Source organism: Candidatus Harpocratesius sp., from assembly GCF_054039255.1.
Genome location: NZ_JBPLBG010000007.1, coordinates 1 through 57,671, shown reverse-complemented (window position 1 = coordinate 57,671; position 57,671 = coordinate 1). Strand labels below are relative to the sequence as shown.

Annotated in this window: 60 protein-coding genes (1 of these 60 running past the window's edge); 45 read left to right on the top strand and 15 right to left on the bottom strand. The window is 30.5% G+C overall.

Annotation, left to right across the window (positions count from 1 at the left end; translation table 11 throughout):
- Positions 1 to 951: the 5' portion of a hypothetical protein gene (locus ACXLDF_RS01630; protein ID WP_457556746.1), read on the bottom strand. 312 nt of this gene lie to the left of the window's left edge; the window shows 951 of its 1,263 coding nt (coding positions 1-951); the start codon lies at positions 949 to 951; its stop codon lies beyond the left edge, outside the window.
- 174 nt (positions 952 to 1,125) lie between these two features.
- Between ACXLDF_RS01630 and ACXLDF_RS01625 the strand changes: the two genes are divergently transcribed.
- The 8 genes from ACXLDF_RS01625 (at position 1,126) to ACXLDF_RS01590 (ending at position 9,564) form a co-directional block, all read left to right on the top strand.
- On the top strand, positions 1,126 to 2,877 hold the full coding sequence (locus ACXLDF_RS01625; protein ID WP_457556745.1) for a hypothetical protein: 1,752 nt from the start codon (positions 1,126 to 1,128) through the stop codon (positions 2,875 to 2,877).
- A gap of 136 nt (positions 2,878 to 3,013) precedes the next feature.
- Entirely contained in the window at positions 3,014 to 4,255 is a 1,242-nt protein-coding gene (locus tag ACXLDF_RS01620; RefSeq protein WP_457556744.1) for a hypothetical protein, read from the top strand.
- A 198-nt stretch (positions 4,256 to 4,453) separates the two neighbouring features.
- On the top strand, positions 4,454 to 4,951 hold the full coding sequence (locus ACXLDF_RS01615) for a 30S ribosomal protein S13 (RefSeq protein ID WP_457556743.1): 498 nt from the start codon (positions 4,454 to 4,456) through the stop codon (positions 4,949 to 4,951).
- 17 nt (positions 4,952 to 4,968) lie between these two features.
- Entirely contained in the window at positions 4,969 to 5,526 is a 558-nt protein-coding gene (locus tag ACXLDF_RS01610) for a 30S ribosomal protein S4 (protein ID WP_457556742.1), read from the top strand.
- Between the two features lies 1 nt (position 5,527).
- Positions 5,528 to 5,932 carry a 30S ribosomal protein S11 gene (locus ACXLDF_RS01605; protein WP_457556741.1) on the top strand — a complete coding sequence of 135 codons (405 nt, stop codon included), beginning with the start codon at positions 5,528 to 5,530 and terminating at the stop codon, positions 5,930 to 5,932.
- 87 nt (positions 5,933 to 6,019) lie between these two features.
- Positions 6,020 to 7,423 carry a tRNA pseudouridine(13) synthase TruD gene (gene truD / locus ACXLDF_RS01600; RefSeq protein WP_457556740.1) on the top strand — a complete coding sequence of 468 codons (1,404 nt, stop codon included), beginning with the start codon at positions 6,020 to 6,022 and terminating at the stop codon, positions 7,421 to 7,423.
- A 410-nt stretch (positions 7,424 to 7,833) separates the two neighbouring features.
- Positions 7,834 to 9,171 carry an aspartate--tRNA(Asn) ligase gene (gene aspS, locus ACXLDF_RS01595; RefSeq protein ID WP_457556739.1) on the top strand — a complete coding sequence of 446 codons (1,338 nt, stop codon included), beginning with the start codon at positions 7,834 to 7,836 and terminating at the stop codon, positions 9,169 to 9,171.
- An 81-nt stretch (positions 9,172 to 9,252) separates the two neighbouring features.
- The gene (locus ACXLDF_RS01590) at positions 9,253 to 9,564 is read left to right on the top strand and encodes a hypothetical protein (RefSeq protein WP_457556738.1); all 312 of its coding nucleotides are present in this window, start codon (positions 9,253 to 9,255) and stop codon (positions 9,562 to 9,564) included.
- Here the strand turns inward: ACXLDF_RS01590 and ACXLDF_RS01585 are convergent.
- The gene (locus ACXLDF_RS01585; protein ID WP_457556737.1) at positions 9,555 to 10,085 is read right to left on the bottom strand and encodes an iron-sulfur cluster assembly scaffold protein; all 531 of its coding nucleotides are present in this window, start codon (positions 10,083 to 10,085) and stop codon (positions 9,555 to 9,557) included. The genes ACXLDF_RS01590 and ACXLDF_RS01585 overlap by 10 nt on opposite strands.
- Before the next feature lie 140 nt (positions 10,086 to 10,225).
- On the opposite strand from ACXLDF_RS01585, the gene pncB reads away from it, so the two are divergent.
- The 6 genes from pncB (at position 10,226) to tusB (ending at position 13,506) form a co-directional block, all read left to right on the top strand.
- A complete protein-coding gene (gene pncB / locus ACXLDF_RS01580; protein ID WP_457556736.1) occupies positions 10,226 to 11,395 on the top strand; it encodes a nicotinate phosphoribosyltransferase in 1,170 nt (389 codons plus the stop codon).
- A gap of 90 nt (positions 11,396 to 11,485) precedes the next feature.
- Positions 11,486 to 11,992, top strand: a complete 507-nt coding sequence (locus ACXLDF_RS01575; RefSeq protein WP_457556735.1) for a hypothetical protein — start codon at positions 11,486 to 11,488, stop codon at positions 11,990 to 11,992.
- 119 nt (positions 11,993 to 12,111) lie between these two features.
- Positions 12,112 to 12,372 carry a sulfurtransferase TusA family protein gene (locus ACXLDF_RS01570; protein ID WP_457556734.1) on the top strand — a complete coding sequence of 87 codons (261 nt, stop codon included), beginning with the start codon at positions 12,112 to 12,114 and terminating at the stop codon, positions 12,370 to 12,372.
- 46 nt (positions 12,373 to 12,418) lie between these two features.
- The gene (locus tag ACXLDF_RS01565) at positions 12,419 to 12,772 is read left to right on the top strand and encodes a DsrE/DsrF/TusD sulfur relay family protein (RefSeq protein WP_457556733.1); all 354 of its coding nucleotides are present in this window, start codon (positions 12,419 to 12,421) and stop codon (positions 12,770 to 12,772) included.
- Positions 12,773 to 12,811: 39 nt separating this feature from the next.
- Positions 12,812 to 13,177, top strand: coding sequence for a DsrE family protein (locus ACXLDF_RS01560; RefSeq protein ID WP_457556732.1), 366 nt, complete (start codon positions 12,812 to 12,814; stop codon positions 13,175 to 13,177).
- 20 nt (positions 13,178 to 13,197) lie between these two features.
- Positions 13,198 to 13,506, top strand: a complete 309-nt coding sequence (gene tusB / locus ACXLDF_RS01555; RefSeq protein ID WP_457556731.1) for a sulfurtransferase complex subunit TusB — start codon at positions 13,198 to 13,200, stop codon at positions 13,504 to 13,506.
- A gap of 136 nt (positions 13,507 to 13,642) precedes the next feature.
- Here the strand turns inward: tusB and ACXLDF_RS01550 are convergent, their stop codons facing one another.
- Positions 13,643 to 14,830, bottom strand: coding sequence for a cysteine desulfurase family protein (locus tag ACXLDF_RS01550; RefSeq protein ID WP_457556730.1), 1,188 nt, complete (start codon positions 14,828 to 14,830; stop codon positions 13,643 to 13,645).
- Positions 14,831 to 15,020: 190 nt separating this feature from the next.
- Here ACXLDF_RS01550 and ACXLDF_RS01545 point away from each other — a divergent pair, with 190 nt between their 5' ends.
- On the top strand, positions 15,021 to 15,275 hold the full coding sequence (locus tag ACXLDF_RS01545) for a sulfurtransferase TusA family protein (RefSeq protein ID WP_457556729.1): 255 nt from the start codon (positions 15,021 to 15,023) through the stop codon (positions 15,273 to 15,275).
- 121 nt (positions 15,276 to 15,396) lie between these two features.
- Here the strand turns inward: ACXLDF_RS01545 and ACXLDF_RS01540 are convergent, their stop codons facing one another.
- The gene (locus tag ACXLDF_RS01540; protein ID WP_457556728.1) at positions 15,397 to 16,218 is read right to left on the bottom strand and encodes a HesA/MoeB/ThiF family protein; all 822 of its coding nucleotides are present in this window, start codon (positions 16,216 to 16,218) and stop codon (positions 15,397 to 15,399) included.
- Positions 16,219 to 16,538: 320 nt separating this feature from the next.
- Here ACXLDF_RS01540 and ACXLDF_RS01535 point away from each other — a divergent pair, with 320 nt between their 5' ends.
- The 12 genes from ACXLDF_RS01535 (at position 16,539) to ACXLDF_RS01480 (ending at position 26,266) form a co-directional block, all read left to right on the top strand.
- The gene (locus ACXLDF_RS01535) at positions 16,539 to 16,958 is read left to right on the top strand and encodes a DsrE/DsrF/DrsH-like family protein (RefSeq protein ID WP_457556727.1); all 420 of its coding nucleotides are present in this window, start codon (positions 16,539 to 16,541) and stop codon (positions 16,956 to 16,958) included.
- 109 nt (positions 16,959 to 17,067) lie between these two features.
- Positions 17,068 to 17,604, top strand: a complete 537-nt coding sequence (locus tag ACXLDF_RS01530) for an Lrp/AsnC family transcriptional regulator (protein ID WP_457556726.1) — start codon at positions 17,068 to 17,070, stop codon at positions 17,602 to 17,604.
- Between the two features lie 417 nt (positions 17,605 to 18,021).
- Positions 18,022 to 18,612: a CoB--CoM heterodisulfide reductase subunit C gene (gene hdrC / locus ACXLDF_RS01525; RefSeq protein ID WP_457556725.1), complete on the top strand. Its 591-nt coding sequence runs from the start codon at positions 18,022 to 18,024 to the stop codon at positions 18,610 to 18,612.
- 125 nt (positions 18,613 to 18,737) lie between these two features.
- On the top strand, positions 18,738 to 19,682 hold the full coding sequence (gene hdrB, locus ACXLDF_RS01520; RefSeq protein WP_457556724.1) for a CoB--CoM heterodisulfide reductase subunit B: 945 nt from the start codon (positions 18,738 to 18,740) through the stop codon (positions 19,680 to 19,682).
- Between the two features lie 2 nt (positions 19,683 to 19,684).
- Positions 19,685 to 21,685 (top strand): CoB--CoM heterodisulfide reductase iron-sulfur subunit A family protein, encoded by a 2,001-nt coding sequence (locus ACXLDF_RS01515; RefSeq protein WP_457556723.1) that lies wholly within the window; start codon positions 19,685 to 19,687, stop codon positions 21,683 to 21,685.
- Between the two features lie 8 nt (positions 21,686 to 21,693).
- Positions 21,694 to 22,113 (top strand): hydrogenase iron-sulfur subunit, encoded by a 420-nt coding sequence (locus tag ACXLDF_RS01510; RefSeq protein WP_457556722.1) that lies wholly within the window; start codon positions 21,694 to 21,696, stop codon positions 22,111 to 22,113.
- The gene (locus ACXLDF_RS01505) at positions 22,110 to 23,402 is read left to right on the top strand and encodes an NADH-quinone oxidoreductase subunit B family protein (protein WP_457556721.1); all 1,293 of its coding nucleotides are present in this window, start codon (positions 22,110 to 22,112) and stop codon (positions 23,400 to 23,402) included. The genes ACXLDF_RS01510 and ACXLDF_RS01505 overlap by 4 nt, the downstream gene beginning before the upstream one ends.
- Positions 23,392 to 23,820, top strand: coding sequence for a 4Fe-4S binding protein (locus ACXLDF_RS01500; protein ID WP_457556720.1), 429 nt, complete (start codon positions 23,392 to 23,394; stop codon positions 23,818 to 23,820). Before ACXLDF_RS01505 ends, ACXLDF_RS01500 begins: the two co-directional genes overlap by 11 nt.
- 44 nt (positions 23,821 to 23,864) lie before the next feature.
- Positions 23,865 to 24,101: a sulfurtransferase TusA family protein gene (locus ACXLDF_RS01495; protein ID WP_457556719.1), complete on the top strand. Its 237-nt coding sequence runs from the start codon at positions 23,865 to 23,867 to the stop codon at positions 24,099 to 24,101.
- Positions 24,102 to 24,208: 107 nt separating this feature from the next.
- Positions 24,209 to 24,571 carry a DsrE/DsrF/TusD sulfur relay family protein gene (locus ACXLDF_RS01490; RefSeq protein ID WP_457556718.1) on the top strand — a complete coding sequence of 121 codons (363 nt, stop codon included), beginning with the start codon at positions 24,209 to 24,211 and terminating at the stop codon, positions 24,569 to 24,571.
- Between the two features lie 197 nt (positions 24,572 to 24,768).
- Entirely contained in the window at positions 24,769 to 25,416 is a 648-nt protein-coding gene (gene pncA, locus ACXLDF_RS01485; protein WP_457556717.1) for a bifunctional nicotinamidase/pyrazinamidase, read from the top strand.
- 529 nt (positions 25,417 to 25,945) lie between these two features.
- On the top strand, positions 25,946 to 26,266 hold the full coding sequence (locus tag ACXLDF_RS01480) for a hypothetical protein (protein ID WP_457556716.1): 321 nt from the start codon (positions 25,946 to 25,948) through the stop codon (positions 26,264 to 26,266).
- Positions 26,267 to 26,407: 141 nt separating this feature from the next.
- On the opposite strand, the gene ACXLDF_RS01475 is transcribed toward ACXLDF_RS01480, so the two are convergent.
- The 3 genes from ACXLDF_RS01475 to ACXLDF_RS01465 all read right to left on the bottom strand — a co-directional run bounded on the left by ACXLDF_RS01475 (position 26,408) and on the right by ACXLDF_RS01465 (position 27,489).
- Positions 26,408 to 26,833, bottom strand: coding sequence for a hypothetical protein (locus ACXLDF_RS01475; RefSeq protein WP_457556715.1), 426 nt, complete (start codon positions 26,831 to 26,833; stop codon positions 26,408 to 26,410).
- 16 nt (positions 26,834 to 26,849) lie between these two features.
- On the bottom strand, positions 26,850 to 27,173 hold the full coding sequence (locus ACXLDF_RS01470) for a ribbon-helix-helix domain-containing protein (protein ID WP_457556714.1): 324 nt from the start codon (positions 27,171 to 27,173) through the stop codon (positions 26,850 to 26,852).
- Positions 27,174 to 27,264: 91 nt separating this feature from the next.
- Positions 27,265 to 27,489, bottom strand: a complete 225-nt coding sequence (locus ACXLDF_RS01465) for a hypothetical protein (RefSeq protein WP_457556713.1) — start codon at positions 27,487 to 27,489, stop codon at positions 27,265 to 27,267.
- 565 nt (positions 27,490 to 28,054) lie between these two features.
- Here ACXLDF_RS01465 and ACXLDF_RS01460 point away from each other — a divergent pair.
- Positions 28,055 to 28,510: a roadblock/LC7 domain-containing protein gene (locus ACXLDF_RS01460; RefSeq protein ID WP_457556712.1), complete on the top strand. Its 456-nt coding sequence runs from the start codon at positions 28,055 to 28,057 to the stop codon at positions 28,508 to 28,510.
- A gap of 464 nt (positions 28,511 to 28,974) precedes the next feature.
- A complete protein-coding gene (locus ACXLDF_RS01455) occupies positions 28,975 to 29,706 on the top strand; it encodes a hypothetical protein (RefSeq protein WP_457556711.1) in 732 nt (243 codons plus the stop codon).
- A 225-nt stretch (positions 29,707 to 29,931) separates the two neighbouring features.
- On the opposite strand, the gene ACXLDF_RS01450 is transcribed toward ACXLDF_RS01455, so the two are convergent.
- Positions 29,932 to 31,032 (bottom strand): hypothetical protein, encoded by a 1,101-nt coding sequence (locus ACXLDF_RS01450; RefSeq protein ID WP_457556710.1) that lies wholly within the window; start codon positions 31,030 to 31,032, stop codon positions 29,932 to 29,934.
- 55 nt (positions 31,033 to 31,087) lie between these two features.
- On the bottom strand, positions 31,088 to 32,038 hold the full coding sequence (locus tag ACXLDF_RS01445) for an RlmF-related methyltransferase (protein ID WP_457556709.1): 951 nt from the start codon (positions 32,036 to 32,038) through the stop codon (positions 31,088 to 31,090).
- A 123-nt stretch (positions 32,039 to 32,161) separates the two neighbouring features.
- Between ACXLDF_RS01445 and ACXLDF_RS01440 the strand changes: the two genes are divergently transcribed.
- Positions 32,162 to 34,228, top strand: a complete 2,067-nt coding sequence (locus tag ACXLDF_RS01440) for a tetratricopeptide repeat protein (RefSeq protein WP_457556708.1) — start codon at positions 32,162 to 32,164, stop codon at positions 34,226 to 34,228.
- A 96-nt stretch (positions 34,229 to 34,324) separates the two neighbouring features.
- On the opposite strand, the gene ACXLDF_RS01435 is transcribed toward ACXLDF_RS01440, so the two are convergent.
- From ACXLDF_RS01435 to ACXLDF_RS01425, 3 genes are all read right to left on the bottom strand, one after another.
- A complete protein-coding gene (locus ACXLDF_RS01435; protein ID WP_457556707.1) occupies positions 34,325 to 34,567 on the bottom strand; it encodes a hypothetical protein in 243 nt (80 codons plus the stop codon).
- A 68-nt stretch (positions 34,568 to 34,635) separates the two neighbouring features.
- Positions 34,636 to 35,316 (bottom strand): hypothetical protein, encoded by a 681-nt coding sequence (locus ACXLDF_RS01430; protein WP_457556706.1) that lies wholly within the window; start codon positions 35,314 to 35,316, stop codon positions 34,636 to 34,638.
- A gap of 311 nt (positions 35,317 to 35,627) precedes the next feature.
- Positions 35,628 to 36,353, bottom strand: coding sequence for a hypothetical protein (locus ACXLDF_RS01425; RefSeq protein ID WP_457556705.1), 726 nt, complete (start codon positions 36,351 to 36,353; stop codon positions 35,628 to 35,630).
- A gap of 442 nt (positions 36,354 to 36,795) precedes the next feature.
- Here ACXLDF_RS01425 and ACXLDF_RS01420 point away from each other — a divergent pair, with 442 nt between their 5' ends.
- The 7 genes from ACXLDF_RS01420 to ACXLDF_RS01390 all read left to right on the top strand — a co-directional run bounded on the left by ACXLDF_RS01420 (position 36,796) and on the right by ACXLDF_RS01390 (position 45,047).
- Positions 36,796 to 38,661, top strand: a complete 1,866-nt coding sequence (locus tag ACXLDF_RS01420; protein WP_457556704.1) for an aldehyde ferredoxin oxidoreductase family protein — start codon at positions 36,796 to 36,798, stop codon at positions 38,659 to 38,661.
- A gap of 69 nt (positions 38,662 to 38,730) precedes the next feature.
- Positions 38,731 to 40,026 (top strand): radical SAM protein, encoded by a 1,296-nt coding sequence (locus ACXLDF_RS01415; RefSeq protein WP_457556703.1) that lies wholly within the window; start codon positions 38,731 to 38,733, stop codon positions 40,024 to 40,026.
- Between the two features lie 106 nt (positions 40,027 to 40,132).
- Positions 40,133 to 40,471, top strand: a complete 339-nt coding sequence (locus tag ACXLDF_RS01410) for a MoaD/ThiS family protein (RefSeq protein ID WP_457556702.1) — start codon at positions 40,133 to 40,135, stop codon at positions 40,469 to 40,471.
- 467 nt (positions 40,472 to 40,938) lie between these two features.
- On the top strand, positions 40,939 to 42,141 hold the full coding sequence (locus ACXLDF_RS01405) for an aspartate-semialdehyde dehydrogenase (RefSeq protein WP_457556701.1): 1,203 nt from the start codon (positions 40,939 to 40,941) through the stop codon (positions 42,139 to 42,141).
- Positions 42,141 to 43,625 (top strand): aspartate kinase, encoded by a 1,485-nt coding sequence (locus ACXLDF_RS01400; RefSeq protein WP_457556700.1) that lies wholly within the window; start codon positions 42,141 to 42,143, stop codon positions 43,623 to 43,625. Before ACXLDF_RS01405 ends, ACXLDF_RS01400 begins: the two co-directional genes overlap by 1 nt.
- Positions 43,626 to 43,627: 2 nt before the next feature.
- Positions 43,628 to 44,752: a homocysteine biosynthesis protein gene (locus ACXLDF_RS01395; RefSeq protein ID WP_457556699.1), complete on the top strand. Its 1,125-nt coding sequence runs from the start codon at positions 43,628 to 43,630 to the stop codon at positions 44,750 to 44,752.
- Positions 44,745 to 45,047 carry an ATP-binding protein gene (locus tag ACXLDF_RS01390; RefSeq protein WP_457556698.1) on the top strand — a complete coding sequence of 101 codons (303 nt, stop codon included), beginning with the start codon at positions 44,745 to 44,747 and terminating at the stop codon, positions 45,045 to 45,047. Before ACXLDF_RS01395 ends, ACXLDF_RS01390 begins: the two co-directional genes overlap by 8 nt.
- Before the next feature lie 38 nt (positions 45,048 to 45,085).
- Here the strand turns inward: ACXLDF_RS01390 and ACXLDF_RS01385 are convergent, their stop codons facing one another.
- A complete protein-coding gene (locus ACXLDF_RS01385) occupies positions 45,086 to 45,853 on the bottom strand; it encodes a UPF0280 family protein (protein ID WP_457556697.1) in 768 nt (255 codons plus the stop codon).
- Between the two features lie 254 nt (positions 45,854 to 46,107).
- Between ACXLDF_RS01385 and ACXLDF_RS01380 the strand changes: the two genes are divergently transcribed.
- On the top strand, positions 46,108 to 46,857 hold the full coding sequence (locus ACXLDF_RS01380) for a hypothetical protein (RefSeq protein ID WP_457556696.1): 750 nt from the start codon (positions 46,108 to 46,110) through the stop codon (positions 46,855 to 46,857).
- Positions 46,858 to 46,942: 85 nt separating this feature from the next.
- Positions 46,943 to 47,200: a hypothetical protein gene (locus ACXLDF_RS01375; protein ID WP_457556695.1), complete on the top strand. Its 258-nt coding sequence runs from the start codon at positions 46,943 to 46,945 to the stop codon at positions 47,198 to 47,200.
- A 42-nt stretch (positions 47,201 to 47,242) separates the two neighbouring features.
- Here the strand turns inward: ACXLDF_RS01375 and ileS are convergent, their stop codons facing one another.
- A complete protein-coding gene (gene ileS, locus ACXLDF_RS01370; protein ID WP_457556694.1) occupies positions 47,243 to 50,503 on the bottom strand; it encodes an isoleucine--tRNA ligase in 3,261 nt (1,086 codons plus the stop codon).
- A gap of 602 nt (positions 50,504 to 51,105) precedes the next feature.
- Positions 51,106 to 51,318: a ribbon-helix-helix domain-containing protein gene (locus tag ACXLDF_RS01365; RefSeq protein ID WP_457556693.1), complete on the bottom strand. Its 213-nt coding sequence runs from the start codon at positions 51,316 to 51,318 to the stop codon at positions 51,106 to 51,108.
- A 445-nt stretch (positions 51,319 to 51,763) separates the two neighbouring features.
- Here ACXLDF_RS01365 and ACXLDF_RS01360 point away from each other — a divergent pair, with 445 nt between their 5' ends.
- The 6 genes from ACXLDF_RS01360 to ACXLDF_RS01335 all read left to right on the top strand — a co-directional run bounded on the left by ACXLDF_RS01360 (position 51,764) and on the right by ACXLDF_RS01335 (position 57,497).
- Positions 51,764 to 53,122: an Nre C-terminal domain-containing protein gene (locus ACXLDF_RS01360; protein WP_457556692.1), complete on the top strand. Its 1,359-nt coding sequence runs from the start codon at positions 51,764 to 51,766 to the stop codon at positions 53,120 to 53,122.
- 51 nt (positions 53,123 to 53,173) lie between these two features.
- Positions 53,174 to 54,406: a cytochrome c biogenesis CcdA family protein gene (locus ACXLDF_RS01355; RefSeq protein WP_457556691.1), complete on the top strand. Its 1,233-nt coding sequence runs from the start codon at positions 53,174 to 53,176 to the stop codon at positions 54,404 to 54,406.
- Between the two features lie 105 nt (positions 54,407 to 54,511).
- Positions 54,512 to 55,093 carry a hypothetical protein gene (locus ACXLDF_RS01350; protein ID WP_457556690.1) on the top strand — a complete coding sequence of 194 codons (582 nt, stop codon included), beginning with the start codon at positions 54,512 to 54,514 and terminating at the stop codon, positions 55,091 to 55,093.
- A gap of 181 nt (positions 55,094 to 55,274) precedes the next feature.
- Positions 55,275 to 55,877, top strand: a complete 603-nt coding sequence (locus ACXLDF_RS01345; protein ID WP_457556689.1) for a hypothetical protein — start codon at positions 55,275 to 55,277, stop codon at positions 55,875 to 55,877.
- 93 nt (positions 55,878 to 55,970) lie between these two features.
- Complete coding sequence (locus ACXLDF_RS01340) at positions 55,971 to 56,732, top strand: hypothetical protein (protein ID WP_457556688.1); 762 nt, start codon at positions 55,971 to 55,973, stop codon at positions 56,730 to 56,732.
- A gap of 105 nt (positions 56,733 to 56,837) precedes the next feature.
- Entirely contained in the window at positions 56,838 to 57,497 is a 660-nt protein-coding gene (locus tag ACXLDF_RS01335) for a flavodoxin family protein (protein ID WP_457556687.1), read from the top strand.
- The last annotated feature ends 174 nt before the right edge of the window (positions 57,498 to 57,671 follow it).

Genomic DNA, 57,671 nt, shown 5'->3' with positions numbered 1-57,671 from the left:
AATTTGAGTCAATATTGAGGAACCTGCTGGATTATTCTCTTCTAATGCTAAAATTTGCTCGATTTCTGCTTTATTATACGTCTTAATGTGATTTTTTTGTGATATATGTGCTTTTTGAATAATTTTTTGTTCTTGTTTTGATATAAATTCTTGATTTATTTTGGTTTCTTGCTTTTTCTCTTCTTTTTGATTTTTTATAGTATTTTGAATTTCATTTTCTTTTTGGAAATCTTCTTGTACTAGATTTTCATCAGAAAATGTTTTCGGGAGTGTACTCGCTTTTCCTATTTTTTCTGATGTAGATGAAATAAGAGGGGATAATTTAAGAACTGGTGGTTTTAACCGTTCATTTTTAGGTTTAATTTGTTTTTCATTGTATCTATTTAAGTTTTCTATTGAAAGAGAAGGAGTTTTTAACTTTTTTACTGCATTAATTTGCAATTTTTTCATTTTTTCTTGAAGAATCTCTATTCGTTTATTAATTCGATTTGATTCTTCAAAATTAACTGACATATTCTCATTTACATTTTCATTTTCATCTAATGTGCTTTTTAATTCGACTATTTCCCCTTCTTGATTAGTTTCTTTGTTATCTGGTTTTTGACCAATAAGAGAAGTTAATTTTTTTTCTTCTGTTGTAGGTAGTTGCTTTATATTATTAGGTACTTGAAAATTTGTAAAGGAAATAAGGAAATTTCTCAATTTTATTGGTAATTCTGGTAGTTCGACAAACCAGTAATCTAAAGGATCCCATGAACGAATTAATTCAAGAATAACTTCGCTTTTAACACTTATTTCTGAATCTTGAGATAAATTTTCAGATAATTTTTGAAATATTTGTAACAATTCATCATGAATTCGTTCTTCTTCTTCTGGTTTGGGATTTTTTAATAGAATATTATAGTCTTTTATAAGTTGTTCTTCAATTTCAGAGGGAATTTTTATTTTCATATCACCAAAATTCATTAAGTTACAAAAATGTTTGTAAAAATTTGTATTTATCTATTTTTACATAAATTCCATTTTTAAAAACTTTTTTTAGTAAAAATTTCTCTGATCATTTCTATAATTTGAGTAAGAAAATGAAAATAAGTTTTTTTATAGAGTTCAAATAACCAAAGCTTAATGTTAAAGGAAAAATGTTTAAGTTTGAATGAAATTCAGAAATTCCATAGAACCGTCGAGCTATCTATTCAGATATTTAACCGAATTGCCTTAAATCCATTTGAAAAAGTAACTATTCCGAAGGTTTTGTATTCTGGATTACCTATTTCATGGAATTTAACCCAAGTTTACAATCTATTACATTATTTCTATGAAAAAGAGCCATTTAAGGATAATCTTATTGTTTTGATCGATAAGTCTATGAATATTCTTGATGGATTTATAATTCATATTGATAAATTTACTGATGAAGATGAAAAGGGGGAATTAAAATCATTTTTAGAATTTGAAGTAGAATTCATAAGTGAATTTCAAGAAAAAAGTGAATTTTTCGAAAAACTTCAAACTTCTATCAAACAACTGAAACCAATTAACCAATTAATAAAAGAATACTTCTCAGCAAAATATGGATATTTAAATGTACAGAGTATAATAATACCATGGACATTAAAAGAAGATATTGCATCATTAAACCTTCCTTCCTTCAACACTAACATTCTTTTGGCAATTTCTAAAATTTTACGGTGGAAAGGTTATATTTTAGAAGGATTCAATGATGATCCAGCTAATATACAATATTACATTATTTCCCAAAATATACATAATAAATCTCATTTGAAAACTTTGAAAAAATGGATTCAATCTTGGAATAATGTTGATATTCAACAATGGTTAATTATTGTTACCACTCTGCTTGATGATCTTTTAATGAATATGATTCTAATTTCTGAAGACCATCAAAAGATTTTATTTGGAGTAAAATTAATGGTGGATCACAATCGTATGAAGATTGCCGCGCTTCCAAATCACCTATTTAAAGAAGTGTTAAAACCAGAGTTGTCACTACTGGATATAGGGAGAAAAGTTTATGAAAGGACAGGATTAAGAACTGCTGTATTAGATATGAAAAATTTTAAATTACATTTTAATCGGTTTCGTGAATCTGATATGGGAATGTTTGCTTTTTTCTCAAATTTATTTGAAATTGTCTTTTCAGCAACATTTTATCCTGATTCTTTAATTAATTCCTTTTTGAAATTATTTGGACTAGAATTAGGAACAGGTATCACCGAATTTTCAAATGCATTCAAAACTGTTACCCGTTATTTTAAAAAGATCCTTATTGTAACTTTTCAAGATAATATCGAAGATGAAACTAAACCATATGAGGCTTTAGTTGAAATGAGTTATGATGAAGGAAAATATTCTATGAAATTACTTAATACTGCAGATTATCAGGAATTATTCCGCAAGTCTCCCACCGATAAATTTACAAGACTTAAAGCAATAAAAGAAGGTATTGAAACTACACTACAAACCCACTATAGTGGTTGTTTTGGATTTAATATCGATTTACTATCAGAATATTTATCAATGAAGAATATTCAAGCCTTTTTAAAAATGAGCGATATGGCTCATCAATTACCCTTTATTGCAACATTAGGTGCTCTTTTTGTAGGAATGAAGGGTATGAAAGCAGATGAAAACGGAAATCCAATAATTCAAACATATGAAGAATCACCATCTGATGAATTCATTAGTGATACAATGCATTTTCAAAATTATATAGATGGTTTTCTTAAAAAAGGGATTCTTTTTATCAGTGATGAAGATAAATCAATGAACCGAATCCGTGCAAAAGAATATGCTGAGCAAGGCTATTTGGGAATAGATATGGATGCATTGCGTAAGTTTATCAAAGAATCTGAATAATTATTTGTTATTTTTTAGTTTTAACACTTGAAATCTAAATTTTTTTTGTCTTTCTCAAAATGTGATTAAGTGTAAATTAGTTTTATATATTCTCCTTAATTATTCAAACTGATCGTTGAAAATGTTCGAAGTGAATTTGGTAGATTTGGAATCTTGGTATTTAGAACAATTACAAGAGCGATTTAAGCGTGAACATAAGCTCCTATCCAAAATTTTTGCTAAAATTGCTGATGAAGTTGCTCAAGCTAAGAATGCTTTAAAAGCTTGGCGTTCTTATAAACCTGAAAAAGACGAAGAAAAACTAGATGAGAAAACACAGAAGATCATGGAGCGTTTTGTTGATACTGTGTTAAATTCAATTGATGAAATGCAAATTCCAACTATTCACAATTCCATTTCTTATGAAACGTGTCAAAAATTTAATGATGGCGTTAAGAAAGTTTATTTTATTTATAATTCACAAGGAAAAAAGACAATTCGACGATTTTATAAACAATTTAAACTTGAAATTAAAGAAATAGATCTACATCTGCGAAAAATTGGGAATTACAGTCAAAAAATTAACAAATTCTTGTTGAAAAATTACAAAGATGGAAAAGAAGCAGAAAGTTTACTTAAACGAATTCCCTTATTACAAAACAATATTGAGCGTTTAGCAATAGCTAAAAAGAAATTAGATGAATTAGAATCTACATTTGAATCTATGCAATCAAAATTGAAAGATATGGAAGAAAAATTGGATAAACTCAACGAAGATCCAGATTTACAAAAATTCCAAACAATTGAACATGAACTGGAAATTGCAAAACGCGAATTTAGGGAAAAACTCAAATTTAAAAAAGCTTTTAAAAAAATGAAAAAATATTTAGAAAAAGGCACTATTTCTCTTCGCGATATTTCTGAATCTGATCTTAAACCTTACTTAAAGGATTCTGTTGCAGCAATATTAAGTGAAGGACCAAAAATTCCTCATCTACGTCAACTTTTAATCAAAACTAGGATAATGTTAGAAGATGAAAAGGATTATCTGCAATTAAAATCAGATCTAAAAACACGTGTTATCGAAAATATTAATGATATTGTTTCAAATAACTCTCTTGAACATGAAATACAGAAAATTTTGGAATTGGAAGAAAAAAAGGAAGAAATTCGAAAAATAATGAAATCTAAAGGTCTTGAGTCACAAAGAAATGATTTAAAAGAAAAAATTTCCATTGCTACAGTTGATTTAGAGCATTTTGAAAATGACGTTGCAAGATACAGGCGCGATTACAAAGAATTATTAAACAAAGTAAAATCTGAACGTGAAGAATTGCAAGAAGCTGTAAAAAAGGAAACAGACCAAGAAATTAAATTAAAAGTAATTATTCCTTCTTAATACAATTAAGGGATTTTATCTGTAATCTTCTTTTTTATTTTATAAGAATCAAAATATTTATATTCGTTGATTTTAGCAAAGATGGTAATCTTTTTTAATTTCGTGTTATCCATGCTGTATTACACTATTTTTTCGCAAATTCTAAATTCAATGCAATATTCTTTATCTTGCGAAACTAATCGCGCGGGGAATATAAATATGCCTGAAAACTTATTCGATAAAAAATATTATCAAAAAACCCCAGAATTCCAAAATCTCCTGCGGATTATTGGAACATCTATTGAAGGACATAGAAGACTTGAATTTGGACTTTCAAAGATACGGGGAATTGGACGCAGGTTGGCAACCGCGATCATTCGTGTTAGTGGACTCGATCCTAATATGCGAATTGGACTGTTAACAGAAGAACAACAAGAAAAATTAGTAGAAATTATCCGCGATCCAGTAAAATATGGAATTCCTAAATGGATGGTTAATCGTCAAAAAGATTTACGCACAGGCGAGTATCGTCATATAACAGGAAATGATTTAGAACTTATTACAAAGATGGATTTAGATCGGATGAAACGTACTCGCTCTTGGAAGGGTATCCGCCATATGTATGGATTGAAAGTACGGGGTCAGCGCACCAGAACCACCGGTCGCCATGGTCTTGTCGTTGGATATATGAGAAAAAACCTTAAAGGTGGAAAATAATTAAATAGGTGAATATTATGGGAGATCCACGACGATTAAAAAAGAAGTATGCTACTCCTAACAATCCTTTTGAGAAAGATCGAATTGTAGAGGAATTTACCTATTTGGGTAAATATGGCTTAAGAAATAAAAAAGAGTTTCGCAAGCATAAATATCAATTATCACATTATCGACAATTAGCTCGAGCCAATCGTACTTTACCAGATAGGATAAGAGAAGAGCGATTTGCAGAAATCCGTTCTGGATTGGAAAAACTTGGTTTAGTTGGTGCGGATGCCACAACAGATGATATCTTATCACTGACAGTGGAGCACATTTTAGAACGACGACTACAAACAATAGTTCATAAAAATGGCTTGGCAAAAACCATTCAACAAGCCAGACAATTCGTGACTCACGGGCATATTGCAGTTAATGGGGCAATTATTGATTCTCCTTCATATTTAGTCAAAAAGGATGATCAAGTTGATTATGCTGCAAATTCACCCTTTAAAATTGATGCCAGCAAGATTTGGGGCGGAGCTGCCAGAAAAGATAAAGCATCTGAAGAAGTAGCTGGAGCGGAGGAAGATTAATATGGTAAAATCTACATCTAGAAGAATGAAATGGGCTGTAGCTCATCTATTCGCAAGTTATAATGATACAATTTTAACAATTACCGATTTAAGTGGAGCTGAAACAATAACTAGGATATCAGGAGGTATGGTTGTTAAAAGTGATCGAGATGAAGCAAAACCTTATGCTGCAATGTCAATGGCGTCTCGTGCTTCAATGACTTTAAAAGATAAAGGGATTGGTGGAATACACATTAAAGTGCGTGCACCTGGAGGAAGGGGTGCTAAAACTCCTGGACCTGGTGCTCAAGCAGCAATTCGTGGTTTGGCACGTTCTGGATTGCGAATTGGGCGAATTGAGGAAGTGACTCCATTACCACATGATGGAACCCGGCGAGCGGGTGGTCGTCGTGGTCGACGAGTTTAAATCAATATAAAAATCGTTTATCCTTTTCCTTTTTCTTTTTTTATTCTTATTTCTAGTGATCAAGTTTTAGGAGATTTCGGAATTTCTATGGCATTTTCACCAACTGTGAATGGAAATATATACGATCAAATGCGTCGATTTGTTGGCATCAGGGGATTTACAACAGATACACCTCCAATAGGTGGAAGAATTAAGGAAGATATCGCAGATTTTATTGTTCAGGAAATACTTCCAAATGGTGAAGTTTTAACTACAAGAGAATCTTTTTCTCAAGATCTCACTTTTACGACTTCTTGTAAATTTACTCAATTTACAGTGATAAAAAAAAATACAGATACAATTTATGCCGCAGAAGTTATTAGAGATTTTTTACATGTTTCTGAATATGATATTCAATGGGCAGGAATTAAGGATCATACAGCTATTACTTCTCAAAGATTTTCTGTTCGTGGTGATTTTATAGAAAAATTATACCATTTTCGGCATCCTAATATTGATATTTGTCAAATCGCGCCTAGTCGTCATTACGTCAAACTAGGAAGATTATGGGGAAATCGTTTTACAATTAACATTCGACATACCGAACGACCTTTTTCTGAAATCGAGCCGATTATAACAAAATGGACAGATCAGATAAATGAGCGGGGATTCCCCAACTATTATGGGATGCAGCGATTCGGACAACATCGACCGAATTCTCATTTGGTAGGACGATATTTATTCTGTCACCAATACAAAGAGGCAGTTGAAGAATTTTTATTTACAATATATCCACTTGAGTACGAAAAAATTCGAGAAGCAAGGAAAAAATTGGCAGAAAATGCTCAGAATGGTATTTGGTCTGATGATTTACCACGCTCTCTTCATTATGAAAAAAGAATGGTTCAATATTTAAATCACCATTCTAATGATTACAAAGGGGCTATTTTAAGTCTACCACCATCTCTAATTAATTTAATTTTATCTTCATATCAATCTTATTTGTTCAATTTAGCAGTATCCGAACGATTAGAGCGCAATAACTTTCTACACAAACCTGTAAATGGTGATATTGTCTCAATATTAAAAGATCCAAAAGGACATCCTTCTTTAATCTTTTATAAATATCATGGTGGCGATGGTTGGAATGATCCTAATATTATTAAGGCGTTTAAACATCATCGTGCTGCAGTTGTAGCTCCAATTATAGGTTACAAAACAGATTTAGAAAAATTTTCTTATTTTAAGCCAATTTTTTCATCTTTATTGGAAAAGCATGAATTTCCATTAGATTTTTTTGATCATAAATTTCCTAAATTATTTCTTTTTGAGGGAACGTTTCGAGCTATAAACAATTTTCCCACTAACTTAAAAGTCCAGCAGGCTTATATCTTAAATAAATATCCCGAATTGGATCCTAATGGCGTAAAGCTTGAATTTTCTCTCCCAAAAGGCACTTATGCTACTATGTTGCTTGCAGAGCTACGAAAACACTTTATTGATTTAGAATAAAAAAAAGTCACCAAAGATATTTACAAATTTCTTAGTACTTCATCAGTGTAGATTAGTGAAGAAACTAAACATGAATTTTCAAAAATCTCAGATTAAAATAGCAAATAATAATAAAAGATATGATATCTTGCAATATTTCTAATTGAGATTTTAAAATAGAAATCTTTTTTAGACAAACAAGATTTCTGAACTTCATTAAAAAAAATACTTGCAGAATCTATAATTATAGTTAGTAATTAAAATAAAAGTCTACCTATAGGAGAGATTTCAACTAGAGAATAGGAAATAGAGGCAAAATCATGCTTTAAACGATTTTTTCACTAAGTTCAAAAGTTGAAAGAGGTGAAAAAAGATGATAAAGGATAAAAAATGATGAAAAAGTTAATGAAATAATGTTCATTGAGAGATCTATGGGTAATAAAATTTATGAGCCTCTCGGCAATCTTCGAAAAACACATTTTTCAAATGATTTAACCCCGAAATTAGCCGATCAGGAAGTAGTTGTTGCCGGATGGGTTTCTAGAGTCCGAAAACTCGGTGCCATGATTTTTATGGTTCTTCAAGATAAATACGGACAAGTTCAAGTAACTGCTAAAAAAGGAGTTATTAGCGATGAATTATTTGAAAAAATGAAATCCATCGGTCATCAATGGTCAGTTATTATTCGAGGAAGTCTGAAAGCATTTGCTAAAGCACCTCATGGTGTAGAATTGATTCCAATAGAAATTCGTATTATGAATTCAGCAGTTGAACAACTTCCATTAGATATGACTGGAAAAACGATGTCTGACTTGGATACTCGCTTAAATCACAGGGCTTTAGATCTGCGACATCCCCGAAATTTAGCAATTTTCCATATACAGTCTGTATTATTGGAAGAAACACGAAATTTCTTGATATCAGAGCATTTTACTGAAATAATTACACCTAAAATCATTGGTAGCGCCACCGAAGGAGGGACTGAGTTGTTCCCAATCAAATATTTCGATCGAGATGCATATTTATCACAAAGCGCCCAATTATACAAAGAACGATTATGCAGCGTTTATGAGCGAGTTTTTGAAATTGGGCCATGTTTTAGGGCAGAAAAATCCTTTACAAACCGGCATCTCTGTGAAATATATCAAATCGATATGGAAATGGGATTTGCAGATTACACCGATGTTTTAATAATGGTAGAGCGAATGGTAGTTCATGTTTTAACAAAAATTAAAGAAAGATGCAGTGAAGATTTGAAAAAATTAAATCAATGGGAAAAATTTGAAATTCCAGAATTACCTCTACCTCGATACACTTATGAAGATATTCTTAAGATGCTTGATGAAAAATTAGGAATAAAAATAGAATTTGGTGAAGATATCTCTACAGAAGCTTATCGAAAATTGGATTCTCTTCTTCCAGGATATTATTTCATCGTCAAGTGGCCAATGGAATCTAAACCATTTTACATTCACTATGATCCTGAAAATCCAACTTTAAGTCATGGCTTTGATCTTCAAAAAGGTTGGTTGGAGTTGGCATCTGGTGGTACTCGAGTGCATGAACGAGATTTGTTAGAGAAAAATCTACGTGAAAAAGGTCTTAACCCTGAAAGTTTTAAAAGTCATTTACAAGCATTTGAATATGGAATGCCTCCGCATGCTGGTTTAGGTATGGGTGTCGCTAGGTGGCTTCAAATCATTACAGGTGTTGATCAAATTAAGGAATGTGTCATGTATCCCCGCACTCCTGATCGTCTTGATCCTTAATTTTTCTTTACTCTACATTTTTTTTTATATCTTTTGGATCTCTTTAAATTATGATTAATAATAAAAGTTCATGGATAACAGGTGAGTAAAATAGCTCAAAAATTAGATAAAGAAGCAATTATAGCAAAAATTGCTCAATTTAAAAAACTTTCATATCCTGATCGAGATCTTACGCGGGATATTCTACAATCTATAGGAATTTATGATCTTGTTGATTTAGAAATTTGTTTAAATAAAGTTCCACCAAGAGAGCGTTTAGCTGCTATGAAAATGCTTGAAAAGCATTTAGATGCATTGCTCAGCGGAGATGAACAACAGTGGCAAGAAGCAAAAGATAGTTTGAAGCAATATTATTATCAAATAGATGAAATGGACGAAGAAGGTTATCTTTGAACCTTCTTATTGATTTTTTTTTCAAAATTATCTAAAGCTATATTTAGGGAAGTTAATGCAAGTGTTATACAATGATGATCTTTTTCTGGAAAATTTCCTAAAGCTTTGAGAACTATGTCATCATTAATTTCACGGGCTTGTGAAATTGTTAGATTTTCAACCAATAATACTGTTTGGGAACTCGCAATAGATGTTGTTGTGCATCCATCTGTAGTGTAATAAGCTGCCTTTATATAGGGTTTTTTTTGGGAATTATTTTTGATATCAAGATACCAACGCACAGAATCACCACAAGGTCCTCTCCATTCACCTTGGATCATTTTTTCAGAGTTTTCTGGAATCTGGTGGTGATAAGGATTATCACCAAGTTCTAAAGCATGTTTTGAAAAATCTTTCCTATTTTCTTCATCGATCTTCAATTGTAATTCTGAAACAAATAAATTGAAATCATCTTCTTCTAAGATTGATGAATTTGGTGAATTTAATGAAGTTTTTTTATTTTTTGATTCCGTCTTTTTCATTTTTATTCCATTACTTTATATATTTATTAGCAATATACCCAATATAATTCTAGCACACACAGTTAATAAGGAGTTCCTTCCATCTATTACTAAATATTAAATTTCTTGTAAATAAAACAATTATTTTTCATGTGTTCATTATGCCGATAATTAATTCATTGCTGGATAATGATTTATACAAATTTACCATGCAGCAGGTAGTACTGCACCACTTTCCAGAGATTGATGTTGAATATAAATTTAAATGTCGCACTCCTGAAGTTAATCTTCTTCCATATATTGATGAAATTCGAGAAGAAGTGGATTTTCTTTGTAAATTACGCTTTTCAAAAGATGAATTGGAATACTTACAAAGTCTTCCTTTTATTAAAAAGGATTTTATTGATTTCTTACAATTACTCCAACTTAATCGTGAACACGTTAAAATTTATGAGGAAGATAAGGAACTACAAATTAGAATTGCAGGACCTTGGTTTTTGACTATCTTATTTGAAGTTCCTATTTTAGCTATTGTAAATGAAATTTATTTTAACCACCATGTAATAAAACCTGATTATGATGGAGCCATTGCTCGACTTCAAGAAAAGATTGAGTTGTCTTATTCTCTCGGAAATAAGTATCGATTTGCAGATTTTGGTACCCGACGTCGATTTTCTTTTGAATGGCAGCAAAATCTTCTCAAAATTTTGGTTCAATCAAAAATTAACAAACGAAATTTTGTGGGAACCAGTAACGTGTTCTTTGCAAAAGAATTTGATATTAAGCCAATAGGGACGATGGCTCATGAATTCATTCAAGCAGGTCAAGCAATAGGTGTACGCTTGGTCGATAGTCAAAAATACATGCTTCAAAAGTGGGTTGATGAATATCGAGGTGATTTAGGTATTGCACTGTCTGATACCCTAGGAATCGATGCCTTTCTGCGGGATTTTGATAAATATTTTGCGAAGTTATATGATGGGGTGCGCCAAGATAGCGGAGATCCTATAGAATCTTGCGAAAAAATCATAAAACATTATCAAAATCTAAATATTGATCCTAAAACAAAAGTTGTAATCTTTTCTGATGGATTGGATTTTGAACGGGCAAAATCTTTACTTACCACTTTTGGTGATAGGATTGGTGTATCTTTTGGTATCGGCACCAATCTCACAAATGATTTTCCTGAAACAAAACCTATTCAAATTGTTATTAAAATGGTTCGTTGTAATCATCAACCAGTAGCAAAAATATCTGATACTCCCGAAAAGGGAATGTGTGAAGATGTTCAATATCTAAATTATCTGAGACGTGTTTTTACCTCACAGTAGCGTTAAAAACGCCCCTATTTTTTTTCAAAATTTTTCTTTTTTTTTGGTTATGGTGCTTAAATTTATAAGTTATTGATCAGTCAAAAGAGTATGACAGACGCAAGTTCCCAAATTATGTTTTTAAAGGTGAGCACCACTCAACGGGAAATAATTGCGTATATACAACGTTTCGAAAGATTTTTAAACGAAAATTTACAAAAAGCAAGATCTCCTCTATTTTTAGAGTTTTTCGATAATGGTTTTATCATTTTTGGAACAACTGAGCAGAATATTATTAAAATATATCAAGAACGAAGTAATTTATTCAAAAAAATTCAACCAGATCAAATAAATTTTCAAGAAAATATCTTCTTCAAATTATCTGATATTATTGCATTTTTTCCAAAATCAGGATTGATTTTTTTAATTGAATTTCCTAATAATAATGCAAACTCAATAATGACATTACTTCAAGAAAATTATCGTTATATTCATTCTGATATTCATTTTTTACCAATTAATTCTCAATCTTTTCAAATTGTTTTCGAAAGCCCAGAAGCGCTGATGGCTTATGCTGGATATATTCAATATTATGCTGAATATTTCAGTAAAAAGTGAAAAAAGAATGAAAAAAGATTTATTAAGATCTGTATAAATAAATTACTAACTGTACATTTTTTGGTCTTTTATTTTAAGACTAGAACAAATGTGCATTTTTATTCGAGAATCGGTGACGATTGTCGATTTCTACAATCTTATATGACGTGAATTATATGGCAGATTTTACAGAAGATTTTAAAGGACTCAAATGTCCCATGCCCGTCCTGAAAACAAAAAAAATAATCAAAAAAATGACTTCAGGACAAACTTTCGAGTTTGTGGCTGATGATGCAGGTGCAAAAGTCGATATACCTCCGTTATTAAAAAAGACAGGATGCACCCTGGTAGAGATGAAGGAAGATAATGGTGTTTTTACGTTTTTAATTAAAAAAGATTGATTTTATTTTTTCTTTTTTTTCAATCATATTGATGGAGAATGAACAAATGAAGCTAGCTTTTGTTGTAATGACTGAATTCCTAAAATTTCAACCTGTTTATACTCTCTTGAATATTGTACATGCTGCAAAAGAAAAAAACCACGAAATCTTAGGAATATTTTTCTTTGGAAGTGGCGTTCTTAATATTCAAAAGGGTGCTCATTTGGGGAAAAATACGCGGAATATTCCCTTTGATTTAGAAAAATTAGGTGTTCCAATTGTAGCTTGCCAGACATGGGCAGATAATTATGCCCTTTATAAAGAAAATGCTATTGAAGGGGCAGATATTACTGGTTTAGGTGAATTATCAAATTTAACTGCGACTGCAGATAAGGTGATTGTTTTTGGTAGTCATGCTTAATGCATGATTGTATTTGATTAAATATATGGAGGCAAAAAAGTGGAATCTGTTTTAATTTTATGCAAGAATGGTCCCTTTGGTTCAAATTCTGGTGTTGAGGCGATAAGATTAGGTGCAGGATATTTGGGCTTAGGGGAAGATATAGATTGTAAATTAGTATTTTATCAAGCTGGTGTGACTAACCTAGTAAATAATCTAAATCCAGAAAGAGTTAATATGGATGCTATGGATGAAGCTATAGAGATGGCCGATTTAACTGAACTTCCAATTGTCGTTGTTCGTGAAGACCTTTTCCAGTTTGGATTTTCAGAAGAAAATCTTATTGATTATGAAGCGTTGACTGTAGTAAATCAAGACGACCTTCCCGGAATCATCGATGAATATTCGATGGTGTTCCATATGTAAAAAAATGGAGGAATGAATGTATGAAACACTTAATATTATATGGACAATCTGGAGTAGAGCATCAAAAAATTCAAGATTTGTTCATGTTCACTAAAAATTGGGAAGATTGTCATTTAGTTTTAATGCAAGATGGAGTATTTGGCGCAATCAAAGGCGAATCAGAATTTATTGATTTTGATAAACAAGGTTGGACTATTAGCGTTTTACTTGAAGATCTTGAAGCTCGAGGGATAAAAAAAGAAAAAATATTTGAATTTATCAAGCCTATTTCCTATGGAACTTTAATTGATTTAATTGAAGCTGCAGAAAAATTGATGTCTTGGTTATAATCGACCAAGTGCAAAGATTCTATTAATATAAGTTGATTTTTTTCAATGTTCTTTTTGATGTATTTTTAATTTCTATCAGAAAAATTTTTCAAAACGAACTTAATTATTCACCTATTAATGAAGAATGATTGAGTGATTATCTATTTTTCAAGCGTAGTTCTTCTACACAGCGTTTTAAAGTATTTTTAACATGTTCAATTTGAGAGGTTGTTGTGCTTTTTCCTAACGTTAATCGTATTGATGATGCTGCCGATTCTTCAGATAATCCTATTGCAGTTAGCACAAAAGAGACATCTTGAGATTTCGAATGGCAAGCAGAACCGACAGATACAGCAATTTTCTCTTGATCTAATTTTTTCAGCAAGTCTGTTCCCTGAATTCCTTCAAATCCAACATTAATATTATTTGGTAGTCTGTGATTTAATCCTCCATTGATAAAACTTCCTGGTATGTTAGTTAGAATCCATTTTATTAAGTCATCGCGCATGTTTTTCAATCGAGTTTCAATTTTATCCATATTTTCATAACATAATTCAACTGCTTTCGCAAATCCAATGATGTTTGCCACATTTTCGGTAGCTGAACGAAATCCAAATTCTTGACCTCCTCCATAAGTAATTGGAATAATATAAACACCCCTTTTTGGATGTCTACCTCTATTTCGAATGTACAACATTCCAATTCCCTTAGGTCCGTAAATTTTATGAGCAGAAGCAGATAATAAATCAATTTTTTCGTTTTGAATATTTATTTGTAATTTTCCAAAAGCTTGAACCGCATCTGTGTGAAAAATAATACCGTGTTGGTTGGTTATTTCAGCAATGTCTTGAATTGGTTGAATACTTCCAATTTCATTATTTGCATACATTATAGATACTAAAATGGTATCTTTTCGAATTAGTTTCTTAAATTCATCTACAGAAATGTGTCCTTCATTATCAACAGAGAGATAAGATACTTCAAAACCTTCAACCTGCAATTTTCGAAAACAATTCCGCACAGCTGGATGTTCGATTGTTGTTGTAATCACATGCTTTCCATATCGCTTCATTTTCATAGCAGTTCCAATGATGGCAATATTGTCTGCTTCTGTTCCACTGCCTGTAAATATAATTTCTTCAGGTTGTGCCCCAATACATTGGGCAATTCGTTGGCGGGCAGATTCAATGGCTTTTCTAGTGAATTGGCCAATACCATGCATTGAAGATGCATTTCCATAATGTTTTTGTAAGTAGGGTATCATTTCAGAAAAAACTAATGGATCTAAAGGAGTTGTTGCAGCATGATCTAAATATATATAGGTGTTTTCTATATCTTTTTCCATATTTAGGAAAAAAAGATCCAATTTATAAAGGCTCTCGCTATATTGTAAAAGGTTCGCGTTTAAAAATGCGGATTTTTCCATTCCTTCTTTAAATTGATTGATAAATTTTCTTGAAGTGAAGATTCTTATATGATTTTTAACAATCCAAAGGATTAAATGAAATTATATGCAAAGAGGGATTAAGATGCATATGAGTGACTCAAATATTAAATGGATGCAAAAAGGTAAAGAGTTGGACCTAATTGGAGTGCAATGTCCTATGACTTTCGTGTACACTAAAGTGGCATTAGAAGAAATGAAACCGGGTGAAATTCTACGAGTAATTTTAGATTTTCCATCTGCATTTACAAATGTTCCGCAAAATGTGACCAAGCAAAAATTAGGAAAAATACTTCATTCCGTTGAAAAAAGAGGAGAAAAAACGATTTGGATTGAACGTATTTGATATATCTATTTTTCTACAGTTTTTATCAATTTCAATTCATTCTTTTAATCTAATCATTTTTATTTTATCCAAATTTTTCTTTCTGGTTTGATAATTCCCTTTTTTCCTTCTATTTATCGATTTACTGAATATTACATTGATCTAAATCTACATTATAATTTTCAGTCTTATAAAAGGGAATTTCTGGATGAGAGCAAGCCGCACATTCGGGGTTTTGTTTAATCGGAATGAAATCAAAAGAATTTTCCCTTAAATCAAATGTAAACAATCCGTTAGTGAATTTTTGAGGCAATCCTACAATTGATTTAATTGCTTCATTTGCTTGTAATATTCCTGCAAAACTAGGAACTGTGTTGATAACCCCTGCTGCAGAACACGACATAGACTCATCCCCAGAAGAGATAGTATGAAAAATGCATCGATAACATGTAGTTTTTCCTGGATCAACAGATAAAATTTGACCCATCCATTGAACTACTCCTGCTATATTAAATGGTATCCCTAAATGAATGCATACATCATTTATCAAGAATTTCGTGGCAAAATTATCACTGGCATCAACCACATAATCGCAACCTTGCAAGAATTTTATTGCATTTGCTTTTGTTAAATATTCTGGAAAAATTTCAACTTGAATTTCTGAATTTAAAGCAATGATTTTTTCTAAAATACTATCAACTTTTTTTCGTCCAACATCAGTTGTGAAATGCAATGGTTGTCGGGGAAGGTTAGAAAGCTCTACATTATCACCATCAATAATTTTAAGATGTCCGATTCCAGCAGCGGCTAATATTTGAACTACTGGGCATCCTAATCCTCCAGCGCCAACTATGCCTATGGTGGATCCAATTAATTTTTTCACGCCAGTTGATCCTATATCTTGCAATATAATATGTCGAGAATAGCGACGAATTTGCTCTTCTGCGAATTGTATTCGTTCCATTTCACATCATTTTTATTTCGATGATATTAATTGAGGTAATTAATGTAAATTAACTATTTCATTTAATCAGATAAGTGGGACTAAAGATAAATGAAATTCTTTTTGGTTTTATTTTCACTTAATTCTCTCTATTTTATCACAAAGATTTATATGGCGAATGCAAATAATACTTATATTGTACATTCGACGGTTTTTTCTTTCGAAACTGTTACAAATGTTACTTGTCTACTCTTCTTTTGTTACATTTGTTTTTTTAAGTATGACATGTAAATGAACTACAAATTCAAAATAACTAAAAATAAAAAAAAAAGTGAGAAATTATGCCAAAAGTTATGAATTTTATCGTATCCGAACAAAGTTTTGAGAAATTTGGAATGATGGTAATCCTTGGCACAACGGGTGCCGCAATGGAAACAAAAATGAATTTTTTCTTCACTTTCTGGGGTATAAACTTGTTAAAAAAGAATTTTAAACCAAAAGTAGCAGGTATGCCCTTCCCTATGAAGGGGATGGCTGCAATGATGTTCAAAAAGAAATTGAAATCCTTTGGTTATGAAGATATGTGGGAAATGGTTAAAGATGGAATTGAAGAAGGTAATATTAAACTCTATCCTTGTTCAATGACAATGGATTTAATGGGAGTAAAGAAAGAACAGATTCATGATTTTTGCGAAGAACCTATCGGTGCAGCAAAATTTATCGAAATGGTTGATGATGCAGATCAAGTAATTTCTTTATAGATAAAACAGAAAAAATTAAGCACCTTGAGATTGTAGTTATTTTTTATATAATTTATTTTTTATATTTTTCTATTTAGTAATGAATCAAATCTAATTTCTCGTGAAAAATATGCCTCGTGAACCGATTTTGAATAATGTCCAAAAATCAGTTAACTCAAACGATATAAAAAATTCATCACTAATGCATAAAGAAATTGAATTGACTGATATAGATAAAAAGATCCTTCAAATTTTACAAGAAGACGGAAAAGCTTCATTTCGAAAAATTGCCAAAAAATTGAATTCATCTGTTTCAACAATAAAAAATCATGTAGATAAATTGACTGAAACTGGTGTAATTAAAGCTTATTCTGCATTAATTGATTGTTGCAAGATTGGATATAAAGAAATGTTGTTACTCTCAATTCGGGTAAACAATGTTATTCCAATTCAAGATATTTTTAATAAATTAATTGAAATTGAGAAAATTAATTCAATATACCAGATTTCTGGAAATTATTCAATATTTTGTATGGCAAAATGTATTGAAAAAGAGGATCAAATTCAATTATTGGAAAAAGTGAAATTTATTCCAGGCATCGAAGAAATTCACACACAAGTTGTGTTGCAACGTGTTAAAGAAGATATAAGGATATCAATTCCTTGATAAGTATTTCATAACAAACTAATTTATTGGATGAATTAAATAATAAAATCAAATTAACTTAGTAATTTTTTTAAAGAAATTTTGTCACTTTTTTTTTAGATTAGTGGAACAAATATTTATAAGTTGCATTCAGATTAATATAACACATTGTACATTCGACGGCTTTTTATCCATAGACCGACACGAATGATGCAAATTATTGAATTCTTATAATCATTTGTTTTAAAAAAGGATTCAGAATTGCTTTTAAAATAAAATGATAAAAGAATTATGTAGATAAAAATATAAAATGTAAATTTAGTATTTTAAAATCAAGATCAGCACATGAAAATTAAAAGAAGAAACTTATGAAAATCAAAAGGAATTAAAGGAGTCTATGAAATACTTTGTAAAAAATCCATTTTGGAGTTATGAATAATGACTGAAAGTGAAATATCAATTAAGCGAAAATATAAAAAATTAGAGGATTTTGACCCTCAATTTTTTGAAAATATTGCTCGGAGGAGTAATATTTTTTCTTGTATTCAATGCGGGACTTGCACTGCTTCATGTGAGAGTGGGCGTTGGACTGCTATCCGTACACGGCAAATTGTTCGAAAAGCTGCTTTGGGTGATCTATCTGTCTTAGAAGATCCAGACATCTGGCTTTGTACTACATGTTACAATTGCTATGAACGTTGTCCACGTGATGTTCGTCCAACTGACGTAATAATAGATTTAAGAAATTATGCCAGTGAAATTGGGAATATGAGTCCTAATCATACAGCAGTTGTTGGTTATCTGCGATCAACAGGGCATGCGGTTCCGATAAATGATAAAATTATAAGGCAAAGAGAAGCCTTAGGATTAGATCCGATTCCACCAACATTATATAAATATCGCGATGAAGAAAATTCTGAAATCCTCCCTTTCCATAAACTTTTCAGAGTTGTTGAAAGAGGGAAGGAATATAAAGAAAAAAAAGCAAATTCCAGAAAAAATTTGGATGGTTTTGAAAAATTAAGTTAAAAATCTTAATGATTAAAGAAAAAAAAGCATTTAGTAAATAAATATTTGAATATTAAGACGAAATTGACAAAAAAATGATATGGTTTGCTAAAAAATAAATAAAAATTTTAAATAAAGTGAAAGAAATGGTAAAAGAAAATACATTTTCATTCTTTTTAGGATGCATTATGCCTAATCGTTACCCGCAAATTGAATCTGCAACCCGGTTTGTTATGAAAAAATTAGGTTATACGCTTATGGAAATGGAACGTGCAACATGTTGTCCAGCTCCTGGGGTTTTTCGTTCTTTTGATAAAAGTGATTGGATGGTTGCAGCTGCACGCAATATTGCGATTGCTGAAAAGAACGACGCAGACATTTTAACCGTATGTAATGGTTGCTTTGGAACTTTAATTGATGTAAACAAGCATCTAAAATCTGATCCAGAGATGGCTGCAAAAGTTAATGAAAAATTAAAAGAAATGGGAGATTATCAATGGAAAGGAACAATTCGAGTCCGCCATATTGCCGAAATTCTCGGTTTTGAAGTAGGACCCAGTGAAATTCAGAAATACATTGTTCGAAAAGCAGAGGCAAGAGCTGCTGTTCATTATGGATGCCATCTTTTAAAACCTTCTAGAATTCGCCAACTTGCTTCACCTGAAATTCCAACTTTTCTGGAGGAATATATCGAAGCCTTAGGTGTTAAATCTGTTGATTTTGCTCAAAAATTAACATGTTGTGGTGCAGGTGGAGGTGTACTTAGCTTTGATAAAAATACATCTATGAAGATTTTGAAAGAAAAATTAGGCCATATGCAGGCAGCTAATCCAGATTTTATTTTTGATACATGTCCATTTTGCCAATTACAATTTGATGGTGGCCAAACCACTGTAAACGAAATTTATGGCACTAATTTTGATATTCCTGTAATACATATGTCTCAATTAACTGCATGGTGTATGGGAATGGATATGGAAAAAATAGGCTTACAATATCAAGCCCATGGAAAAGATTATCAGTTTAAAGAATTAAAAGAACCGATGGAGAAAGTATCGATAAAGGAAAAGTCTATTGAAGGAGCTGGATAAAAATGGTCGAAAAGGAGAAAGACAAAAAAAACAATCCAAAAAGTAATGAACGTATTGGAGTTTTCGTTTGTCACTGTGGGCATAATATTGCTGATATTGTCGATGTAAAAGCAGTTGCTGAATATGCAAAAACTCTTCCAAATGTCGAATTTTCTACAGATAATATGTTTATGTGCTCTAAACAAGGTATTGAATTAATAAAAAATGCAGTGAAAGAATATAATTTAACCAGAACTGTGGTGGCTTCTTGTTCTAAGACGCAGCATGGACCTACTTTTGCTCGTGCAATTTCTGAAGTCGGATTAAATAAACATCTTCATCAACAAGTTAATATTCGAGAACATGATAGTTGGGTTCATCAAAAAGATCATGTTGAAGCCACTGAAAAAGCAAAACAACTGGTTAAGGCAGGAGTTAATCGGGCTCGAACATTAGAAGAAGTCAAAACGCAGAAAATTCAAATTACCAAAGCAGTACTGGTCATTGGTGGAGGCATTGCTGGACTTAGAGCCGCTCGAGACACAGCTGATTCAGGAATTCCAGTATATTTAGTTGAACGAGAATCAAGTATTGGTGGACATATGACTCAATTAAATAAAACATTTCCAACAAATGAATGCCCTCAATGTAGTATTTCACCACTTACGAATGCAGTAGCAACTCATGAAAATGTGACATTATTTACAAATTCAATAGTTAGTTCTGTAGATGGAAGTTTAGGAAATTTTACAGTTACAATCACAACCAAACCGCGATATGTAAAGTCTAATTGTACTTCATGTGGAGAATGTGCAAGTGTATGTCCGGTTGAATTACCTGCAGAGTGGGATTCTGGGATGGGAATTAGAAAGGCGATTTATAAATTATATCCTCAAGCAATTCCTTCAACATTTGTAGTTGATCGAAAGAATTGTATTGATTGTGGGCGTTGCGTTGAGACTTGTCCCGTAAATGCAATAGATTTTTCACTCAAGAAGAGTAAAACTAAAATCAAAGTCGGATCAATTATTGTTGCTACAGGATATGAAGAATATGATCCCAGTGAAATAGAAGCTTATCATTACAAAATACCAGGTTATGAGAATATAATAACTCAACTCCAATTTGAAAGAATGATGGGTCCAACATCTCTTACTGGAGGTCAACTATTGAGACCATCTGATGGAAGGATTCCAAAAAATGTAGTCATAATTCAATGTGTTGGATCAAGGAATGAATTAGTTGGTAATGAATATTGTACAGGTGTTTGTTGCATGTTTGCAATTAAAAATGCTGGTATTATAAAAGATACTTATCCAGATTCAAACGTATACATTTGTTATATTGATATACGAACACCTGGTTTATATTATGAAGAATATTATAAAGCATGTCAAAAGAAAGGGGTACTCTTCATTCGTGGAAGACCATCTGAAATTGAGGCAGATCCGGAAAATGATTGTTTGAAAGTCTACGTTGAAGATACTTTTATGGCAGAACCTATGGAATTACATGCAGATTTGGTAATTCTTTCAGCAGCAATGGTTGCGCCAAAAGGTGTTGGTTTATTAGGTTCACGGCTGCAATTGCTTCGTGGGAAAGAAGGGTTTATTAAAGAATTCCATATTAAAATGGATCCAACAAGATCAAGTCGAGATGGAATATTTATTGCTGGTGCAATTCAAGGACCAAAAGATATAACCCAATCAGTAGCCCAAGGAAGTGCAGCTGCTGTTGGAGCAGTTTCTTCTTTGGTAAAAGGATATATAGAAAAAGAGATGATAATTGCAAAAATTGACTATGATCTTTGTACAAAATGTCGTGCATGCATCACTGCATGTTCACCTTCAGCAATTTTATGGGAAAATGGTAAACCTGTTGTAAATGAAGTTGGGTGCAAAGGCTGTGGAATTTGCATGCCTGCTTGTCCAACACATGCGATTCAAGTGATAAATTATAGAGAAGAACAGCTAAGAGATGAAATTGAAGCCGTGGCGCATCCAATCTTAGAAAAAGGGGTGTAAATATTATAATGGAAACAAAAACAAAAAAGAATGTTGTTTGCTTTATGTGCGCTGAATGTGGTCAAGGGGCAGCAAATACTGCTGGCGTTGCTCGAATGCAATATGATACTTCAATTAAGATAATTCGAGTAAAATGTGCAGGCCAAGTTGGCCCTATTCAAATCATGGATGCATATAAAAATGGAGCAGATTCCGTTGCTGTAATTGGTTGTTGTTTTGGTGCCTGCCATTTCTTCAATGGTAATTTAGTCTCTTTGCGCCGTGTGAAATTGCTCAAAAAATTTATCAAAGAAATGGGTTACAGCGAGTTAATTTTAAACCAATATACGGCTCGAGCCGCTGAAGGAGAAACTGCTGTAGGTGATTTCGAAGATATTTTGGAAAAATTAAAACAAGCTATTGAAAATAAAGGAGTTTGGAAGCAATGAAAATCGGAATATTTCAATTAAATGGATGCACAAAATGTCGCAACGAAATTATTAATCTGATTGGGAATCCAGAATTAATAGTTCGTAATGTTAAAGATTATGAAGAAGAAACAGATGTGAAGTTAATTTGGTGTACAGATGAATATGATCTTCCTTCATCAATAGATATTGCGATTTTCTCAGGGTATGCTACTTCAGAAAATCTTCATTGTTTACAAGAAATTCGAAAAATTGCTAATCAAGTTTTTACTTTTGGATCTTGTGCGACTGATGGAGGAATTTTTGGATTAGCATATCAAAAAGGGATAGAAATTTTTCCTGTATCTAAAATTATATCTGTAGATCAAGAAATAAGGGGATGTTTAGCCTCTGGTGATCATCTTTTAGCATTATTGAAAGATTATAATCAATTTCAATCTGAAAAACTATGTGAAAAATGTCCAAGAGAATCAACTTGTTCCTTCTTAGAAGAAATTGTCCATCAAATCGATCTTCAAGAGCTTGATGAAAAACAATGTTTTAATGATGTTGGATATACGTGTTCAGGATATATTGCAAATAATTGTCAAGAACGTTGTATTGATTTTGGAACTCCATGTCGAGGTTGCAATCCCTTTATTGACGATTCATCAATTCGTATGCTTGGAATGATGGGAACCCTCATGGGTCAAATGGATGTTGCCACTGAAGCATCTTCAAAAGGTGCTACCGACAAGCTAGCTGATGAAGAAGATGAAATTTCACGTGCCTATTCTGATGTGGTTGGTACTTTTTTCCGATTTACTTTGGCAAATTCACCGATTCCACTTGGTAAAATACCATCTTCTGGAAATATTATTGCAGATATTATGATTGGACGACCGATTGAGGAATTACCGCTTATTACAGGAATGATGGGTGGAAAAAGTTTCATTTCAATGACTATTGATATCCTTGATGCTTATGAAAAGGCTATTAAATTGGAATTAGATAATGAGTTAAAGACAATAAGGGAACAACTATTAGAATTGGAAAAGAAATATAAGTTGGCATGTGAAAATATGGATCCAAATTTGTATGCTGAGAGCACAGAAAAAATCAGAAAATTAGCAGGTAATATGAATTTGTCTAATCTCTACTTTGGAGGCATGAAAATTAAATTGGATTCTTTTAAGAATTTTGATAATTTTCGTGCCCATCCTATACCAATTCAAGAAGGAACATATACTTCTTCTTCAAAGAATGTAACATTTACCCTCGATTCACGAGGTATAATAACTAGTTGGGAGAGTAAAAATTATGAGCTTTGAACTATTAAAAACTAAAATTATTGATACAAATCAATGCATTGGTTGTGGGATTTGTGCAAAATCATGTAAACACATTGAAATGAGTGAAACAGTCAATGAGAAGAATAAAAAAACCCCACTTCTAAAAGGGAAATGTATTATGACTACAATTGGTCTAACTTGTGGAAATTGTTATAATAGTTGTCCTATGGTGCGTCGAGGGAAAAAGAAAGATCCTGAAAACTTTTTAAACACACGTGAAAAAGTGTTAAAAGCTATTGAAGAACACCCTAAGAGCACCATTCCAAAAATAGCAGACCTATTAAGTTTATCCACAATAAAAGTGAGATTTGAAGCTCTGCGGTTAGTTGAATTAAATCAAGTTGAATTTCAAATTCTTCCAAACCAAAGAGATCCTTTTTTTTTAAAAACAACATAAATACATAAATAAAATATTTTAATCGAATATGAGGTAAACGTAAAATGGATTATGATGAAGAATTGGATGTATGTGGCTTGGTTTGTCCTATGCCTGCTTTGAAAACGAAGAAAAAACTGCTTAAAATGAGTCCTGGGCAAGTATTAAAAGTAATTCTTGACTATGAACCCGCAGTAGAAAGTGTTCCAAGAGATTTAGCCAAAACAAAGCATAAATTCTTAGGAAAAGAAGAAAATGATGAAGATGAAGGATGGTTTCTCTATTTTGAATGTGTAAAATAAGACTATTGAAAAAAAGATATTCATCACCATTGAATAATCAAATTTTTGTTTTTTGAAATAACAAAATTTTTTTTTTTTTATGAGAAAAGAAAGGGTTGAAATTAAAATTGAGTGAAAATAAACAAAAGAGTTTTTATATAATAATAACTGAAGATGCTTATACTAGCGAAAAAAGTTTTTCTGGTTTGCGTTTTGCTTTAACTGCCCTTGTTCAAGAACATATTGTAATTGTTTTTCTTTTAGGCACGGCAGTAACCTTAGCAATTAAAGGTCAAGATCCAAAAGAAGGGCCAAATATGCAAACATGGCTTAAAAATATCAATGAAGAAGGCGGAAAAATTATTGCTTGTGGAATTTGTTGTGAAAAGCGGGGAATTACAACAGATATCCTTTTAGATTTTGTAACAATCGGTTCTATGGGAGATTTAGTTGAGATTGCGACAAATTCAGATATTCAATTGATGTTTTAATATCAAGTTGAAAATAAATGATTTGATCTTTTTTAGAATTCATACTTTTTTACAAACAATAATTTTTAGTTCCTTCTTTATGCATTTTGATTATGAAATTGGATTTGTAGTGTAATTAAAAATAATAAAAAATCATAAATTTCTTGCTCTAAAATAAAGGATGGTTTTTTATATTCGTGCATGTAATTCTTATTCAAATGAAATTTGATTCACTCCCTATTGATAATCATTCTGTATTGCTAATTGTTGATATGCAATATGATTTTCTCCCTAAAGGAGCACTTCCTGTTCCTAGTGGAGATGAAATAATTGTTCCAATCGCCAATTTTGCAGAATATTTTGCTGCTAAAGACGGAAAAATTATCTTTACTCAAGATTGGCATCCTGAAGGTCATCTTTCTTTTGCTAGTGCACATCCAAATTCATCTCCTGGAGATCCAATCGAAGCTCCAGGTTTAGGTCCTATTTTATGGCCAGACCACTGCATACAAGATAGTCATGGAGCTCAAATTCATGATAAACTTCCACTTCGATTAGCTGTTGCTATATTACGAAAGGGTTATCACCCAACTATTGACTCATACTCTACTTTTTTGGAGAATGATCATAAAACACCTACTGGCTTGACAGGATTATTACAAAATCTCAATATTTCGAAAGTTTTTATTTGTGGTTTAGCTTTAGATTACTGTTGTTATTATAGTGCGGTTGATGCACGAAATGAAGGTTTTGATGTGTATTTTCTAAGTTTTCTTTCACGTGGAATTGATCAACCTGAAAATAATATAGAACATGCTTTATTGAGTATGAAAGGAAAAGGGATCCATATTATTACTGATGAGTAAAATAACTTAACTATATGAGACGATTTTCCACTTTTTTACAAAAAAGACCATGAAAGATCTTTAAATAGGAGTATTCGGGTAAAGATCTTAAGCAAAATGAGCGGATATCCATTAATATTTGATTCAGACTTATATGATGAAATGCTATTTTACGTGTATAATTCATCGAATAAATCCCATAGAATTGGTAGTACATCAAAAAACAATAACTATTATTCTTTAGATTATAAAAATTGAAAAAAGCTTAAAAGTAAAAGCTGAATGGAGAATATTCAATATTATTTTCGAATATCTTTTTTATTATATTACTAAATATCAATGAATTTTATAATTTGAGGATCTTTTTAAATTAATTATTTTTTTTCTTAATCTTAACTATTCTTCAATATATTAATTCATCTGGTAAAGTAGCATCTTGATTTTTTTGATAAATAATGTGTATTTATTCAAAAATGCATAATTAGAGATTTCCATAAAGTTTAAATCACGTATTTGTTTTGATTTCTTATGACTTAAAATTCTAAATTATTTGGAAACAACTAAAGATATTCTTAAAAAAGATCTGGAAATAATATTGAATGAATTAGAATTCGATGAATCGATTAAAGATATAAAAAAAATAAAAGTTTTATGCATTCAGAACAGTTCAATAAGAAACAAAGTTAATTTTCTTTCAAATTTCTCGCAATACATTGCTAGTGTGTATCTTATAAAGAAAGAAATTTCTAAAATTGAATTTATTTGGGGAAAAACGTATTACTCTGAGAAATTTGCACAAAATAAAGATATGCGAGGTGATATTCAGATAATGGAGCAAATTCTCGAAGAAGAATTTAGTAATATGTATTGATTTTTATAAAATTAATAAATAAATGATTAATTTAATTAAAAAAAATCAATCTTAGTTAGATTATAGATTCGAGTGTAAATTAGTGGAAATAAGTTTCTTACAAATCACTAATTATACATTTAGTATATATTAATCCATGAGTTATCTTTTGGATTTTATATGTTCTTTTACAAAATTCTCTGGTGTTATTATTTCAAACTTATTTTCCCAATTAAAATGTTGGATATTATATGTAATTAATTTCTCAATTACGTTTTCACATTCGGTTGCAATGAGAAAATCTCTGAAATGATGCCTGAAAGGTAATTCTCTTCGATTTCTATATGCATTTTCTATAATTTCAGAAGGTTTTAAATTTCCCCACTTAATCATTTTGCAACCGAATTTATCTAAATCATCTTTAAATTTTTCCCAATCTAAGTTTTTGGTCCTATAAAAATACCCAACTTCCAGTTGAACAATAGTAGGCATGTATATCTCAAAATCTGTTGAATAAAGTGTGAGATAATTGATGAAATCATAATTTCGAAAAACATTTGAATCCAATGCAATTTTTGAAAAGACCATGTTCAATATTCAATCCTTAATCTTCTAATCCTGTATTCCAGTCATATAATAGGAAATTATCAATTGTTTGAGAACCTTTTTGCAAAATTTTTTGATTTTTTTCACGTTCAGGGTATTTTTTCCAAATCTTTTGAGTTGCATCTTCTAATATTTTGAAAACATCAATATTATCATTTTGAGGAAATGTTTTATTAGGATTCTTATTATTTATCATTTCTTTTTCTAAACTTGCAATCGCTTTTTCAATTACGGCACTTTGTGGTATGTCCATTAGAGCAGATAACTTTTTTATTTTTTTCCGGAGTTTTTGATCTACTGCTACAGTTGTTTTTGATGCCATAATAATATAATATTATTAATTATATAAAATTATAATTAATCTTTAAATATAAAAGAACATAGAATATTTTATTTAGATTCACTCGATTTTATCATTTTGCTTTATGTATATCCAATTTGATCATACTGATTGCAAAAAGTGTCAACCAATCATTTGGAACCAAAAGATCAACTTGTATATTCTTTGGAACAATTTCTTCTGCTTTATGAACATTATCATATTGTATATATTGATCTAAATTTCCTTGTTGATTTAAAAAATTACGATAATATGTCTCAAAAATTTGTGATAAATGAGTTACAACATCAATGGTCAATTTTTTGCAGACTTTCGAAGTATGTCTTTACCTCATCTTCATTGCAATTCACAATAGTTGGAAATAATTTTAGGAAAATTATATGTGCATTTGCTGTGATTTTTCTAATTTTTTCCCAATATTTTCCTTTTCTGAAAAAAAGTTTCTTTAATGATAAATGATAAAAAAATAGTTCTATTTCTTTCTCTATTGAAGAATTTTTTGAAGAATATGAAAAGTAGATGACTCTTTTTTCATTATCCTCCATATCAAAATACTCAAAAAAGATATAAATATACCCTTGTTTAAAAAAAAAATTTTTGCCTAATTGATCGTAAACGAGCTTTTTTAATATAAATAATCAATCAACCTTTTCTTTTTCTTTTTCACTAAATTTTTTGTATTCTTATTTTGCAATGCAAATTATTCTACAAATCCAATTTAAAGGCTTTTAAGTTATGCCTTCTTATTCTTTCATAGGTTCTTCTTCATGAGCCAAAATTATTTATAGTATAAACAAGATTGTTATAAATAAGAAATAAATTCAACCCTTTATATATGAATACATTATCGATGGTAAACTCCTATGTCATTATCCACAAAATCATTTAATGATATCCTCAGTAAAATTATCAAATCCGAATCTGGAATCAAAAAGGTTATCCTAGTTGATCGAACTGGTTTAACTATCGCACATGTTTCTAAATTTTCTTATATACCTGTTGATGCAGATGGAATTGGTGCCATTGCATCAGCTGTTTTCTGTGCATCTGAAGAACAAGGGCGAAATCTCGAACTTGGTGCCCTCCAAATTGTTACAAGTGAATTTGATCAAGGAAAAATATTCGCTTGTGCAACAGGAATGAGAGGTGTTTTGTGTCTAATTTCTGATGTAGATGTAAATTTAGGCTTAATTCGTTTGGTTTTAAAACGTTCAGGCGAGGAATTACGGAGTATCTTAGATGAATTTTTAAGTGAGATGCCCGATGATATGGATTTAGGTTTGGATTTGTCAGATTTGGATAATATCAGTCCAAATTAATGATGCTTTTTTTTCATAAATTCCCTTATTTCCTAATTTTTACAAAATTTCTATTATTCTAATTTCTAATCTTTTTAACTATTTTCTAGTAGGAAATATCAAAATATATATGATATTTGGGAAAAAAAAAAACGAAATGTAACATTATCACCCAATCTCAAGTACTTAAAAATTATTCATCAAATACAAGCGAGACAGAACAGAGTGTGAATAAGTGCGAATAAGTTTATCAGAAATCTGGTAGTAATAATTAGAATATAAGTAAAAATATCGAAATTATTTAATCTAATTTTCACATAAAAAAACTTATTCGCAGTACCAAAAAGAAAAAAATTGCCATAGCATTCTAAATTGATTTTCAGAAATAAATAAGTTGAAATTATTTTGAACTATTAGCTTTATCGTTATTTTTAAATTAATATTTAATCAAAGATTTGAAATTTATAGTTGTTATAATAACAATTATGGTATTCATTCAATGGTTAGGATATATTTTTGAAAGTATTGCAATTATTAGTGGAATTATCGCCGCTATTACCGCTTTACACCGAGATCCAAAATATCGCGCAAATCAACTCATGGCAAGTTCGATGATTTTCATTGCGCTCTATGCATTTCTAATTATGCTTTATGATATTGCATTTTTTCACACAAATAATCCAAAAATTATCTATTTCAGTTATCCTCAAGCAATTATTGCCATTGTTGGTGCAAGCATCTTTCTATATCTCACTATGCAAACAATCATAAAAAGCTCACATTGGTTAGCCATTTGGTGGCATTGGGGTATTCATATTATAATATTAGTAATATTCGGAATATTGGTCAATGTGGTTGATTTTATTACAATTATCGAGTCAGAAAATGTGGATACGCAAATTAATCTATGGGTTTTAGCAATAGTTGTTATACTTCTATTATATTATTTGTCACAATCAATTTGGACAACTTATGTTCATGGTATTAAAAAATCTCATGGAAATTCAAAGAGAAAATTGATAATATTTGAAAGTGGATTAATTATTGATTTTATCGCAATTTTTGTGAACGTTCTTTCACAAATAGCTTTAAATGTACTGACTGGTCAAATTTTAGATCTAATCTTTTTTGGATTAATTGCGTTTGGAAATGTTTTATATAGTTTTAGCTTCATTCTTCCAAGTTCTGATCCAAAAGCTTGCATTGATTGCGAATAACAATAATTATCTCTGATAAAAATGAATTTTTTTATTTCAATGAATTATAAGAATAAAGTATAATCGAATAATTGTATGAATTGCGATTTTTTATTTTTTTTATATAAAAGTTAATTATTTTTTAATAAGAGAAATAAAAATAAAAAATGAACACCAATTGAAAAAATTGTCACAGATACAGATATAAATCAAAAGAAATAGAAAATTCAAATTTCTCTTTATTTGCTATTTCTTTAAAACAAAATTAAAAACCTTAAGAAAGGACGCATCCAACTCTTTTTTACTTTGTTCTGTTAATTCTTTTCCATTTTTGACTATTAATCCTTTTTCTTCAATATGTTTCAAAAAAATAGATAAGAAAGTTTTTAAAGCTTTTTGGAGAAGAACAGACGATCGATTTGCAAATAAGACTGCTCCAAAATGTTCTTGTAAATCCATAATTAAAGCACTTTTTTCCAAATAAATTGTTTTAATTTTTGATTTAAATCCAACTGCAGATTCCATTACAGTATTGATTGCTGAGAGAGCTCCACTAATGAATACTTCTAGTTGGTCAGTTCCTTCAATGAAGTCATAAGAATATGCTGGAATCCCATTTTTATCTAGTATTATTAATCGATAACAATCATAAGGAACAATATAGGAGACTTCGGTATTTTTGGAATATGCAAGTGCTACAAAAAAAGAACCAACTGCAGCTACAAGCAAAACCAATGAAGGAATGAAAATTATTTCTACTAATACTAAAGCGATAATTGTTCCTGGAATTGCAATAATGGCCCCAATAAAAATTAAGCGTGTTTGGTTTCTTATTTTTTTAGATTTACTTTTTTTATACATTATAAAAGTTGCTCTTAAGAATTCATACCCTGCACTTAAAATAAAAGCAAGTTGAAAAAATAGAAATTTCAGAAATGCTTTTGCATAGAATCCAAAATCAGGAATAAGTGGCATTTCGTAAAAAATAGAATTTCCCCCCCATAAAATAATAAATATTGCTCCTAAAAGAAAACTGAAATAAATTGCTTTTTTTAGATTAATATTCGCTTGAATTACGAGATTTGAAAAAATGAATAATGAGAAAAATGCAATATATGAAAAGAATACACCTATAAAGTACAAATCAATTGCGATTGATTCTGAATTTGAGAGAGGATAGAAAGTCGAGCAAATACTCCAAACTAGAAGAGCTGAAAAGAAAGCAGCTAACCATAATGTAGCAGGATTTTTATCTTTTCGAAATCGTTGAAAAAGAAGGGAACTGTTAAAAATTAAGATTAAATTAGCCAAATTTCCAATAATTAAATGTAATATTATAATGTTCATAATTAAATTGAGAAATTTTTAACGTAAATATCTTCACTTAACAATTTTTTTTAGCCTAATCAAGCATTTCAGATAAAGGGTTAAAATCTATTTTATATTCTTCCTTAAAAACACGAAAAATATAACGAGTTCGATTTCCAACTAACAACCCTATTATTTCATAATCAAAGTTTTTCTTGTTTAAATAATTTTCAATTTCAATTATTGTTTCTGTGCGTGTTTTAGGAATAATAAATGCAATAATTCCCCCTGGATTCAGATGAGACCATCCTTCTTGAATCATTTGTAGAATAAAACATTCTCCTGCATTTCCTTTACTTACTAATTCATGATTTTTACCTCCCCAAATAACCTTTGGAGATAATATTTTATCATAATATGGGGGATTTGAAACAATATAATCGACTTTAAGATCTTTTGGAATAACTGAATTAATTATTCCACCCTTTGAAAGAAATAACTTTATTTTTTTTCCCAATTTATTCTTTTGAATGTTTTTCTTTGCTATTTTGAAATATTCACTATCAATTTCAGTTGCAAAAACATTGCAGTTAAAGTGTTTGGCAGCTAGCATTGCAATAATTGCACTTGCACCAGTTCCGATTTCCAATAGAGAGTGTTCTAATTTGTTTTTCTCTCTCGAGGAAGGTTCATTTGTCTTTTTATAATTAATTACGTGTTTTAAAAAATTATAACGCATTACAGGAGTTGGAATGATTGCATTAGGAGAAAATTCAATATCCAATTGAAATAAATCTTGAGCGATGTATCGGTTGTACAAGAGTAATAATTCCCTATTTTCGTTATCAATACGTGGAGGGTTCTGAGATTTTAAAAATGGGATTAAGTCTGGATGTTTTTTAATTGCTTGCGATGTTGGGTAACCAGTTTTTATTCTTAATAAAGGTATTCCTAAAGGATTAAATGATGTTTTATGTTCAAGATTGGTTGTTAAATGTTCCTTTTTTGCATTTTTTGCATTTTTTGTATTTTTTGTATTTTTCATATTTTTCATATTTTTATTTTTTTTCTAATATATTCGATTCTTTTTCGTTATTCATAAAAATACGATATGTAAAAAAAAAATTCTTTGTAATATTTATATAGATGTATTCCCATATCGTGAATAATGTTAGAAAATGAAATATATGATATAGGGAATGATTTCAAAATTTTATGTTCCAAATTATCATCTAAAACACAACATAAACTTATTCGTGAGTTTAAATTAAAGAAATCATCTAATCGATTTAAAAGTATTCTTACAATTCTTCAAAATAATGCTGAAAAGTTTCTTAACGATAAATCGACTTTATCTTATCATGATGGAGTGTGCTTAGTTAGAGCTGCAATTCGATTAAGCTTAACCATTAATGACGCTAATTGGATAAGTAAAATTAAATTCAACGACATTTTTTGTATCTCTTCTCAAATTGGGATTGATAATAAACCTTCTTTTAAAGAAAAATGGGAAATTATTCAAGAATTCTTTTTACATTTCGATTATACAATAGACCCTGAAAAAGAAGTAATTGAAATGTCCAAATTTTTAACAAGTGCTTTCTATTTATATTCTTTAGGATTTTTCGATGAAATAGCCAGTTTAGTTGAAAGAGCAAAAGAGGTTTATAATAAAAATCCAAATGATCGACTTTTAACTTTTAATTATGCTCTATTTTTGAATTATTATTCTTGGGTTCTAAGAGAAAAAGGAAGAATTGATGAAGCAAAATTATATTCCACAAAAGTGTTAAGTATTTTAAAAGAATTAAAGAGTCAAATATTGGTTATGATATATACAAATTTAATGGGTGCATTTTTCCTACATTTGGGAGAAACCGAGAAAGCGCTATCATATTTTAAGACAACTAAAAGAATCAGAGATGATTGGAATGATTATAATGGTATTTTCATCATATTAACTAATATTGGCTCAACCTTGCAATATCAAGGTAAATATAAAGAAGCAATTGAAATTTTAGAAAAAGCTTATCAAATTGGTACTGATTTATTTAATAAACAAATATTAGGTCAAATCAATTTCTCAATAATGTTGAATAATCTTTCTGAAGCTTACTTTTATAATGGAGATCTTAATTCAGCTTTTAATTATATTCAAAAAGCAGTCAATTACTTAAATCCAGCTCAAAATACAACATATGTATATACAGAAATAAAAAGAAATTATTTTGAAATATTATTTGAAAAACAGGATTATGAGCCAGCAAAAAAAATTTTGGACGATTTTTCTCAAATACTATCAAAGAAGAAATTTGATCATATTTTAATCGCATATAATTATGGAATGGCGAGAATAAATTGGATTGAGGGAAAATTCACTGATGCAAATAATTATTATATGAATGCTTTAGATTATGCCATTCGTTCTAAAGATTTTAATTCTCAATTAAAGATCCAATTACGATTAGCTGAATTGTATTTTACCGAATTCAGCAAAAATAGTAATATTGTTGCTTTAATTAAGGTTAGGAATTTTCTAGAAAATCTTATTTTTGCCGCAAAAGAACAAAATTTCTTATATCTTCAATGTCGTTGCTTAATATTAAAAGCAAATATTGAATTGATTCAAGATAATTATTCTGAAGCTGTAAGAATATTAAAGAATGCTTTAAATTTTACAGATGAACATCAAAAAGAACATGAAATAATCATAAAAAAAATTACAGAAATTGAAAAAATCCGACAAGAAAATATATTATCAACTAATGATCATAAATCTCTTTTAGATGAATCACTTCTTCAATTAAATAATTCAATGAAATTCTCGTTTAATCGAGCTCCAAAGAAAATTGATATAAAAACATTTGGACTTATGATTATCGATAGTGCAGGTTTACCTGTATATACTCATTTTTTGGAAGATGAATTGAAAAAGGAAGATATAATAATTTCTGGATTGATTTCTGCAATTAATTCTTTCTCTCAGAATGTTTTAAAAGAAAAAGAAATTGGTGCTTTGAAATCAATACAGCATGAGAATATAAATATTTTATTAGAAAATCAAAATGAACGGTTAATTGTTTTAATTGCTAATAAAGATTCTTTTATTTTAAGAAATAAAATGCTTCAATTTAGTTTTCAAGCTAATATTATCAAACCACAAAAATTAGTGTTTGATTTAAACTCAAAGAAAAAAGAACTAGATGCTCTTTTTAATGAAATCTTTAAAAAATAACTAATCAGATAATATTTACTAAGAAAATCATAATGATGATTGAGAAAATTACTATGTCATTTTTAACTAACAATATTTACTTTGTAATTTCTTCAATCATTCAATTAAAATAAAATTAGGAAACATTTTTCTAATAGGTTGGTAAGGACATTTCATTAGTATTCCGGATTTTAGAGATACTTCAAATGATTTAATATTTAAATTTCTACATATGCATGTTATTTTTACATGATTTTTTTCTGTTAAGCTAATTGATTTAGCATAATTGCATTTCCCACATGGAATTAATTCACCAAGCAAATCTTTCATCCCTGCATCTTGGATTGTGAATTCCCTCATATTTTTTATCGTTTTCTCTCCTCCCTAAAAAATCTGATAAAAAAAATGTAAAAAAAAAAGAAATAGAATCAAAATGTATGAAGATTTTTTTCTATAGGTGTAAAGTAAACAATAAGATACGGAATTAGTACATCAAAGATTGTTTGTAGTGTGTTGATAAAAACAACAGTAACTATGACGGCAACTGTTCCATTAATTTGCTCCATATTCAGCCATTTTAAGGTCATATAATCTAATGCAGAAAACATATATTTCAGAATAAGATAATTTAATACGACCATTAATAACGTCCGTATTACCCAAGCAATAATCATGGGAGGAAAGTAATTTTTTGGCTTTTTTAAATGTTCATGGGTTAAGGATTTATTATGGATTCTAAGCCAAAAATATGGCAATATAATAAACCAAATAGTGCTGAGAAATTTCATAGTAGGGCCAATCCAAATAGTTGGATCGAATGGAATTAACCCAATTGTTCCAATAATTGTTGTAATTAGTCCTACTCTGACACCGAATATTAAAAAAGCAGCAATCCAGATAAGAGACACTGGATCAAACCATGCAATGTACCATCCAGGTATACGTGGAATGAATGTTGCTGTATAGGATAAAGCAATCGATAATGCACCAAAAATAGCTGCTCCAGCAATTTCAATTGTAAGGCTTTTTTTAGAATTTGATTCAACTTTACGTTCTAGAAGCGTATCAGATGAAATTTTATCAATAGACATTTTTTCAAATGAGGTCATAAGAATTTTCCTGTCTTTGAATTATATACAGACAAGTAACTGTGGGAAGAACTATATTTTAATTTTACCCATTATTGATATGGCTTTACCCATATTTGGGTAATTTGATATAATTTGTATTTCATTTACTTTATTATTTTTAATTATGAAAATTTTATCGTTTATTATTAAGAGCTGATGGATAAATTATTGAGAAGTACTTGATTTAAATCTTAATGTATTCACCTGGAGTGTTATTATTTTAGTTCTTTCAGACAAAATGGGAAAATTATTTGAAAGAATAAAAAAATTGGGATTATAAAAGCATTCTATTAATTATTTTTTTCTTTTGGTTCACGAAATCCATTAAATATTAAAATATATCCAATAATCATGATAATTCGTGCAATTACAACTAATGAAATGAGTGAAGATGGAAGAATTGCATCTAATATTGAAGCAATTGCAAATAGTGCCCATCCAATTGCCAAAAAGGTCATATGTTGGATATTACTTGAAGGGGAATTATTGCGTTTTAACTTTCGTCGTAGTATAAAGAAGCCTCCACTTTGTACAAATAATAAGCTTAAGATATAGATCCCTGTTATCACTAATACGACTGAACCTAGAGATATCTCCAACATTTCATCTGAATTTGGCGTGCTTGGAATAAACATTGGGGCTGGAAAGAAAAATATGCAGATCCAATAAATAACCCATAAAATTCCTAAAACATATTGCACCCATTTTCGCCATTCAGGTTTGAATATGGAGAACCCAAGAGAGAGTGCTAAAAATGTTGCAACGGGAATTAATGTATAGGACAGCTGCCCAAATAAAATGGGATTAATATCATTATTTGTGATAAGGAAAGTAAGAAAATTTACTACTGTTCCTAAGTAAAATAATCCAGAGCAAAATCCGAGTAAGGCAACAGAAGGGAGGAGCTTTTTTCGTTTTTTAAAATAAAGGTATGTAAAAAGTACTCCAAAATATACGCCCGTTAATAGGACGCCGATTGCGCTGATCCCATTTAACCAATTATTAAGTGATACCATAATTCTCTGATATATAATTTCACAACTCACATATATGAAAGTTATCATGAAAATCTAAAATAATGGAGTTTTAATAACAATATTGAGAAAAAAATAAAAAATTCTATCTTTTAGGAGTGCACAAGTAAAGATTTTTTTAGAATAACATGTAAATTTCTTGATTCTTAATAACAATCATTTTTCCATTAGATTAAAAAAAAATATCCTTATATTTCGTTCTACTTATGTTACAAAATCTAAATATTGAACTTATTCGTACATAATAATTTCTGACATTTATCAATGAAATTACAAATGTTATAATTTTTTTGTTCCGATATAAGCATCCATACATAACGGTAAATGAAAACACTTTTTAGTATCTTTAATGGAGAGTATTTTGGTGAATTACTTCTTTTTTTTCCAATTTTTTGTATAACACTGAAGTAAATTCAATTATTATATGAAGGTAACTAAAATGGGAAATGGATTAATGGGCAAAATATATCGAATTAATCTTTCAAATAAGTCTGTAGCGCTTGAAGATGTACCTCTTGAAATTTTTCAACAATTTTGGGGAGGTGCAGGTTTAGGAACGAAATTTATTTGGGAACATGTAAAGAAGTTGGAATCTAATGGTATTAGTTTGAAAGATTTTGACGCTTTTTCACCAGACAACTTGATATTCTTTGGAACTGGACCAGGAACAGGAATTACCGGATTTCCAAGTCCTGGGCGTCATCATGTAATGACTTTAAAATCTCCCTTAACAGGTTCAATCGGATCTTCAAATTCAGGGGGAAAATTTGGTGCATTTTTGAAAAAGGCTGGAATTGATGGAATTATTATTGAAGGAAAAGCTGATTCGCCAGTGTACTTAGAAGCAATCAATGGAACCGTACAGATTAAAGATGCAAGTTCTTTATGGGGTAAAACTGTATTTGAAACCAATGATGAACTTTTGAAAGAATATGAAAATGTAGGTTTTAAGATAAGCATTGCATGTATCGGACCTCCAGGAGAGAAACTCTCACCAATTGCTTGTATTGTGAATGATGCACATAGAGCTGCTGGCAGAACTGGTGTAGGGGCAGTTATGGGTTCTAAGAATTTAAAAGCCATTGTTACTGGGGGAAATCAGAAAGTTGAAGTTGCAGATCAAGAAAAGTTTAAAGAGATATCCAAATCTCTACTTGCAAAAATGAAAGAAAATGGAGTCACAGGTACTGGCTTACCCACATATGGAACTGCAGTTTTGGTAAATATTGTTAACAATATCGGCTCACTTCCTGAAAAAAATTGGCAATTTGCTTATAACGAAAACGCAGAAAAAATTAGTGGAGAAACCCTTACTGAAAAATATCTACGTAAGCGAAATCCGTGTTGGGGTTGCACTATTGCGTGTGGACGAGCTTCTAAAGTTGATGAGGGGCCGTTTAAAATTGCAGAAACTGAAGGACCAGAATATGAATCCATTTGGGCTTTTGGTAGTTCTTGTGGTGTTTATGATATGCCTGCTATAATTATGGCGAATCATATATGCGATGAATATGGTCTTGATACAATTTCTGCAGGATCTACAGTCGCAGCAGCAATGGAACTTGCAACAAAAGGATTTATTCCAGCAGATGATTATGCTGGTTTGGATCTTAAATTTGGAAATGGTCAAGGTTTAGTTGACGCAATCAAGTTGATGGGTAAAGGAGTAGGTTTTGGTCAAAAATTGTATATGGGTTCATATCACTTAGCAAATTCCTACGGTCATCCTGAATTAAGTATGACTGCCAAAAAGCTCGAAATGCCAGCATATGATCCGAGAGGAATCAAAGGAATTGGCTTAAATTATGCTACAGCTAATCGGGGAGGTTGCCATGTCACAGGTTATACTGTAAGCCCTGAAGTTGTTGGATTACCTGAGCAAATTGATCGTTTAGATTATAAAGTGAAACCCAATTGGGTGAAGATTTTCCAAGATTTTACCGCTGCTGTTAATAGTACTGTGAATTGCTTATTTACTACATTTGCTTTAGGTACTGACGATTTTGCAGCACTTATGAGTGTTGTGACGGGTTGGGATGTCAAACCTGAAACAGTTTTGACAGTTGGCGAACGTATTTACAATCTCCAACGTGTTATCATGGAAAAACTTGGAATTATCAATCAAGACTTTTTGCCTAAACGATTGTCTGAAGAATCCATTCCCGAAGGTCCATCGAAGGGCGAATTGTTTAAATTGGATGAAATGCTTAAGGAATATTATAATTTACGCGGTTGGGATGACCGTGGTGTACCAAAACCAGAAAAATTGGCTGAATTAGGAATTAAGTAATCATTTGCTATCGCATATAGATCTTAATCCTTTTCTTTTTTTATTACGTTTTATTAGGTCAGTTATCTGATGAATTCGTTCTCTTTGAAAACCTTACAAATTGAGATCACTACTAAATGCAATTTTGATTGTGCTATGTGCCTACATTCTCAAAATTCGCTTGAAAGAAATGAGATATCAGTCGACTTATTTAAAAAAATTGCTAAAGAAGTATTTTCAGGATTAGATCATCTTATTTTGTATGGTGTTGGTGAACCACTTACACATTCAAATTTTCTTAAACTTTTGGAGATATCACGTATTTATCTTCCTCCTCATGCAAAGATTGAATTTACTAGTAATGGATCTTTATTGGCAGCAGACTTTCTTGAAGAGATATTAAAATACAAGGTAGATCGAATAATTATTTCACTTGATTCTCCATTTTTAGCCAAGAGTAGTAAAATACGAGAAGGGTTCAATCCAGAAGTATTTAAAAATTTAAAGGTTTTAGCTGAAGCATATCAAGCCAGAAAAATTCCCAATCTTGCAATTGAAACGGTTATATCTAACCAAAATCTGTATGATCTTTCATATTTGGTTGAATTTTGTGCAGAGATAGGAATTCCAAAAATATTTTTATCCCATCTTCTTCCTTACACTGTTGAAATGGAAAAAGATTCTCTATTTCTTCCTATTTCTGCTGATGCATTTGATTTATTAAATAACGTTGGAGAATTAGGTTGGGAAATATTAAATCAAGTAATTCTTACCCCTAATTATCATAAATTTATAAATACTGAGCATAATTCTCAAATCCAGCAAATGTTAAATTCTATTTCTGAAGCTCAGATAAATAATATTGATTTTGATTTACAAAAAATTATGGATGTTATTCAAAAGAAGCAAACGATTAAAAATGCTCAACATGTTTTTAAAGAAATCTCTAAATTAGCAGAGAAAAATCATATTCTTATAGATTTACCTCCACTTTTTGCAGAATCCACTCAGCGAGAATGTCCGTTTGCAGCTCGTGATGGATTATTTATTTCATTTGATGGAAATGTTATTCCATGCTATAATTTTGGCCATGAACATAAAGTTGTGATAAATCATCATGAACGATTAGTAAAACCCTATATTCTGGGAAATCTTACTAATCCAAATACTTCTTTCAAAGACATTTTGCAGTCAAGCAAAGTAAAACAGATTCATTCTGTTTTAAATTGTATTTCCAGTCAGGTACCATTCTGTGGAGATTGTGTATATTCCACTCAAAATTGTTATTATATTACCGATAATTCAAGCGATTGTTATGGAAATACTCCTGGTTGTAATGAATGCCTTTATAGTGTTGGATTTGTTAAATGCTTATTTGATATTTAATTTAATCTATTAAATTGATATAAATTAATGATTAGAGTTATATATTATATACTATATTACGATTGTATCTTAAATTTGAAGAATTTAATTGAATGAATGATAAAAAATGGATTCTAAAGTAGATGAAAAAATAAATGAAAAAGTTTCAGTCGAAGTTCGAGTTTTTGCAAATCTACGCCCATTGACAAAATTCAAAAAGCGTATTTATTCTGTTCCAAAAGGAATCACGATAAGAGAGTTATTAGATGAGATCTCACAATCAATTCTTTATAATCGAGAATTTTTAGAAGAGACAATTGATTTTTCAACTCAACCTGAACAGTTAAAAAAATATGTTAAAATTATTTTAAACGGCCGTATTTTATTCACAGAATTTGCATTGACAACCCAAATTGAAGAGAATCCGTCAGTTGTAGCAATTTTTCCTCCAATTGGAGGTGGTTAAATAATTTTTTATTAATTAAAGCCATTCTGGACATCAGAATTTAAATATTCAATTTACTTAATCAAATTTTTTTCACCATTAATTTCTTAAAGAATGCTTTATAGAAAATATATAAGAATGCGATTCGATTCTAATGTTTACCAAGAAATAATCATGGGAAGCATGTGGGATATGCAAATGATGTCTCAGATGCCATCAGCCATGATGTTGAAGTCCATGTTAATGGCAATGGCATAAGTAAACAAGATTCGATCGCTCTCTCTCTTCTTTTGTGATTGTGTTTGAACACAGAAAATATCGCCGATGAGAATTGGGCGATAGAATCTGTTATCTATGTATTGTTATTCAATTTCTTGTAGTAACATACGTTTAGAACTACAAATAGTTCTGAAATATTTCGATAGCATTTTGATTTAAGAAATACATAATATTAGAAAAAAATATCACAAATAGAAGGAGAAAAAAGAATGAGTCAAGATCCTAAAAAGAAAAATTCTGAATATATGAAAGAAAAACATTTTCCAGTAACTATAACTTCAGATCTTGAGCAGAAATTGAATGTTGCAATTATTGGTTGCACTGGATTAGTTGGACAATCTATTGTTGAAGCTTTAATTAACCATCCTTGGTTTAAAATTTCTTCGCTTCATGGTTTTGGGACAGTAGGAAAAAAATATAAATATGCACGACGAACAACTTCAAGTTTTAGTTTGCCATCTGAAATTGGTGAAATGATCGTAAAATCACTCGATGATATTAAAAAAGATGAAATTGATATAATATTTTCTGCAGTTCCTTCAGAATTTGCCGCAAAACTTGAACCTATATTGGCACGCGACTATCCTGTGTTTTCAACGGCATCATGGGCGCGTTATAAACCAGAGATACCGATATTTTTACCTATTGTTAATGGCTCTCACTTTGAAGTATTTGAAATACAGAAGCACATCCATGATTCACAAGGTTTTGTTTGTCCGGGTCCAAATTGTACTACAGTTGGTCTTGCAATTGGGCTATATCCTATTTTTCGTAAATTTGGGTTGGAATCTGTGAATGTAGTTTCAATGCAAGCTATTAGTGGAGCAGGATATGCTGGTGTGAGTGCATATGATATAATAGGCAATATTATTCCATACATTCCTGAAGAAGAAAGGAAAGTCAATTATGAAATAAAAAAAATATTTGCACAAATTAATAGCATTGAATTTCAAGGAAATAAAAATAATCTTTCAGAAAATTCCATTTTCGTTTATCCCAAATTTAAAATTGATTCTAAATGCAATAGGGTTCCAGTTTTAGAGGGGCATTTATTATCTGTTTTCTTCCAAACTAAAATTCAGTGCTCTGAATTAGAAATTCGCCAAGCATTTAATGAGTTTAATAAAAATAGAGAAAAAAGCAGTATTGGTGGTCTAAATCTCCCTAATTATCCCAAAGAGCCCATTTATCTCTTTTCGTCTAGTGAAAAAGATAGGCCTCAACCAAGAATAGATTTAGCAGATCCGTCTTTAGGTATGATTACATTTATTGGGGGATTAGGGCCCACTAATTTTGAAAAAGGATTTAAAATGACGATTTTATCGCATAACACAGAATTAGGTGCAGGTAGAGGTGCTGTACTTAATGCAGAATATCTTTATGCTAAAGGGACGATAGGGAGGAAAAGCTGATGAATGAACAAGAAAATCCTAATAAAGTATTTATTATGAAATTTGGTGGGTCGTGTTTAACTAAACCTGATGATTTTAAACAGATTGAAAGCATTATTCGATCGCATTATCAACAAAGTACCATTCCAATTTCTATTATTTTAGTCGTTTCTGCATTGAAAGGAGTTACTGACTTGTTGATTGAAGTAACCAAATTAGCAAGTAAAGGATGTGGGCATGATGTAATTTCTCATTTAAAACAAATCGAAGAAATTCATGAAGAGTATATTGATTTATTATTTGAAGAAAATTTTAAAGTAACTAACAGTGCTAAAGGAGAACTACAACTGATATTACACCAACTTTCAAAAGTTTTGGAAGAAGTGGAAGAATTTGGAATTATTCCTTATTTTATTGACTATGTAATGTCATTTGGTGAAAAACTCTGCGCTACTTTGGTTAATTTATATTTAAAACAAGAAAATTTTACTTCATCGGTATTTTTTGGTGAAGAATTAATCATTACAAACAGTGAGTATAATAAAGCCATACCTAATCTTCAACACACTCGAGCTCGTATTAACCAAAAAATAATTCCTTTACTTAAAAATAATCGAAATCATCAAGTTATTGTAATCACTGGTTTTATTGGTCGAAATGAAATTGGTTATACGACTACATTAGGAAGAGGTGGAAGTGATTTTACTGCAACAATCATTGCCCGTATGCTTTTTGATTTGAATCTATTTCATGACGGAAGAATAATTCTTTGGAAAGATGTGCCTGGTGTACTTTCTGGTAATCCTAAATATATTCAAGATCCACATCTAATTCAAAAACTCAACTATAAAGAAGCAAAAGAAATTGCTGTTCTTGGAGCTAAAATTCTACATCCCAAATGTATAAGCATTATTGAAGACCAAAAGATTCCCATTGAAATTCGTCATTTTCATCTACCTGAGAATTCAAATTTTACCTATATTTCATCACAAAGCATGGAAATTCCTATAAAAGGGATTGAAATAACAAATTCTTCTAACTTAATAATTCTTAAATCCCCATTTTTATTCCAAGAATCTACTTTCTTAATGGAATTATTCTTATATTTCAATAAAAAAAATTGGCACATTTCACTCTTTCAGAAAACATTTTCCCAAAATAGATTATTATTATGTTCTAAAGATTCAAATATTGGGGAAAAATTAGAAGAATTTTGTCATAATTCACAGATACAAAGTGAATGGTTAAAAATTAACATAATATCAGTTGGAATTATTACTATCATAACTGAATCTTTTTACCAATCTGAAATTATCTCTAAGATTGGACAAATTCTAAAAAGGAATGGAATTCAAATTCACGGAATTTTACAAGATTATAATGGAATAACTGTTTCGATCGTTCTTAATCGCAAATTTATTCCAATGGTGGCAAATGAAATAAATTTGATTTTTTCTGATGAATGCAATAAAGATAATAATAGTAAAAAGAATGTGGAGGAATAAAAATGGAGAAAACTTATGAAGATATAAATTCAAAAATTAATGACAAGACAGCAGTAATATTAACAGCAGAAGAAATGGTTTCATTAGTTGAGAAAGAGGGTGTGGAATATGCTGCAGAAGCAGTAGATGTTGTAACTACTGGAACATTTGGTTGTATGTGTTCAAGCGGTGTATTTTTTAATTTACCACAGCCAGATCCACCAATTAAAATAGAAACTATTGAAATTGATGGCGTAAATGCATATCATGGAAATGCTGCAGCGGATTGTTATTTAGGCGTAACTCAAGGGAGTCGATTTTCTGATAAAATTGGTGGAGGTCATGTTCTTGAAAAACTCGTCAAAGGAGAAAATGTGTCAATTCACTCGACAGGGACTGGAACTGATTGCTATCCTCGAAAATCATTTGATGTTTCTTTTGGGCTTCAAGATTTTAATCAAGCAGTGATGATCAATCCACGAAATGCTTATCAAAAATATGTTTGTGCTGTCAATTCATCTGAAAAAACTTTATATACATACATGGGAAAACTTCTTCCCAAATATCAAAATGCGACCTATGGTGGAGTTGGGACAATATCACCTTTACACAATGATCCATCTTATCAAACCATTGGTGTTGGAACTCCAATTTTTCTTGGAGGGACAGTTGGACATATAATAGGTCCTGGAACTCAACACAATCCTGAATCAGAATGGGGAAATATAATGGTTTCTGGAGATTTAAAGAAAATGGTGCCAGAATTTATTGCAGGTGCATTTCTTAAAGGATATGGATATAGTTGTTATATTGGTTTAGGAATTCCAATTCCTATTTTAAATGAATCTTTAGCAAGAACAACCGGGACTCCTGATACTGAAATCTTTACAAGTGTTTTAGATTACTCTACAGGTAAAAGAGAGCGCCCATTTATTCGTCGTATATCATATGCTGAGTTAAAAACAAGACAAATTGAAATTGAAGGAAAAATGGTTCCTGTTTCTTCAACTTCATCGTATAGTAAAGCTCGTAAAATTACTAAGATTTTAAAAATGATGATTGAAGAAAAGAAATTTCCAATTGTCAAACCTATACAGAATTTGCCAACAAAACAAAGTTTTAAAACTTATCAATCGGAGGATGCGTAATATGAATAATTCAAATAAGTTTAATTTAAATATAGAAAACTCTAATGGAATAAACCCAAATGATGCCAACTCTACAAATTCAAATTCATTTGATAAGAACTCAGTAAAAATCAACAAGAAACCAATACAGTTTAATATTGATTTATGTGTTGAATGCGGTTGGTGTACTTCGTACTGTAGATTTGGTGCATTGAGTTTTGACACTAATTATTCGTTTTTATTTAAAGTCGAAAATTGCAAAGGATGTTTATTATGTTTAGATGCATGTCCTCGCCATGCACTTTACATATCATGAAATTTATAATTTTTAACTAGTAATTTTTTGTTAAAAGATCAATTTTCAATTTTTTTTTTCATTAGAATATTATTATCATCTTTGATTCTTATTAACTTAGGTAATTTCCCTTTTTTTCCAATCAGTTGATTTTTTACTATTAATACTCCTAATAATTCTGGGATTAAATTAAATGCATCTATACCTGAATTAATTGCTTCTTTATCATCTTTTCCTTTTACATTATTACAAATAAAAGTTGCAGCTGCATCTGCTAGTGCAGCATTAGCCGCAAATACAACAACTGCATCTGCTTCTCCAAAACTTTCTGCATGGCCGAAAGTAGCTGAGCTGGTTGCCACGCCTATTGGTTTTGATCCACCTTTATATCTAAAACCAAGTTTTGATTTCAATGAAGTTGATAAAACCATTAAACTGATAATAATATCTTCTTTAGAATTTATTGAGATTTCACCTCCATTTTCAACTACAGCGATGTTTGTTCCGGGATTTTGAATCATTACTGAAACCATTCTGTCTGCTATTGCACCAGCAACTGCTGCCATAGGTCCAACATTACATTTAAGACTTGCTTGTTCCATTGCATAAATTAATGAATCTTTATTTACTATTGGATTACTTATAAAAGGAACATATGAATTTCTCCAATCTTTATGAATATTTACAAATTTTTCGAGTTCGTTGATATCATTATAAAATTGAGTCTTAGTTTTTTCAATATTCTCTCGTTTGTCCGTAATAATGGTACAATCTGAGTGTTTGTATTGAAAGTGATGAGAAATCCGTATTTCAGTTGAGTTTTTCACAGTAAGGATTTATTGTTTCTCAAAATTTAATAATTTTTTTACAATTCTTCAAAAATTACAAAGAAATTTTTTGTTTGTATAATAACTGATTAACATATGTAAGTTGAACTCTTTTTTTCTTTTCATTGGGATGAAGTTCCCACTTATTTTCTGTCTTTTAATGAATACAAACCAGAAAAAATTAAATTACCTAAATGAGTATATGTTTGTAGGTGTGAGAATTTTTTAAAGTACTTCTTTTTGGTGACCTCAAAATGAAAGAATTGATTTTCGAAATGATGCAAGAATTGCTAGATATGACTATATTTGAGTTAGAATATAATCATAGAGCGAAAAACAATCCTTTCTCAGAAAAATGGAAAAATTGTACAAGAACAAGATCTCGTGTTAAAAAGATGCAAAACTATCTTTATCGAGCGATATTAGTTTTTTTACGTTCAGAAAAACATGAGAAATTCTTTAATACTGTCTTAAGACCATTTGTTCATTGTAATTATAGTACCTTTATTGAGTCTTTCAAGCGTCAGCAGAAGTATAAAGATAAGAATATTCCACTTGATTATATGAATATTCTATATCAAACTATTTATTTTAAATTAGATCTAGATGAAATATTCATACTTTTGACTAATGTAATTATGTGGGAACATCAGTCCTATCCTTCTCTATTAGAATATGCTATTTGTCAAGAATACCAATCGCAAAATGATATTGATACCAGTGATGATTTGCTACGATATTATATTCGCTTTTTAGATGTGCTTTCTTCCTCTGAGATAATTTCATTATTTGATCTCGATGCTTTGAGAAATACTATTAAAATAGACTATAAAAAAATAGGAAAGAAACCATTAAGTTCTCTTTTACTTTTTAGAGATTGGCCATTATTAAATACAGAGTCATTTCACCGTCGCTTTCCTCATTTTAAAGAAAATTTATCCCACAAAATCGTTAACCCTCCTGAAATGTATTATTCCAACACATTTAATATTCCTTTAAACTGATTAAATCTTGATTATTTTTTTTTAAATAATTCCAAAGATGCATATATTTATAAGAGTTTAGTAAATCAACTAGTATGAGATTATAATGGCACCTGAAGCAATTTCTTCTATGTTTTTTCCATATAAAACATTGTATGACGAAGCCTGGGATGAAGAATGGGCTCAAGATTGGAAAAAAATTACCGAAATTTTTGATAAAATTGAGCAATTAGAACAATTATTCAATTCTTTATATGTTTCAGTTTTACGTGAACTATCTCAGCAAAAATTAATTCTCGATTTGAAGAAATACGCCTATTCGCTTAGCAAAGTGATAATTGATAAATATAAAAGATATGATTAAAAAATAAAAAATTAAAAAAAATTTTTTTGCTTTTATTTTTGATTAATTCTTTTTAAATTCAATCAGAATTTCACCCAATTTTTCTGGAGTTACAGATTTACCACAATAACTGCATTTATAGTTATTTCCTTCATGAATTGCATGAACGTTTTTCTCACGAACTACTGAATAGCAATTTTCATTTAGGCAGACATTAAAACCATGAGTGGTCCAAATATCTGGATCGGGGTTTGATACGGGTGTGAAATCCATTGGATTGGCGGTGACCTTAGTCTGAATTGCTTCAGCATTATCCTTTATAGTTTTTAAAAGAAATGGATGTTTTGTGCTTAAATGAAGTTCAATGGATTCTCCTGTTTGTAGTTTTGCATTTTTGCGTAAAAATTGGATGGTTCGAAGCAAGTCTCGTAAAATTCGCTCTTGTTGAATTTCTTCTGATTCTTCCAAATCCAAATAAATTGCGTACTCTCCCCATTCTGTGGATAAGTAATCTGGATTTTTCGGTGAAGTCTTCCTGATTTTTATTTCCTTTACATTACTCATTTCTTGAATCAATTGTGGGAAAGAAGGTTTAGGGTTGTCGTTTTTAGGAACGATAATTAATCCTTTCGTAGGCCAGCGAAGTTTTATTTTATGTTCAGATTTTAATGAACGCACTTCATCAATTATTCTACGAGCAGTAGCCATTTCTTCTTCAATTTCATGATTATCATATTCAAGGGATGGTTTTGGCCATTGTTCCAAATGAATTGAGAGTTTTAACTGATCTGATAATTCTGAACGGAATATTTTTTGATAGATCTCTTCACACAACATTGGATTAACAGGGGCAAGCAATAGTAGCACACGATATAATACATGCCAAAGTACTGCTAAAGTGGTGTATTTTGAAGGGTCTTTATTTGATGGTTCAACTTGTTCTCGTATAATAGTGATGTACCAGCGAGAGAGATCATTTAATATGAAATTTTGTAAAGTAGCAGGAATTGATGGTAATTCGAATTTTTCAAAATAATCTGTTATTGTGCGAATCAAACTATTTGTTCGAGCCAGAATCCATTTATCTGCAGCAGAAAGTTCATCTTTTTTGATTAAATGTGTCTTAGGATGAAAATTATTTAATTTCATTTTTTCTTGGGCAAATTTGAATGTATTCCAGATTGTATTTAAAACTTTGAACGTATCTGTATATTCTTTGTAATCAAAATTCAAATCTTTTCCTGGGGGAGTACCCATTACTGAATAAAATCTGAATGTTTCAATTCCTTTAATCATTGACCAACGTTTATCATCTTTAATATATTTTGGTTTCCAGTGTTTCTTGTTTTTGGTTGATTTTTGTTTTGTTTTATCGAATTTAGACGTACGTTCATCTGCTGCCAATTCCCGTAAATATTCTTTTTGTTTTTCTGTTAAAATTTCTATATTTCCATTAATGACATCTTGTGGGTCCAAGGCATTTCCTAAAGATTTAGACATTTTCGTTCCATGACTAGTAACCCATCCGTGCATATAGCAAACGTTGTAATTTCTTTTCTTAGTAGAGACCATAGCACTGCATAATAAAGAGTTAAACCATCCGCGGATTTGATCTTTTCCTTCAAGAATAAAATCTGCGGGAACCCATGAATCATAATGTTCATGTCCATCAACAAATTTATGTGATGCCCACATTACTGATCCTGAATCAAGCCAAACATCCATAACATCTGGAATACGGGTCATCTTCTTTCCACATTTATCACATTTCCATGTAACTTCGTCAATCCAAGGTTTGTGGATATCATCAGGACAAGTTCCTGCGATATCTCGTAATTCTTCCATTGAACCAATTACATGCATATTATCACATTCAGGATTTTCACAAGTCCAAATTGAGAGGGGAATTCCCCAGTATCGTTGTCGTGAAATACACCAATCTTGTAAACTGGTTAACCATGATTTGAAATTTGTGGCACCTGCATATTCAGGTATCCAAAATATTTCATCATTTTCTTTTAACATTTCATCTCGCAATGCTGATGTCTTGAAAAACCATTGCTCGGTGGCTCTATATACTAATTTAGTATGACAACGCCAACAATGTGCATATTCATGTGAAATTGCATCTTCATGAACCAATGTTCCCCGTTTGTGGAGCATTTCAATAATTTCACGATTTGCATCATGTACATACTTACCTTTAAAGTATTCTCCTGCATCTTTCGTATAAGTTCCATCCATAGCGACTGGTGAATAGATCGGTATCTTATAGGAAACACCAACTTCGAAATCTTCAGGACCGTGTCCAGGTGCTGTGTGAACTAATCCACTTCCTCCGGTTTCTTGGACATATTCGTGAGAAAGAATGATTGTATGAACTAATGGTTGTTCTTTTTCTAATTCTGATTGCTTTGGTATTAAATCTGCAAAGGGATGGATATAGCGTTTTCCTTCAAGATCGCGTCCAGTATAACGTTCTCCATATGAAAAACCGTCTTCTGCATTTACAACCAATCCTAATTTATTTTGGAGGAGATCTGAAGTGGCTGCAATTGCCATAATCCAGAATTCGTCTTTCACCCGCATTTTGACATATTCAACATCTGGGTTGGCCATAATATTTGTATTGCTGATTAAAGTCCAAGGTGTTGTGGTCCAAATGATGAAAAACGTTTTGGGATCATCAACTGATTGAAATTTAACAAAAATAGCTGTATCAGTTATATCATGATACTCATATTCATGTTTGGCTAAAGCAGTAGCACATCGTGGACAGCAGTTTTGGGGTTTATAGAATTTGTATAAATACCCATTTTCCCATGCACGTTTAAGAGTCCACCAGATACCTTGAATATATGTATTTTTTAATGTTACATAAGGATTATCCCAGTCCCAGAAGGTGCAACCAAGACGCTTGAATTGTTCATTCATACTGGGAATTTTACTTTCTGCATAAGCTCTGCATTCAGAAATAAATTTATCCAATCCAAATGTCTTAATTTCTTGCTTATTTTTAATTCCTAATTTCTTTTCTGTTACAACTTCAATTGGTAAACCATGAGTGTCATAACCAGGAGTATCAGTTACACGAAATCCTTGCATTCGTTTATATTTAATGACAAGATCTTTCATGATTTTATTCCATGCAGTGCCTAAATGGACATCACCTGTAGTATATGGTGGACCATCAATAAATCTAAAAGTTTTTTCTTCATCAGTGGGTTCTTGAGCTTTAATTTTTTCGTAGATTTTTTGTTTCTCCCACCATTGTAATATATTTTCTTCAATTTTTAGTAAATTTAGATTTCCTAAGGGTTTCATTGTTTTTTCCTCAATTATTTTAATATATAGTTGAAATTTTTAAAGTTCCCGCCATTTAATCAATTTAAGATTTAGGTAGATTGTTTAATATGATGAACAAATTTTCATCTTAAAAAAAGATAATTGAATCACACTTGCTTTTTTTATCGAATTCTTTCAAATTTCAACGCATTTTCTTATTTCAGAATTATTCATCTTATTTGATTGACTTTGATCTCCCTAACTAATTAATAAGAAATTAATTTCTTTTTGATAGTGTTTAATATTACTTGCGTCTGAAACAAGATAATTATAGGGAGCCAATGAAAAGTGTTATGCGATAATTTGAATAATAGCGCCTGAGATGATCTTAAACAACTCCGTTGATATAGAAATAAGAATAGATGTTTCAGACGCGGGCATAATTTTCACTTATTCCTTTAGGACAGACCTATTTAAACTAAGATACAAATATATAAAAAGTTACGGGCATGAATGAAAAGAGCTAAGTAATTAAGTCGAAAGGAATTGTCAAATGAGTTGCTTTATCAAAATAACCTTATATGAACAGTTAACTTGGCATTATAAAGGAAAAAAGAAAAAATCAAAAAGAAATCTTGAGTTTATTTATAATTGATTATTGTATCTAATTGAAATTGCTTTAATTTAGCGAATCTGTCGGTTTCTAAATCTTCGCTGAATTGAGCTTCCCTTGCTAAAAATTGTTTTAATGCTTGGCGAACTGCCTCACTTCTTGAAGGATAAAATCCCAGATTGACCATTGTTTCTATTCCATCTAAATATTGATCTGGAATGTTAATCGTTACAATTTTCATATTTTTGAATTCCCCATGGTTATCTTTAAAAATGATAATAATATCTTAAAAAATGGTTGATTGTTGTTCAGATTTAAATCTTTCGATTGACGAGATTACAATGCGTCAATATTATCATTTTGTCGGAAATATTATTAAAACTTATTGGAAGAAGACGCATGGGTTCTGTTAGTACTTTAAATAGGTTAAGGATCTTATGTCAAAGGAGAAATATTCTATAAATAAAACAGTTCATAAGTATTAAAGATAAATGTGCGAATAAGTTTTAATATACTCTAAAATTTCAAAAACCAGTTTTTTTTAAAGTATTCATTATTTATTTTTACGAAATTATTAATTCAAAAAAGAGCATCTTCAAATAACTAGAATTCTATTATTTTTTAGTATTAATCTTTTAATTGAAAATTTAAATTAAGTTGATCACTAAGCAATGTGAAACATTCTCATGGTTCGACCTCAAGTATCTGATAATATTTGTGTTCGGTGTAAAGGTGCCCGTCTTCTTTGTGGAAAGTCAAAATGTCCTATATTACTAAAATACAGTGTATTAAAAAGTACTCTTTCTGTAGATCCTGGGCAATTCAAGGGTAAACAAGATATCTTTGGTGCTTCACCTCCTGCGGTTTTTGTTGGCCATGTTGGTTATCCGCATGTCAATATAGGACCATTAATTCCTATTGGTAATTTTTCCGCACAAAAAGATACAAGATATTTGGATTCACCTGAGAGTTGGTTTGGTAAGGATATTAATGAAATTATTGCTTATCGATCTGGTTTAGTACGTTCAAATTTTACTATGAATGTGAAGTATAATTTACCAATTTCAGAATTAGAAAAAGAACTATCAAGATCCAACTTAAAACTACTGGAAGCAACTCAAGAATTAACATTAGCTTCTAATTCTGTGGATACAGAGGCAAAACTTAGCCGAGTACGAGTAGGAATGCTTTATGGAACTCATTCACCACCACAAGGTCCAAGTGGAAGAGCAGAAAAAATACAAATTATCGATAATATTAAGGTTTTAAAACCTGTTGATAAAGCTGTTAGCGATACCGATTTAAAAGCAGTAGATGCAATTGAAGAATACCTATATCATGCAAAATCTTTAAATGTAACCTCCATTCAACGCATTTTTTCTGCTGGTTTATTAGGGGTTAAACAAAACCGTCGTTTAGTGCCGACGCGTTGGAGTATTACTGCAGTGGATGATATAATTGGTAAATATTTAAAAAAAAAGCTCCAGCATTATCCATCTATTGATAAGTATTATTCATTTTACGGGGAATATCTTGATAATAAATTTGTTATTATTTTTATTCCGGGACCGTGGGCATACGAAATGAACGAATGTTGGAATCAATCATCCATTTGGAATCAAGCAATTCCTGGTTTAAATATCCCAATGCAAGCAATTCAACCTGTGATTGTGAATGATTTTGAATTTGAACAAGGAAGAAAAAAATATGCTGATCATGTAACTGGTGCTTATTATGCTGCGCGAAAAGAAATTGAAGAATTTTTAGTTAATAGCAGACGACAGGCACGAGTAATTGTTTTTAGAGAAGTATCTGGTGGATATGTAGTTCCTCTTGGTGTGTGGGTAATTCGAGAGACAGTAAAACAAGCTTTAGCTAACGGTTGGAAGGGTAAAAATGTAAAAATTCATGAAACTCTAGAATCAGCTCTTACTAGAGTTGAATCCAAATTATCCATTCCTCTAGAATATTGGAAACATGCTAGTAACCTTCTTTCTTATATCCACAAACAAAAACGTTTGGATTTCTGGATACGTTCATCTTAGTTATTTTACTAAATATGAAAAGATTATTAAATTGCGAATTCACTCCTTTTCATGATCACATTGCATAGTAACTTTCCAAAATGCGGTAGATCTGATATACTCGCGACTTCATTACATTTTAGAAATAAAATTGTACTTAAGATCATTTTACTATCGATATTATTTAGTGGAGTATGGTATTCAACAATCTTTGTTCCTTTACAAAAAAATAATGAGGATCAAATTAATTTAGTTCAATCTTCTGCAAGAATTTCCAATAATAATACATCAACAAATTCAAGCAATAATTCAGCCGCGATTTATATGGAATATTATTATCAACCTGGTTGTTCTCTTTGCATTGAAAAAGAAGCTGTAATTGATCACTTTTTGATGGATTTTACTGTAAATTACACAAAAATCGCGGTTTTATATGGTGTAAATGAAACATACTACTACTCTCGATTAAATAATCTTAGTTTACCTCGTATCGGAACACCTGGTGTGATCTTTTTAAAAGAAGACTATGCAATTGGTTTAGGGTATAGTAAGATTACATATGATCAATTAAAATCAACTTATTTTATTATAGCGAATTATACTTCTGGTGGAAATAATAAAAATTCACCGCGAGAAAATATCACACCATGGATTTCGTTCGTTTCTGGTGTGTTAACAGGATTATCTCCTTGTATTATTCTGATTTTAGCTGTTGTAACTCCCAGTTTTTCTGCAGAAAAGCTAAACAAGAATCAATTTGTAAAAATTTTTTCTGGATTGTCGTTAGGAATAATATTTATGTATATTTTGCTTGGTTTGATAATTATTGGCACATTTGAAGCATTAGCAAATTTGATTTATTTAACTGGCTTTAAGTGGATTTTGGGAGGTTTTATGATCGGATTGGGATTATGGTACATTATTGATTCATTTTCTGAGAAAAGCAAGCTATTTTCTACACCAACTTCAGTAAAAAATTTTATATCTAAAATGCTACGTAAAGGATCCTTTATTTATGGATTTATTTTAGGTTTTATATTTTCATTAATCAAAATTCCTTGCATTGGCGCCATAATGATTTCATTATTTATGGGGTTAGTTGAAAATCCTATTTTCTTTGCTGTAAATTTAGGATTTTTCTACTTGGGATTAATTCTTCCTTTAATAATTGTTTTAATTCTCTTGCTTCATGGAAGTGAATCAGAAAAAATTAACCAAATAAGGATAAAATATCGCCCATTACTTCGAATATTATCTGGTCTTGCAATTATTGGATTGACATTGTATTCACTTTTAGGAGTATAATTAAAACAAAAACAGAATAAAAATATTTAACCAATCATCACCAATAAGAAATAGTAACATACATGAATTCTAATAAAATTCTATGCATTCGAAGGCAACGATCTTATGACTCCTCCGCTTTCAGGTTTACCTTCTTCAAGATCTTCACCAAAATATCATAAAAATCCAATGGATATTTATCAATTGATAATATCTAAAAATCCAATTGATAATAAGGTTGGATATGATTCATTTTTAAGAAGAACACATTGGTTGAAGGCGAAAACACCTGAATCATTAAAAAAATTTGCATGTCAGCAGTTAAATGTTAAGGAACGCAATGTCATTGCAAGTCTGAAGATGGTAGAACCTGCATTTCTATGGGCTTCGCAAGATGGTTTAGAAAGTGCTAAATTGGTAATGGTTGAAGCCGCTTATAAATATACTCAAAGTATTGGAGATACTTTTCCTCCAATTGTTGTCTGGAATTTTTTCGATTCACAGAAAATGCGAATGATTGTACATGATGGTCATCATCGCGCATATTTTTTTCACCGTATACGAAAAAGGGTTCAAGTAGTGTTGCTAGAACCTATTGGAAATTATGATCAAATGGAAGATAAATTCCGATATGCATTTCAAATTCAAAAACGTGTCATAGATCTACCTGTATCTCGCACTCGGAATTTTTCGGTGATTATATCATAGAAATTCATAGAAATTCATAGAAATTCATAAAAATTCATAAAAATTCATAGATATTCATAATGAAACGAAATGTTATCAAGATGTAAGTTAATAATTGCTCTAAAAACGATTATAAAAAAATGATAATTTAAAACTAGGAATTAATTGAAAATTATCTTAAAAATTAAATGGTGATCATTTCATGCAATTTCAAAAACCTGAAATTAAATGGCAGTTCATTAATGTCTCTGAATTCACTCCAGAGCATTTAAAGCATTTTTCACTGGCAGATATACGAAAAATGTTTTTACGTGTGAAAGATCCCATGGTTCCTGAATTGGCTTACCTCTCATTTTTACAGCATAGTATGTGGGGTGTGGAGTTTGATATTGAGCGAGGTATTCAAAAAGTACTAATGCAGCTACGATTACCACTCTTTAATGATCAAGGTTTAAGTTGGAGGCAAACATTTATCAATCCTCATATGGTTTGGGCCACTGAAGATTCACTTGATTATGATACTTATGAAATGTTAAAAGCTGGTATCCCTTATATGTTACAAACAAAGAAACCAATTCCACCTGTTATTGTTTGGTTAATTAAGGATGATAGTCGTTATAACTATGTCTGTCATGATGGTCATCATCGAGTGAAATTTTTTGCCCAATATGGAGGGAAAATGCCTACAATTTTATTGGAATATTGGATCGATAATCGAGACTCACCATTACTAACAAAGAAATTGCCTTATATGAAAATTGATAAATATGTCAAAGATTTACCAATTATTCAGCGTGATTTTTAGTTATAGAAGAAAATTTTAAGATAAATATTTGAAAATATAAGCTAAAAAGCCTAATTACTACTCTTTTAAAGAGATCCCTTCTTTATTTAATGTATGAACTCTTTGGAAAAATATCAATTTGCAGTTAGAAAATTTGAAGAATTTCATAATTATTTCGAAATTTCTGATTTTCGAAAATTTCTGCTTCTGATCTTAAATTTAGATGCTGGTGGTCCTGAGGCCATGATGCAACAGTTAGGAATGGGTGCAAAAACACGCTTAATTCTTCCTTATGATCCTGAAAAGAAAATATATTACACAAAAGTAATGTCTGGATTATCATATCATAATCAGATGGTTATTTATCATAAAAGTGAGAAGATTTCTGATACATTCATTAATGAATCAAATTCACCTTTATTTACAAAATATCTAAGTGATTATGAGAGAAAGAATCTTCTTCCAGGTAAATTTAAAATTCTCACACCAGAAATGCAAGATTATACCAAAAATATATTGAAAGGGAAAAATGCAACAAAAGCAATTGTTACTGGAGTTGAATCATTATTCTTTAATCTTGGTGAAATGATTGTAAGTCAACAGGCAAAATTTTTGTTTCTACTTGAAGATCCAAAGGCAGACATATTATTTTCTATGAATATTTCATTCAATCCTAACTTAGAAGCAGACCATATTCAAATGCTTGATGTATTTGTTGATGAAGAACATAAATATAAAGATCATACATTTATTCGGATGAAGGAAGGGGAAATGGAAATTGATTTATTGGATGAAATTAAAGAATTGAGCCATTCTGAATTGTACAAATCGCATTTTACTATAATTGTTCCGATAAAATCTTTAGAATCTCCATAAATTTCTGTTATTCTCTTTTTTTTTATTTTATAATAAATTTCTTAATTATTCATCCGTAAAGAGTAAATCGAATTCTTTTTTAAGGAGCAAGAGAAAAAATAACACATGAATAAATCTATATTGATTATAAACGGTTCTCCTCGAAAAAATGGATTAACCTATTCATTGGCTAAAATTTTCCAAGATAAAATTCAATCTTTAAATGATAATGAAAATAATAAACTAATGCAGAAAATAGACATTGAAATAATGCATTTGACAGATTTCAGTGTTAAGCATTGTTCTGCTTGTGATAATTGTCTTCGAAAACCTTATTTATGTCCTTTGGATGAGAAAGATGATTTTCAGATTATTTCTGAAAAAATGCTAAAAGCATCTGCAATTATTATAGCAACTCCCACTTATTTTTCAAATGTTTCAGGATTAGTCAAAGATTTGATTGATCGTAGTCGACCTTTAAAAATGGCCAAATACAAACTTAAAAATAAACTCTTTTCTGTGATTGTAACTTCTGGATTGCGCGCAGGGGGATTAAATGTAGTCCAGAATTCACTTATCCAGTATGCCTTAATTCAAGGGATGATTGTGGTTGCTGCATTAGGCCATCCTGTTTTGATGGCAAATTTACCTACAGAAACAAGTCAGAAAATGGAGCTTACAGATTTTAGGAAATCTTCTGATATTTCTGGAGTTGCAAAAGCAAATTGTGAAGCATTAGCTGAACGTTTTTGGATAATGCTTCAAGATGGTTTTTCATTTGAATAAAATCAAAGAAATATTATAATGAAAATTAATGATTTTATTTATAGTTAGAGAATTTCCTAATTCCCATGATTTACTTTTTTGTGGTTAGATTTAAGAAGTCACCTCTCCATTTTGCAGGTAATTAGAGTTGGAAGAACAGTTCCAACCATTTGATATGATATATTCAATTTTTTA

Coding starts and splice junctions, on each gene's coding strand:
- ACXLDF_RS01625 (WP_457556745.1), top strand. CDS start 1,126: ATGTTAAAGGAAAAATGTTTAAGTTTGAATGAAATTCAGAAATTCCAT.
- ACXLDF_RS01615 (WP_457556743.1), top strand. CDS start 4,454: ATGCCTGAAAACTTATTCGATAAAAAATATTATCAAAAAACCCCAGAA.
- ACXLDF_RS01610 (WP_457556742.1), top strand. CDS start 4,969: ATGGGAGATCCACGACGATTAAAAAAGAAGTATGCTACTCCTAACAAT.
- ACXLDF_RS01605 (WP_457556741.1), top strand. CDS start 5,528: ATGGTAAAATCTACATCTAGAAGAATGAAATGGGCTGTAGCTCATCTA.
- truD (WP_457556740.1), top strand. CDS start 6,020: ATGGCATTTTCACCAACTGTGAATGGAAATATATACGATCAAATGCGT.
- aspS (WP_457556739.1), top strand. CDS start 7,834: ATGGGTAATAAAATTTATGAGCCTCTCGGCAATCTTCGAAAAACACAT.
- ACXLDF_RS01585 (WP_457556737.1), bottom strand. CDS start 10,085: ATGAAAAAGACGGAATCAAAAAATAAAAAAACTTCATTAAATTCACCA.
- pncB (WP_457556736.1), top strand. CDS start 10,226: ATGCCGATAATTAATTCATTGCTGGATAATGATTTATACAAATTTACC.
- ACXLDF_RS01575 (WP_457556735.1), top strand. CDS start 11,486: ATGACAGACGCAAGTTCCCAAATTATGTTTTTAAAGGTGAGCACCACT.
- ACXLDF_RS01565 (WP_457556733.1), top strand. CDS start 12,419: ATGAAGCTAGCTTTTGTTGTAATGACTGAATTCCTAAAATTTCAACCT.
- tusB (WP_457556731.1), top strand. CDS start 13,198: ATGAAACACTTAATATTATATGGACAATCTGGAGTAGAGCATCAAAAA.
- ACXLDF_RS01550 (WP_457556730.1), bottom strand. CDS start 14,830: ATGGAAAAAGATATAGAAAACACCTATATATATTTAGATCATGCTGCA.
- ACXLDF_RS01545 (WP_457556729.1), top strand. CDS start 15,021: ATGAGTGACTCAAATATTAAATGGATGCAAAAAGGTAAAGAGTTGGAC.
- ACXLDF_RS01540 (WP_457556728.1), bottom strand. CDS start 16,218: ATGGAACGAATACAATTCGCAGAAGAGCAAATTCGTCGCTATTCTCGA.
- ACXLDF_RS01535 (WP_457556727.1), top strand. CDS start 16,539: ATGCCAAAAGTTATGAATTTTATCGTATCCGAACAAAGTTTTGAGAAA.
- ACXLDF_RS01530 (WP_457556726.1), top strand. CDS start 17,068: ATGCCTCGTGAACCGATTTTGAATAATGTCCAAAAATCAGTTAACTCA.
- hdrC (WP_457556725.1), top strand. CDS start 18,022: ATGACTGAAAGTGAAATATCAATTAAGCGAAAATATAAAAAATTAGAG.
- hdrB (WP_457556724.1), top strand. CDS start 18,738: ATGGTAAAAGAAAATACATTTTCATTCTTTTTAGGATGCATTATGCCT.
- ACXLDF_RS01515 (WP_457556723.1), top strand. CDS start 19,685: ATGGTCGAAAAGGAGAAAGACAAAAAAAACAATCCAAAAAGTAATGAA.
- ACXLDF_RS01510 (WP_457556722.1), top strand. CDS start 21,694: ATGGAAACAAAAACAAAAAAGAATGTTGTTTGCTTTATGTGCGCTGAA.
- ACXLDF_RS01505 (WP_457556721.1), top strand. CDS start 22,110: ATGAAAATCGGAATATTTCAATTAAATGGATGCACAAAATGTCGCAAC.
- ACXLDF_RS01500 (WP_457556720.1), top strand. CDS start 23,392: ATGAGCTTTGAACTATTAAAAACTAAAATTATTGATACAAATCAATGC.
- ACXLDF_RS01495 (WP_457556719.1), top strand. CDS start 23,865: ATGGATTATGATGAAGAATTGGATGTATGTGGCTTGGTTTGTCCTATG.
- pncA (WP_457556717.1), top strand. CDS start 24,769: ATGAAATTTGATTCACTCCCTATTGATAATCATTCTGTATTGCTAATT.
- ACXLDF_RS01475 (WP_457556715.1), bottom strand. CDS start 26,833: ATGGTCTTTTCAAAAATTGCATTGGATTCAAATGTTTTTCGAAATTAT.
- ACXLDF_RS01470 (WP_457556714.1), bottom strand. CDS start 27,173: ATGGCATCAAAAACAACTGTAGCAGTAGATCAAAAACTCCGGAAAAAA.
- ACXLDF_RS01460 (WP_457556712.1), top strand. CDS start 28,055: ATGTCATTATCCACAAAATCATTTAATGATATCCTCAGTAAAATTATC.
- ACXLDF_RS01455 (WP_457556711.1), top strand. CDS start 28,975: ATGGTATTCATTCAATGGTTAGGATATATTTTTGAAAGTATTGCAATT.
- ACXLDF_RS01450 (WP_457556710.1), bottom strand. CDS start 31,032: ATGAACATTATAATATTACATTTAATTATTGGAAATTTGGCTAATTTA.
- ACXLDF_RS01445 (WP_457556709.1), bottom strand. CDS start 32,038: ATGAAAAATACAAAAAATACAAAAAATGCAAAAAATGCAAAAAAGGAA.
- ACXLDF_RS01440 (WP_457556708.1), top strand. CDS start 32,162: ATGTTAGAAAATGAAATATATGATATAGGGAATGATTTCAAAATTTTA.
- ACXLDF_RS01435 (WP_457556707.1), bottom strand. CDS start 34,567: ATGAGGGAATTCACAATCCAAGATGCAGGGATGAAAGATTTGCTTGGT.
- ACXLDF_RS01430 (WP_457556706.1), bottom strand. CDS start 35,316: ATGACCTCATTTGAAAAAATGTCTATTGATAAAATTTCATCTGATACG.
- ACXLDF_RS01425 (WP_457556705.1), bottom strand. CDS start 36,353: ATGGTATCACTTAATAATTGGTTAAATGGGATCAGCGCAATCGGCGTC.
- ACXLDF_RS01420 (WP_457556704.1), top strand. CDS start 36,796: ATGAAGGTAACTAAAATGGGAAATGGATTAATGGGCAAAATATATCGA.
- ACXLDF_RS01415 (WP_457556703.1), top strand. CDS start 38,731: ATGAATTCGTTCTCTTTGAAAACCTTACAAATTGAGATCACTACTAAA.
- ACXLDF_RS01410 (WP_457556702.1), top strand. CDS start 40,133: ATGGATTCTAAAGTAGATGAAAAAATAAATGAAAAAGTTTCAGTCGAA.
- ACXLDF_RS01405 (WP_457556701.1), top strand. CDS start 40,939: ATGAGTCAAGATCCTAAAAAGAAAAATTCTGAATATATGAAAGAAAAA.
- ACXLDF_RS01400 (WP_457556700.1), top strand. CDS start 42,141: ATGAATGAACAAGAAAATCCTAATAAAGTATTTATTATGAAATTTGGT.
- ACXLDF_RS01395 (WP_457556699.1), top strand. CDS start 43,628: ATGGAGAAAACTTATGAAGATATAAATTCAAAAATTAATGACAAGACA.
- ACXLDF_RS01390 (WP_457556698.1), top strand. CDS start 44,745: ATGCGTAATATGAATAATTCAAATAAGTTTAATTTAAATATAGAAAAC.
- ACXLDF_RS01380 (WP_457556696.1), top strand. CDS start 46,108: ATGAAAGAATTGATTTTCGAAATGATGCAAGAATTGCTAGATATGACT.
- ACXLDF_RS01375 (WP_457556695.1), top strand. CDS start 46,943: ATGGCACCTGAAGCAATTTCTTCTATGTTTTTTCCATATAAAACATTG.
- ileS (WP_457556694.1), bottom strand. CDS start 50,503: ATGAAACCCTTAGGAAATCTAAATTTACTAAAAATTGAAGAAAATATA.
- ACXLDF_RS01365 (WP_457556693.1), bottom strand. CDS start 51,318: ATGAAAATTGTAACGATTAACATTCCAGATCAATATTTAGATGGAATA.
- ACXLDF_RS01360 (WP_457556692.1), top strand. CDS start 51,764: ATGGTTCGACCTCAAGTATCTGATAATATTTGTGTTCGGTGTAAAGGT.
- ACXLDF_RS01355 (WP_457556691.1), top strand. CDS start 53,174: ATGATCACATTGCATAGTAACTTTCCAAAATGCGGTAGATCTGATATA.
- ACXLDF_RS01350 (WP_457556690.1), top strand. CDS start 54,512: ATGACTCCTCCGCTTTCAGGTTTACCTTCTTCAAGATCTTCACCAAAA.
- ACXLDF_RS01345 (WP_457556689.1), top strand. CDS start 55,275: ATGCAATTTCAAAAACCTGAAATTAAATGGCAGTTCATTAATGTCTCT.
- ACXLDF_RS01340 (WP_457556688.1), top strand. CDS start 55,971: ATGAACTCTTTGGAAAAATATCAATTTGCAGTTAGAAAATTTGAAGAA.
- ACXLDF_RS01335 (WP_457556687.1), top strand. CDS start 56,838: ATGAATAAATCTATATTGATTATAAACGGTTCTCCTCGAAAAAATGGA.